This window comes from Paenibacillus sp. JQZ6Y-1 (assembly GCF_040719145.1).
Taxonomy (GTDB): Bacteria; Bacillota; Bacilli; order Paenibacillales; family Paenibacillaceae; genus Saccharibacillus; species Saccharibacillus kandeliae.
In genome coordinates, this window is sequence record NZ_JBFDUZ010000005.1 from 115343 (window position 1) to 173013 (window position 57671).

The following is a 57671-nucleotide window of genomic DNA, read 5'->3' on the forward strand; positions in this document are numbered from 1 at the left end:
AACGTCTTGTTGTACTTGAATCTGGTTGAGCTGGCTTCCTTGTACGCGAATATGATCCCCTGACAAGGTCAGATCACCGGAAAAGGCTGTGCCGGCATCAAATACAAGCGGCGCTTGCTCCGTTCCACTTGCTTTTAGATCAATCGCACTCAGATTCGCAAGGCTGTGATTGAGCGATTCGAAGGTAATATCCGATCCGATCAATGCGTTCAAATTATCGGTTTGGAACAGCTCCTTGAGCTGCTTGCCGATCATATACGTTTTGCCATCCACAGTGACCAAGTCACCATCTACCGCCGTGATGCTGGCGGAACGCTGCTCCGATTGCAGCAGGTTTACCATCAGCTGTGCTACATCGCCGCGATTGACAGGCTGAGAGGAGTTGAATCCATTGTCGCCAGAAGGCAAAAGACCTAGTGTTATTGCTGTTTTCACAGCAGAATCTGCCCAGCTGCTAACGTCCCCCTGATTCGCCATAGACAATAGACTAGTACTGCTCACATCGCTAGCACCAATCGCCCGTACAAAAATCGTAGCGAGCTGTTCGCGGTTCATCCAAGCCTTTGGATTGAATTTGCCGTTCGCATCTCCGTTCATCAAGCCTGCGCGCTTGACGGCTTCGATATAGCCGCTTGCCCAATTGTTTGGCACATCGCTGAACGAAGTCCCATCTGCAACCGGCGCTAGATGAAGCGCCTTCGCCAAGACTACGGCGAATTCCATCCGAGTCATATTCATTTGCGGTTGAAACGAACCGTCTGGATAACCGGACAGCATCCCCTTTTGTACAGCTTCATTGATCCCCTGCACCTGATTGGCAGGCAGTTGATTCAGATCGTTGAAAGCAAGTATTGCCCCCGAATGGGAGATGCTGCCCTGCGAAAGACCGCTCTCTCCTGCAGCATACCCTGTCGATACAGGTGCCCCTGCCGTGCCAGCCGCCAATACAGCAGCTAGCAACCATTTGTATACATCATGATTCCACTCTTGCCCCATCTATAAACCCCCGTTTATTGTTATGCCTACAGTTCACTTATTTCCGTAATACGTTCAGAGAACAAACAAATTATCGGACAAAAAAGCCTGATACATAAGCCTTTTTTCTGCATAAAGAATAAAAAATTTTCACGCATTTGAGATTGTGTTGTTAGCTGAATGTCTGGATTATGTCAGCATTTCAATCAAGGGTTCTTCTGTATATATGACCGATATTTCTAGGTATACTACATGGATCGATTGAGCAGGGAAGTCGACGGGTATTGAATAACACATACTGCAATCAAAGGAGGAACATATTATGGTCAAATCGATTCCCCGTGAACAATTGACTGTCGTGATCACCGGAGCATCTAGTGGCTTCGGGCAAGGTGTTGCTCGGCAATTGGCGGCTCAAGGTGCCAGCGTTGTCATCGCAGCGCGGCGTACCGAACTGCTGGATCAGCTGGTAGACGAGTTGGGTCCTAACGTCATTGCTTGTACCGCCGACGTGAGCAGCGAGGAGGATATCGCCCGTTTATACGATACGGCGATGTCTGCTTTTGGACGAATTGACGTTTGGATTAACAACGCCGGAGTCGGCTTGATCGGTCCCTACACCGAACTGCCGCCTGCCGATCTGAAGCGTCTGGTCGAAATTAATATTCTCGGTGTGATGTATGGCAGTCATTATGCTCTACGACAGTTCAAGCAACAAGGGCATGGCGTGCTGATCAATCTCGGCTCTATCGTCAGCAAAGTGCCATTTCCATACTACGGTGCATACGGCGCTACCAAATACGCAGTAGCCGGACTCAGCGCTGCCCTTAATCACGAGATGCAGCTGGAACATTACGACGACATTCATGTATGCACCGTGCATCCGTGGGCGACGGATACGCCGTGGTTTGAGCATACCGGCAATTACAGTGGACACCGCGCGGAGATGAAGCCGATGGATGACGCGCAACATGTCATCGACGCCATTATCGACTTGATCGACAAGCCACAGGAAAACGTCGAGGTCGGTGTGAAAAGTAAAGGCACCACCCTTTCCAGCAATCTGCTACCCGGTCTGACCGAGAACTTCAACGCCAAATATGTACAAAAAGTCATCCAAAGCGCCCCAGCAGCCGGATCAACCTCTGGCAGCCTGCACCAGCCGCTGCAAACTGGCAAAGATGTGAGCGGCGGCAATCGCGAACGTATGAAACGAGAAAGCGATCTGCCATCCGACCCTACCTTTCACAAGGAGTAGCGACACTGGGACGTTCGGCAACCACCTCAACTTCATGTATGCCATAAGAACCGGAGAGCGTCTGCTGCTCCGGTTTTATTTTTACCAATGCTTCAATCACAGCATAGAGAATGGTTTATAAATACGTAAGGCGACTATGATGTAAGCGGTTTATATTACAAACAATATCCTCTGCTATTTGACAAAACATACATACAATCGTAATGATCTTGTAGAAACTTTCGATGCTTGTAAATAAAAGCTATACTGTAAATGATTCCTAATCAGCACTTTGACTTTGCTGGTACATACAGCCGCATAGGTCACTCTACCGTCGATTCCTGTTTTACTCTATATAACAGTACAAGCGAGCTTCGCAAACAGATTTACGAATCCTTAGGAAATGAGCTGGTATTATGAGTAATAAAGTCGTGCTTGCTGGCGGCACTGGATTTATCGGTCAGTATTTTGAACAACGCTTCCTTGAAATGGGCTATGACGTAGTGATTATCTCGCGTCGTCCGGGTCATATCTCATGGCAGGATCAGGCGGGTATCGTCCGTGCATTAGAAGGAGCGCAAATGGTAATCAATCTGGCAGGCAAATCGGTAAACTGCCGCTATAACGAGAAAAACAAACGTGAAATTATGAATTCCCGCTTGGAAACGACGCGGGCGCTCGGTAATGCTATTCAAAGCTGTCAGTCTCCGCCTCCACTCTGGTTCAACTCCAGCACAGCGACTATTTACCGACATGCCGAGGATCGTCCAATGACCGAGAAGGCAGGCGAGATCGGTTCGGGCTTCTCAGTAGAGGTAGCAAAGGCGTGGGAGCAGGCATTTTTTGAATTTCACTTGCCGCAAACTCGTCAGATTGCGCTGCGCATTGCCATCGTGCTCGGACCCGGCGGTGGCGTCATGACGCCATACCAATACTTGGTGCGCTTCGGGCTAGGTGGCAAGCAGGGTTCGGGCAAACAACGGTTCAGTTGGATTCACGTCGAGGATCTACTGGGCATTATTCTCTTTCTGCGAGATCGCAAAGAGCTGGACGGCGTCTTCAACTGCTCGGCACCCAATCCGGTTACGAACGGCGAGCTGATGAAGCTGCTACGCCAGAACATGCACCGTTCGATCGGTATGCCAGCACCGCGCTGGATGCTGGAAATGGGCGCCGTTATGATCCGTACCGAAACCGAGCTGATTCTCAAAAGTCGCTGGGTCGTGCCTAACCGACTCGTGAAGGAAGGCTTTATGTTCCGTTTTGGCAGGCTGGAACGGACGCTGGAAGATATTTTGAAGTAGCTGGAAAGCGATTGGAGCATCTAGGATCAGTGCAGCTCCTATCACGATGGATATGATCCTTCGACTGACCGAGCCGCATCCTTTCATAGGGGCGCTGGTCTAAGCTGGCATCCCCATCGATTGCACTTATCCTTGCTCTCATTTCGCATCAAAGCTACGAATCGCAAATCTCTGTCCCTATCCCATCGTAATCGAAGAATGGTTCACATAATAACGCATTATCCAATGACCGCTCCCATCTGCCAACAACTTCTTATTAGGAGACATCGCCTATGAACTCTTCATATTTGAACGCACAAAACCGTAACAAAACGACTCGATTCCTCAACGGATTGGCTGATCCAGTACGTCTGCACATCCTCTCGCTGCTAGGGCGCAAAGGCAGGATGAATGTAGGCGAAATTGCCTCTCATTTTCACGTTAGCCGTCCGGCGATTTCGCATCATCTGCGCATTCTGAAAGATGCCGATATTGTAAGCTATGAGAAAATCGGGCAGGAAGTATACTACTGGATGGATCAGGAGTATGTGGTGTCCCATCTGCATAATCTTGCTAACGAAATGGACTCCTTTTCCTAATTCGACTAATGTCGGCGCTTGTTTCATCGCTCCTTTTTATCATTTGGCGATAACCGGACCTCGTTCTGGTTAATGATTCAGAGAGCCTTAGATTCAACAGGCATATCCACGAAGGGCAGGGATGATCCAATGACAGAGCAACAGCATGAACAGAGCGACCACACGATTGTAATTGGTGCCGGGCTGGCAGGGCTAAGCTGCGCATTTGAACTGGTAGATAAAGGTCGCAAAGTAACTGTGCTTGAAGCAGCACCATATATCGGTGGACGGACAGCCAACTGGATCGAGGATGGCATGGAGGTAGAATCCGGCTTCCACAAATTTCTCGGCTATTACGTAGCGTTGCCGGAACTGCTGGAACGAGCAGGCATTGTGGTAGACGAAATTGTGCACTGGGAAAAGACAACCCAGATTCGCCATCCTGAAGCTCATGGTACACTGGGCATCGACCCGCTCAAGGCGCCACTCCAAACGCTGGCAGGCGCGCTGGGCAATAACGATTGGCTGTCGATCAAGGACAAGGCATCACTGATACCGTTTTTTGCCGCAGGATTCAAGGATTATATCGCTCACCCGGAAAAGCTGGATCAGATTCCGGTGCGTGACTACGCGGAGCGTCACGGCGTCACCGCAGATGCGCTAGAGCGTCTCATTCAACCATTATCGTCAGGCATCTTTTTCCTGCCAGTGGAGCAGTACTCAACGTATGCTTTTTTCGGATTGTTTGCCCCCGCATTGCCACGTTTACCCATGGTGCGCATCGGAGCATTCAAGGGCGGGATGACCGATGTGATGACGGGTCCGCTGGCGCGTGCGATTGAACAGCGCGGCGGACAGGTACGCACGCATACCCCGGTCGCCCATCTGCATGTGCAGGATGGACAGGTACAAGGCATAGAGCTGGAAGACGGCACCGTATTGTATGCCGAACAGGTTGTAGTTGCTGCGAATGTGAAGCGAGCACAGCTGCTGGTAGGGGAGCATTTTGGCGATCACGAGGGGTTCCGTGACTTTATGCAATTGGACGTGATGCCATATGTGACTGCGCAGTTTGAAGCGAAGGAAAAGCTGGCGGAAGCGGATCATACCTTGTTTGGACCTACCACGCAGCTTGGTTCGTTTAGCGAGCAGTCCCGTACGACGTTTAAAAGAGATAGTGGACGCGCCTCCATCATTCTGGTGAATCCAGACGAGCTGATTGATCTACCAGATGAAGAGGTTTGGGCGAGGACGGTTCAATCGCTGCATGAGGTGGATTTGCCTAATGTGGATACGATGACCCAGTACCGAATTATCCGCGGTAAAGAGAACTTTTACCGATTGTCGGCGGGCAATGAGCAGCGTCGCCCTCATCAGATTACGCCGATCCCCGGACTGTTTCTAGCAGGCGATTATACCCGACAACCTCTGCTCGCTACGATGGAAGGTGCCGTTATTTCCGGTCAACGCGCTGCACGTGGTATTTTGAAACACAAACAGACAGCCGACACCTGATCATTCAGGCATTCGACTGTCCAATTATGTCGCTGGTGAACGATGTGATGTTCACCAGCGTTTATTGGATTACATACTTCCAACCGCTCGGGATACGTTCCATGTATCATGATCACGGAACACAGGTAGCCAATCGCCATGCGCTTCGATCAGATCATCACATAGCGACACAATATCATCAATCGACAACTCTGCGGCTGTATGCGGATCAAGCAGCGCTGCATGATACACATGCTCCCGTTTCCCCGTTAATGCCGCTTCAATCGTCAACTGCTGCGTATTGATGTTGGTGCGGTTCAAGGCAGCCAACTGCGGTGGCAATGCGCCCATATGCACGGGCTGAATGCCAGAAGCATCCACCAGACAAGGTACTTCTACACACGCATCCTGCGGCAAATTGGTGATTAGCCCGTTGTTCATTACATTTCCGGCAATTTTAAATGGAATATTCGTCTCCATCGCTTCCAGAATGTACGAAGCATATTCCACGCTGCGCGTATGCTCTAACGCTTCACTCTGCATTAGACCGTCGCGCACTTCGCCCCATTCTCTGATCTGATTCACACAGCGACGCGGATATTCATCCAGCGGGATGTTAAAGCGTTCGATCAGCTCTGGATACCGTTGCTTGATAAAGTACGGATGGTATTCCGCGTTATGCTCCGACGATTCGGTCACATAATACCCAAACCGATGCATCAGCTCAAAACGAACCATATCGTCATGCTTCTCCTGCTGCTTTAACGCCGCACGTCGCTTAATCTCAGGATACAAATCCTCTCCATCACGCGTCACCTCTAGCAGCCACGCCATATGATTGATTCCAGCAATCTTTGCCTGCACGCCCGTATCGTCCATATCCAATGAGCGGAACAGACCCGGTACACACTGCTGCACGCTATGACACAAGCCAACCGTTTTGATACCACCTGCTGTATTCATCACCTGCGTTAGCACCGCCATCGGATTGGTGTAATTCAGGAACCACGCATCCGGGCATACTTCCCGCATATCCGCAGCAATGTCCAGCATCACCGGAATGGTACGCAGATTACGGAAAATACCGCCAATGCCTAGTGTGTCCGCAATCGTTTGCCGTAAGCCGTACTTTTTCGGAATTTCAAAATCAGTGATTGTACATGGATCATATCCGCCTACCTGAATCGCATTGATGACGTATTTGGCACCAGATAGCGCTTCACGGCGATCGGTATAGGAACGAATAACACAGGTGCTGTCTGCTGTTTTGCGCATGGCATGAAGCAGGGTCTCCGATTCCTGCAATCGCTGATGATCAATATCGTATAACGCTAGCTCAAAGCCCTGCAATGCCGGAGTCAGCATAATATCACCCAGCACATTGCGCACAAATACAGTACTTCCGGCTCCAATAAACGTAATCTTGTTCAAGATTCATAACCTCCCTGAAATGTGAATGTATCCTCACTATAAAGGAGGCGCTTTCACATCAACATGGAGCAATGCTGGAACTATTTGTTATAATCCATGTTTTCGATCATTTTATACGTTGTAGAATTATACGGTTATTATGGTAGGAAAGGATAGGTATAGTGCTTGTTATGGTATGCAGTGTTTGGTTTTCAAAATATGGTCATATGTATGGTACAAAATCCGATTTACGATACAAGATTTGACCTATACCTGTTCGCCAATCAAATCTACGTACTCTACTTACTAGCATCAGATAAATAGATCAAGACAAATAAAATAGCTTTTTTACGTGTTATTTTTTCGTTTTCTGTTGAATCTCATTCATTGCGGGTATATACTGTTACCATACAGTATCAAGCGGAACAGTGTATCTGATGCTCCATTGATAACGAAATAACCCCGCCGCGTCAACGGCAGGGTTATGGGACAGAAAGCTGGGAAACCACGGCGCGCTGCACACTCGAATCATCTTCTCATGTGCGGAACCCACCGAAGGCGGCTAACCTTTATTCGGTGGGTTCTTTTTTGTCTTTGAATTTGCGGCGAATGATCCTGTAGAGCTTACGTCCGCTAAGCGCTATACTTAGCGAAGCAGCAATTCCCTTCAACACATCCACGAATTCAATTAGAACAAGTGCGATCATGGCATCACCTCCTTGTCGAAGGCTGCACCGTGATCGCTCCACCGAATGCTTTCTGTCTTGTTAACAATATATCATATAAACGTCATTTAAACACGCAATAAAGTTTTCGATACATAATAATACGTATTTCTTTCCCATAAACTACTTACACTTCCAAACTATCAAAGTAACGCGCACTCTCCACCATCGGCGTACAATCAATATGCCCGCCTTCTAGATTGATTTCAAAAATATACGCCTTCCCTTGTACCAACCGCTTCACCATCTTCCAGTCAATCATGCCTTGTCCCAGCGGTAGCGAATCGTGAAACTGTCCCATACTGTCCACCAGATGATAATACACTGCATACGGCGCAGTGCGCTCCAGTACCTCCTGCAAACGTGCATTGTCGCCGCGGAAGCTAATAAATGTATGACTCACATCCACATTGACTGGCAGATTGAGCGGAATAATCACTTCGTCAATCAGATACGGATTGGCGTAGCAGAATAGCCCTTCCGTCGAATCCTCCCATAGCAGTACCTCGCGTCCGCCATCCTCAAGCAGCTTGGCAATTTCTTCACGCATCGCAATGCTGCGCTCACGTGAGATTTCATTATTTTCACTATGCAAATAATTGGCATGAATGACGCATTTACTGCCTTCCTCCACACAAATATTCACCAGCTGACGAGTCGATTCCCGATAAAAGCGGTGCATCTCCTCGTCGGTGCTCATAATATCGAGAAAACGTCTATTATAACGGCTCGGATGATGCAAATATACATCAATACCTAACCCTTTCAGTTCACGAATGCGTTCACGAATCAATGGCTCCTGCTGCAAATCCTCTGTGCGCAAATATAGCTCCATGATTTCCGGTTTGTATTGTAGGCGGTCATCCAGACTTTCGCGGTCCAAACTGCTTTTCAGACGTATGTTGTTCATGCTTCCACTCCTTGGTTCATCGTTTTTCCGAATATGCCCTTTTCTATATGGGTATGCGGGCTTTATCTTTATCATATACCAGATGGACCGCCGCACCCAAGTTCAGCGTAGCAGAACTGTGTAAACTGCGGATGAATGAGAACCGCCGGGTTCATGAAGTTGCCTACCATTGGATGAATACCATGCTTGAAGCCTTCTCCATTCGTTGCTCATCGCTGAAAATGTGTATGGTCTCCGATGACTTCGCCTATAGATTGCTGTCGCTCACACTAAACGTATCGCCACCTGCAATCGTACCGGATTCAAAACCTTTGTTAAACCAGCGCTTGCGCTGCTCGGATGTGCCATGCGTAAAGCTGTCCGGCACCACATAGCCTTGCGCCTTCTGCTGGATCGTATCATCGCCAACCGCACTGGCAGCCGTTAATGCTTCGTCCAGATCGCCCTGCTCCAGCAGATTTTTGCCCTGTTCGTAATGCGCCCAGACGCCAGCGTAATAATCTGCCTGTAGTTCAAGCCGTACCTGATAATGCGTGTTAAATTCCTTCTCGCTCAGCTTTTGACGATAGGGCTCAATTTTGTCCATGGTACCTAGCAAATTCTGTACATGGTGACCCACCTCATGCGCCACCACATATGCCATCGCAAAATCGCCGGGTGCTTGGAATTGCTGCTTTAATTCATCATAAAAGCTCAGATCGATATACAGCTTCTGATCGCCCGGACAGTAAAAGGGACCCACTGCTGAACTTGCTGTACCGCAAGCAGATTGTACACTGCCGCTATAAATGACCAGCGTTGGATCGGTATACGTCAATCCCTGCTGCTTAAATACGTCACTCCATACATCCTCTGTATCCGCCAGCACCACCGATACAAAGTCCGCCAGTTGCTCCTCCTGCTCCGTGCCTTGGTAATTGCCTGCCGTCTGCGTCGTTGTGCCAGACGTCATTCCACCTAACAAGCTTGAGGGATTACCGCCGAGCAGAATCACGATGATGATCACGATCACTCCACCGATTCCGCCACCTACCAGCGTCTTGCCACCCATTCCACGACGATCCTCTACATTCCCGCTTTCCCGTCTACCTTGCCATTTCATTGATCCAACCCCCTGTGAACATGTCTGTGTATGCTACTTATTTTATAAATTTCTTCATTCTTGGATAGCATCGCCTCAGTGATCCATTCACCGAACATATCACTCCAATGAATTTCTAATAATGTTGTACCCAGATTGGATAGCATATGACTAAAACGGAACATAATCTATCTACGAAAAAACGAATTGGATTGCACAAAATAAAGCATGTCACAACAAATGATACCCAGTTAGTTAGGTTTGCTTAGAAAGTGAAGTGTTTAATGTATTACCAGTGTGATACAGTAGTAACCTTTTACAATGCAGATGATTCGGCGTTGACGTCGTTCTATCACTATACATCACAACCGATTGGAAAAAAGACCAACATCAATGGAGGCGATTCACATGGGTAAGTACGTTCAAGTTGAAGATGGCGTGAAGATTTTTGTACAGGATATTGGCGAAGGGATTCCGGTTATTTTCCTACATGGCTGGCCAGCGAATCATCTAATGTTTGAATATCAATTTTCCAGACTTCCATTAGATGGCTATCGATGTATCGGGATCGATTTCCGCGGTTTCGGTAAATCGGATGCTCCGTGGGAAGGCTACACCTACGACCGGATGGCAGACGATTTGCGCGCGGTGATCGACGATCTCGGTCTTGAAAATGCCGTACTGGCGGGCTTCTCCATGGGTGGTGCCGTAGCGATTCGCTATATGGCACGTCACCAAGGACATGGTATCGCTCAGCTCGCACTGATGGGTGCAGCAGCCCCCGTCTTCGTCAAACGTCCAGACTTTGACTACGGTCTGATGGACGCAGACGATCTGACTGCGGACCTGATCGAAGCAACCTATGAAGATCGTCCGAAAATGCTCGGTCAATTCGGTCTGAAATTCACCAAATCCAAAACAAAAGCAGGTATGATGGTGTGGCTGGAGACTTTGTGCTATCAAGCATCTCACCACGGTACGATCAAAGCAGCAATGGCACTACGCGATGAGGATCTGCGCGGCGACCTGTCTGCTGTAACGGTTCCAACTGTTATTTTCCAAGGCATGAAGGACAAAATTTGCGACCCACAATTTGCCCAACTGCTGAGCGAAGGCATTACCGACGCACGGGTCGTACCGTTTGAAAACAGCGGTCACGCAATGATGTTCGATGAAATGGAAAAATTCAACGAAGAACTGCTGCTGTTCCTGAATCAAATGGCTACTACCAACCAAATTCCACGTCCAGCAAGCCGTAATATGTAATCCTATTTCTATTGTTTGATTAGGAGTGTTCGATCCTTCCACTCATCCATTTGAATATACCATTGACTCATCTTTATCATGGTTTCTTGAACCATAGATAAAGATGAGTTTTTTTCATATGAAAGAAATGACTAAAACCATTTGGCTAGGATGATACGTCTAAATAGCATGTCGAATAAAAATTTTTTTGTAGATACATACGTCTTATACATCAAGACCGGAGAATCAAATTGAAAAAATCTGGATATTTAATTGAAATACTTGTTATTTTTATGTTAGCTTTTTTGATGTACCGGTACTTCTTAAAACTACTATATTCAAACTATTTTTTGTAATCTTAATTCCATTAAATACAAAAGGAGTATTTTAAAGTTATGATTAGAAAATGGTATACAAAACCAATTATACTTATGTTTATGTTAGCTCTTTTAACCGCAACGAGCTTTAGCAATCAATCTGCCTCTGCCGCAGAAGCAAGCAATAATGAAAGAGAAAAGTTTAATAGCGTGTCCCAAGATTCTATTGAACAGGTACTTAACGATCTTACTAGTATTCCAGACGAAATCTTAAACACTAACGATGCAGATACGATTAACAACTACTTAATAAGTGTAAACAGTCCAATTCGTGTTACTGATTCTACCAATGGATCTGCACCTATTGAAGGCTCAGGTTCAATCAGTACCAACGGTGCTTGGGATTGTGGTCTTGCTATCGCTGGTGTGCTTGTAACTACAGCAGTACCTGTAACAAAAATTGTTAAAATTACAAAGTTAGTAAAAAGTTTAGGTGGAGCTACCGAAGCGGCTAAAATTATTTGGGGTGCATCTTTTACAAGCGAAAAATGGGCAGCATTAGGCGGAGTAGCTAAAGACTTGGTAGCAGAACTTGCTGGTATTACTGCTGTCAAAAAAGCATGCGGTCTATAATAAGTGATACATTTTAGTCTGATTTAGGAGGTAATTTTATGGATAGTAGTACTACAGTAAGCTTGTTTTTGTTAATTGCTCTTGTGTTTTCAGTGATCACTAACTTTTACAATTCCAGAAAAATGAGTGTAATGGAAAAACAGGTGTTTGAAGCCTACAAAGACAGTTCCGAAGTGAAAAGTTACATTCAAAATGACCTAAAGCAAACATCCAAAATAGAATCGATCAAAAAAATACGTGGGAAGTATGGTCTTTCTATCGAGCATGCCAAACGAATTGTCGATATGTATAAATAATGAAACAAGCCCCCGATCTCAAAATCGAGGGCTTGTTTATGTTTTGATACCGCTATAGCATATGAACTATTTAAAAATATTATAAAACCTCGAACCATCCGCAAACGTCACAGCAAAGCTCACAACCGTAATCACCGCAATCAGTCCCAAAGCCACATAATCGCCTTTGCGGAATGGACGTGACTTATACCATGAGCGCTTCTTTTTCCGTCCGAAGCCGCGCAGCTCCATCGCGGTGCTGATTTTCTCAATCCGCTCCACGCTGGTCAGAATGAGCGGCAGCAGGATGGAGACGATATTTTTCAATCGTTTACCCAGCTTTTCCTTGCGCGAGATGTCGATGCCACGCGCTTGCGCAGAGAAGGAGATATTTTGAAAGTCCTGCTGGATGTCGGGAATGTAGCGCAGTGCAATGGCAACCGCGTACGATACTTTGTAGCTGATCCCGATCTTGTTTAACGACGATGCGAATTCACTCGGATCGGTCACAAGTAGGAAAAGCAGTCCAATCGGTACAACGACTGCATATTTCAATGCGACGTTAAACTGGTAAAACAGCTGCTCCCATGTCAGCGTATAGCGCCAGAACAAATGTACAATATCATGCCTCGTCCCATACAGCTCCACTCCATATAGGGGCGAGAACAGGAAAATTGCAATCTGGTTGAATAGGAAAAAGATTAGAATCAGATACAGCACAAAGGAATACGTAGCAAACGGAACCTTGGATACCGCAAAAATAATTATAGCGATTACGAACATCACCAGCAGACAACGTGTATCGTAAATAATCATCGCTGTTAGCGCCCACAGCACGAAGAAGATCAGCTTGCTTACGCCAGTCAACCGATGGATCGGTGTATTCTGGTTCGTATAAGTCAACATTTTGGTACTCATGACGGACGCAGCCCCCTGTCATAGGCGATAAAGCGACTGACGAATTCAGCTGGTTCTCCAATGCCAGCACGTACAGACAAGCGGTGCAGCGACGTTTCCATCAGGTGCGCCGCCGCTACAATATCTGGCTGGCTCAAAATGCGCGCGGGTGTATCGTCAGCGATCTTTTTGCCATCTGCCATAATGATCGCGCGTTGTCCATATTCCATCATCAGGTGCATATCGTGCGTGATCATAATAATCGTCATGCCCTGTCTATTCAATTGCTGAAGACATTCCATCATTTCATTGTAATGGCGGAAATCCTGTCCAGCAGTTGGCTCGTCCAGAATCAGAATGTCCGGCTTCAGCACTAGAATGGAGGCGATGGTTACACGTTTCTTTTGCCCATAGCTAAGCGCCGATACAGGCCAGCTGCGAAACGGATACAATCCGCATACCTTGAGTACATCGTGTACACGCTCGGTGATTTCCTCCTCAGCAACGCCGCGTGTGCGCAGACCAAGCGCCACTTCATCGTACAACAGCGGCTTGGACAGCATATGATTCGGATTTTGCATGACAAAGCCGATCACATCGGCACGTTCCTTGATCGTATCGCCCTTCAGATCGCGTCCATTCAGCAGAATCTGTCCAGCATTCGGTTTGTAAAATCCACAAATCAGCTGCGAAATGGTCGATTTGCCCGCTCCGTTGCGTCCAGCGATACAGACGATCTCACCTTTGCCGATACGGAAGGAGACATCATGCAGAATCGGATTGCTCTCGTCATAACCAAACGAAACATGATTCACTTCCAATGCCGCCGTCTCCAGCTGCGATGGCGGTTCTGCAATCCCGCTGTCGTACCAACGACGTAACGGCTCGATATATGATTCTAGCACCAGCTTCTCAATATGCTGCGGCTGCACATTCGGAACAATCTCTGCTCCCGCATAACGCAGTGCATTCAGATACAGTGGCTCGCGGATGCCCGTTTCGCGCAACAGGTTGCTGCTGAGCAGCTCTGCCGGATGCAGATCGGCGGCGATTCGTCCTTCATTAACGACAATGATACGGTCGACCGGACGATGCAGCACTTCCTCCAAGCGATGCTCAATGATGATCATCGTTTTGCCTGTATGTTCATGAATGCGGTGAATCAGCTCTACAGTCAATTGACCGGTGTGCGGGTCCAGACTGGCAAGCGGCTCGTCAAACAGCAAAATATCCGCGTCGCTGACCATTACGCCCGCGAGTGTCGTTTTCTGCTTTTGCCCACCGGACAGCGAATGCGGGGAGTGATCCAGAAACGAAGCGAATTCTACCGTTTCCGCCGCATCATAAACGCGCCGAATCATCTCGATCTGCGGCACATCGTCATTTTCCAGCTTAAAGGCAATATCCTCGGCAACGGTCAGCCCGACAAACTGTCCATCTGGGTCCTGCAATACGGTGCCTACTCTATCCGACAGCTCAGCAATGCCTAGCTCGGATGTCAGCTGCCCATCCACCTTGAGCGTGCCGCTAATCTCGCCTTCATATAGAAATGGAATCAGCCCATTGATGCAGTGGGATAGCGTGCTTTTGCCCGAACCGGAAGGACCGACGATCAGCACCTTCTCCCCTTCGTATATGGTCAAATTGATCTCATGCAGCGTCGGTTCGGACTGAGCACGATATTGAAAGCTAAACTGGTCAAATTGTATAACAGGTTTTCTCATGCCTTTCCTTCCTCCCGGCTTGCGATAACCGGTGATGTGGTTCCATACCGGGAATAACGCTATATCAATGGAAGCGCATCGAACCAATCATTCAGATACGCTTAATATGTTAAAGTCATGATCAGACTTACAATCATGGTGTAAGGAAATGAAAAAGACCGGTGGCTCCCACCGGTCCTGAACTTACTGTAACACCCGTACAGCGCCGGATTCAACCCTGAATCACTGGCTTAGTACAGGTATACATCATGATTCGCGCGTCAGACTGCCGCGTTTCGTTCTTGTTTTCGCATAAGCGAGTGCCAACAGTGTGCCAATAATGGCAACAGACACTGTATTGGATACCATCGCGCCCACGCCCTGCACAAATACTTTATTAGCTGGCTCGGAGTAGATCAGAATATCCAGCACTGGCGCTACGATCAGCCAAGCGACGATATTAGCGATCAACTGCGCTACGTTAAACGTAATAATCTCGCGTGTACCAAACTCCCCGTCCGCAATACCAATGCGACGCGTAAGCAAACCAACGATCAGACCGAATACCGCCGAAGCGATTACCCAGCTAAACCACGGTGATCCGTAGAAAATCGCATCCTTGAGCGTATGCCCGATCAGACCGATCAACAGCCCCGCCCATGGTCCATACAACAGAGCGAACAGCGCCAGCAGCGCGTATGTCGTCTCGATATTCGTATCTGGAATAAAGCTCGGAATCGAAGCAAAACGTCCCAGAATGACAAACAATGCCGAACCAATGCCAATCGCTACAATGGTTTTAACGGATAGCCCGTTTTTTCCTGCCATCCCCAGCCCCTCTTTCATGATTAAAATACTCCGCTTCATGCCCCGGAAGCACCGGTTCATGCGGTATGTTCTGTTCGATTATACAATCCCATATAGCGAAATACCACAGTTTTGTAAGCGGAAATTGGGGTTTTCGTCGCATTTTCGCTTATTTTCAAGATGGCATTTAGATGATGCTTCAAGTTACGGTTGAGAAGGTAGCCCATCTGCCATCGCGTGCAGGAGACGCTGGGTTTGATCGCAGCCATATTCCCAGAACATCATACCCGCCAATCCATGCTCGACAATATACTGGCATTTTGCCGCAATCGACTGTTCATCATCATACGTAATAAAGGTCGAACCGTTATACAGATACGGTGCTTGCGCCTGCTCATCCCAATACCGCACATAGCCATTGGCATTGATGTACTCCGCTGCCAGCTCGGTATATTCCGGTCCATATCCGCCCGCTCCTGCCGCCATCTGATGCAGACCGTGGTTGATGTCCGGCACATGCTCCCATTGACGTGAGTAAAAGGCGGCGCCGATGACGATTTTATGCGCTGGGACACCTGCCCTCTGAAATAACTTCACCGACGCATCCACACCGATGCGGAATAGATCACCATCTGACGCATACAGATTCGTATGATGCCCAGTCAATATCTGAAAGCCTCCTCGCATGTCGTACGTCATCAGCTGCACAAAATCTACATATTGCTGCACCTGCTCCATCTCAGTGCCATCGATATAATATTGATCCGCCCCCGCCGCAATGGTCAGCAAATAATGCCGTCCATCCTCTGCTCCCTGCTGATCCAGCGCCACACGAATAGCGGACAGCAGCAAGGTAAAGTTATGGCGATCCTCCTTGCTGTAACCGATACCCGCTACGCCATAACTCGGATATTCCCAATCCAGATCAATCCCGTCCAGACCATGTGCGATGACTACTTCCACCGCCGATTCTGCCATCCGCTGTCTGCCCTCTGGTGTTGCTGCCGCCTCAGAGAACCCGCCTGCACTCCATCCCCCTACCGACAACAGCACCGACAATAGCGGATGAATAGCGCGAATACGTTTCAATTCATTCAAATGCTGCAAATGCTGTGTAACAATCTGCGCCTCGTTCACATGACCGAACGCAATATTGATATGAGTCAGTCGCCGCAATTCCTGTTCTGCAATGATCGGCAGATGTCGATCACTGATATATCCTGCCGCAATAAACGATGAATTCATGAATTATGCCCCCTTGAACGATGATGAACAACGTAGAATGCCGAATCATTGAGACGGTGCATAGGTATTTGCATACAGTCTGTTCACATTGTTCGTTTCTCGCTCTGCGAATCCTTTTATAATCCTTAAATAAATTTTTTTGAAAATAATAGTTGGAAATGCATGATTATGTATTTCAATTCTATCTAAAATGGCGTATTATTAACTGCCTAAGCTATTGAATCTTTAGACCTATAAAATTCATGTCTATTTCTAGGTATAAGATGCTATTTTTTGGGTAATATTAACTAAAATAATTTAAACTTGAGGGATTACACATGCCTAGACAGGCTTACAACTGGAAACCACTACTGCTGTCCTTTATCGTTCTGTTTACTATAGTTTATTATGTCTGGATTAATGTATGGATTGACAATGATCTAATGCGCACGCTGGGCGGGAACATATTGTCCGTCAGTGGCTCGTTAATTGCTACCTATTGGTTGTTTAGCACTTGGAAACACAGCAACAGCCGACATCGCGTATTTTGGTTGTTGCTCTCGCTGGGTAGCTTCTGCTATCTGATTGCCGAAATATTATGGATTTATTTTGAGAACGTCATACGCGTCAGTGTACCTTTTCCCGGTTACTCCGATGTGTTCTACATGCTACAGGTGTTATTTTATATGTCCGCTTTTTTTTATAAGCTGAATTATGAAAAAAAGGGCTTTCCCATGATCCGACTGATGCTGGATATTCTGATCGTCATGACTGTACTATGTACATTCAGCTGGCACTTCCTGCTTCGCTCCATGTTCGGTGCGGAAGGCTCTGGCGAGCTGTCGGCAAGCACCTTGTTGTCTATCGCTTATGCGATTACCGATCTAGCCTTGGTTGCAGGTGCAGCCAGTCTGTATTTTAGCCTTCAACGTACTCTATCGAATCGCGTCATCATTATGATTGTGCTGGGTCTGCTGGTACAGGTGCTTGGTGATACGACATTCCTGTATATGATCTCGCTGGATGAGTATTATTCCGGCAGCCTCTCCGACCCCCTCTTTATCACAGGTATACTATTAGTAGGCTTTGCTGGTGTACTGCATAAGACCGAGGTCAGCGACCCCGCGCGAGCCTCTGAAACAACTGCCCCACGTATTGATTTTGCCCGTTTATTGCTTCCGTATGTTGGCATTGTTGCTCTATTTTTATTTATGACTACACGTCCAGATCGCATGTATGTGCTAGCCGTTGGTACGGGAATTGCGATTATATTGGTGCTCATACGTCAGCTCATTATTTTGCTGGAAAATCAACGATTGATGCGCAGTCTGTATGATAAGACACAGGAACTGGCAACAAGTGAGCATCGCTATAAGTCGATTGTCGAATATCACCCAGATGCCATCGTCTCGCTTAGTCTGGACGGGCGCATTGAGAGCGCCAATCCTGAGGCAGTGCGTTTGTACGGATTGAGCGAACAGGAATTGATCGGGCGTCAATCCTGTTCCTTTATTACTGAGGATCAAGTACCAATTTCTTATCACTATCTCGAAAAGGTGAAGAAAGGTGAGCCGCAAATCTACGAAACGACCATTTGCAGCTATACCAATGAATTCTTCCACGTACGTATGACCACCATTCCCATTTTGGTAAACGACAATATTGTCGGTATCTATAGCATTGCCAAAGATATTACCGAGAACCGCTTAAATGAGGAAAAGATCAAATTCCTCGCCTATCATGATCCGTTAACTGGCTTGATGAACCGCGCTGCCTTTGAAGATTGGTTGAGCGATACCGTCAACAGCGCGCGCTCGGAGAAGGAAATGTTCTCCATCCTATTTATCGATCTAGACCGCTTCAAAAATATTAACGATACTCTAGGTCATGATGTCGGTGACCAGCTACTGCGTTCGGTGGCGCAGCGCTTGCAGCGCTGTGTGCGCGAGAACGATATTATCGCCCGTCTCGGCGGTGACGAATTCACTCTGATCCTGCGTCATATGCGTGACGAGAGTGAAGCAGGAACCGTAGCGCAGCGCATTCTTGACGGCATGAACCAGCCACATTATATTAACGGCTTCGAGATTATGGCGACACCGAGTATCGGGATTGCCGTTTATCCGGGTGGCGACGATTCCGCCGTAACCTTAATGAAAAAAGCAGATATCGCTATGTATCAGGTGAAACAAACGGGGAAAGGTCATTATCGTTTTTACAATGAAAATGACAAGCTCTATTCCAAAAAGCTAATGCTCGAAAAAGAACTGGGACAAGCGCTCTACCGCAACGAGCTAATTCTTCACTATCAGCCGCAGATTGATGCAGCACAGGGCAAAGTGATCGGCGTCGAAGCGTTGATCCGCTGGAAGCATGCCGAGATGGGTCTAGTTATGCCGGGCGACTTTATCCCCGTAGCGGAAGAAACCGGCTTGATCATCCCCATTGGTGAATGGGTGCTGCGCGAAGCATGTATGCAGTCCAAGCGCTGGCAGGATGAAGGCTATATGATCAAAATTGGAGTCAATCTGTCCGCACAGCAATTTGAGCAGGAAAACTTTGTTGATACAGTCGCGCATATTTTAAAACAAACGGGTGTGAATCCCGCTTATATTGATCTGGAAATTACCGAATCGATGGCGATGAGTAATATTAGCGGTGTGATCACCAAGCTGAAAGCCCTCAAGCTACTCGGCGTTTCCATCTCTATCGATGACTTCGGTACAGGCTATTCCTCGCTCGCTTATCTGGAAAACTTCCCAGTCGACAAGCTCAAGATCGCTCGTGAATTCACCAGCCGTCTAGGCAGCAGTCAGGCGAACCATCTCATCATCAGCTCCATCGTCAGTCTGGCGCGCAATCTGAATATGAATGTCATTGCCGAAGGCGTGGAAAATAATCAGCAGGCATCCATGCTACAGCAAATTCACTGCCATGAAATGCAGGGTTATCTATTCAGTAAGCCGGTGTCTGCGGTGGATGTAGAGCAAATGCTGCGTATCTCAGCATTTGTGACAGATTTCACCGATGAAAAGCCGGGCTGACCAAGGAATAGCCATGACAAGTCACAGGGCTTGAATACCATCTTGTTGGGGTAATGGGTGTACAACAAACCCTTTACGCTAGCGAGGTGTCATAAATGAAGCATTCTTTGTCCAACATCAATACCACTTCTTCCATCCCTATGCCTGCCACTACAACAGAGACTACTGCTACGAATCAGAATGATGCCGCAGACAAGCAAGCGCCGGCGTCATCGCGCTTTGCCGAACGACATCATGGAGAACACGGAGACGAATGCAGTGTACGCGCTGTGGATGAGCTAGAGCAATTGAGCGGCATTCATCCAACATATCGCCGCGCCCATGCAAGCGGGCAATGCTACCGTGCAGTCTTCCGTCCCAATGGCGAAGCTGCTGCATGGACCCATGCACCGCATTTGCAACAGGTAGAAACAGAAGCGATCGTACGCTTTTCCGGCAGCTCGATGAATCCGGTATTTGCTGATTTGAAGTCGCCTGCCAAAGGCATGGCTGTTCGCTTTGCGCTACCGGATGGGCAATATAGCTGTCTGGTGGGAGTGACCGTTCCGGTATTTTTTGCCCGCACGCCGGGTTCGTTTATGGATATGGTCACTTTTGCACGTAAGGTTCAGGATGGCAAAGCTGGATGGACAGAGGTACTGTCAGAGATGGTCCAGCATTTTGATGAGGCAAAGGATAGTCTGCGCTATCTGCAAAAGCTGCGTCCACCCCGTAGTTATGCCACCGTGCCGTATTATTGCATTCATGCTTATCTGCTGACGCAACATGATCAGCCAGGTCAACCGGTACGGTTTGAATGGGAGCCACAGGCGGGAACAGATCATCTATCGATACATGAAGCACGCCAGCAGGAGGACCGCTATCTGGAACAGGAGTTGAATCAACGGCTGCACCAGCAACCAGCGATCTTTACGTTGTATATCGTATTGGGCGAGCCAGATGATCCCACCGACGATCCGACTGTCGTATGGCCGAAGCAGCGACAACGAGTGGCAATTGGTGAACTAAGCATCACGGAGCCAACGAATGAACCGGATCATCTCGTGATGGACCCTACGATGATTACAGACGGCATGGAGCTGTCAGATGATCCGATTCTACAATTTCGCAGCAGCGTGTATAAAGAATCGTGGCAGCGCCGCAATCAAGAACGTGAAGAAGCGCGCAAAAGCTAACTGTTCCAAGGCAATCGTATACAGTAAATAACCTGAGTCCGTATCCAAATGACTCAGGTTATTTGTATGTCTGAATGTCTTGAATGTCGTGGAGGATGATAGATATGACATTTCATGCTAAATAGCGGATATTTTAGCAAAGAAGACGTATAATAAAAAAAGCGCATCCAAATATGCACTAAAAAGCAAACAAGCGTAATCGCAATAGAACCAGTCAGATGTGCCACATCGCCGTACCGTTTACTAGACTGCGATAACTATTCACAACATAGGAAAAGGCGGGTAGCCTTCGTTACTCGTTCGTTGTTACACCACAAGCAAATAATCGGTATACATCGTGGTCTTGTAGTCGGTACGATCTTTTTCAGTATTCCTTTATGATAACGGATTCATAGAGCACCATACACCACATCGACGCTAGAGGAGGATTTCATATGAGCTATCAAAACTGGGCTGGAAACTACACATACGGTGCAACCGAATGGATTGAGCCTGAGAATATCCAACATCTACAGCAACTGGTCAAGGAACATCGCCGCGTCAAAATTCCCGGCAGCGGTCATACCTTTAACTCCATTACCGATACCGACGGCATCTTCGTATCACTGCGCAAATGGAACCGAATGCTGGAATTGAATGAACAGCAGCAAACGGTGACTGTCGAAGGCGGTATTACATACGGCGAGCTGTGCGCAGCACTCAGTCAAACCGACTATGCCCTGCACAATCTGGCTTCCCTGCCGCATATCACCATCGCTGGAGCCATCGCAACATCCACCCACGGGTCCGGCAGCGAAAATGGCAGTCTGGCTGCCGCTGTGGAAGGATTGGAGCTAGTCGACGCTAACGGCGAACTGCACACCTTCCAGCGTGGCGACGATTCATTCGCTGGTGTGGTGATCAATGTGGGTGCACTCGGTATTGTGACCAAGCTGACATTGAACGTCGTACCGACCTATACGGTCAAGCAGTTCGTTTACGAACATCTACCGCTCGCACAGCTAAAGCAGCACGCCGACGACATCTTCGCCAGCGCGTATAGTGTCAGTTTGTTCACGGATTGGCAGCAGCCTTCGTTTCATCAGGTATGGACGAAGTGTCGTGAGGAAGATGGAGCGAGCTATGATGGATTGACTGACTTGTACGGAGCGACTCCCGCGACCATTCCCCTGCATCCACTGCAAAATATGCAGGAGCAAACGCAAAATTGTACCCAGCAGCTCGGAGAACCGGGGATGTGGTACGAGCGATTGGCGCATTTCCGTTTGGAGTTTACGCCAAGTGCAGGCAAAGAGCTGCAAAGCGAATATGTACTGCCGCGGGAGCATATCTATCAAGCAGCGCTGGCGATTCATGAGCTGCGCGAGCATCTAGAGCCGATTTTGTTTGTCGGTGAACTGCGTACCATCGCTGCGGATGATCTGTGGCTGAGTCTATTTTACAACCAGCCGTCTGTAGCATTTCATTTTACATGGAAGGATGATTGGGAAGCCGTGGAGCGTGTACTGCCGCTGATCGAGCAGGCGCTGGCACCATTCAACGCCCGACCACACTGGGGCAAGCTGCATACGATTCCGGCGGAGCAGCTACGTCAGCAGTTTAGCAAACTGCCGGAGTTCCAGCAATTAGTAGCGAAATACGATCCGCAAGGGAAATTTAGCAATGATTATTTGGAGACGTATATTCGAGCGAAATAACATGGTTTGCCTACGATAACGTAGATATATACCGAGACAGCAGCCATGCCCAAGGAACGAGTGCCGTATTTCCAACGTGTACTCGTTCTTTTTCATCCATAGAAACATCTACATACATGGAATAGACGCCATGCAATACACGAAATGCCTTTTCCATAAAGGTTCTAACTTATTCTTATACATCCATTTCATACAACTCATTTAACAGAGCATATTCCGCTCATAGAGAGGAGCTTTACCATGAAATCATCGGCAAAAATTATTGTAGCCACGACCGTTTTGACCTTTGTATGCAGTACAGCAATCTATGCTGCGACCACTGTTCCGCATATTTCCGTTCATAGCAATGCTATTCAAACAAGTACACCCCCACAAATCATCAACGGTTCGGTCTATGTTCCGCTGCGCACCATTGCAGATAGTCTAGGTGTAGCTGTGCAATGGGATAACAAACGTAAACATGTATATGTGAACTCTGATCCTACATTCACATCCGAATCCAGTTCTGTGGAATATGCCTCGGAACAGCATTTGGCTTTGAAATGGATCATGGCTTATGATGAACGACGACAGCAAGATATCCTTCCTCTGATTGCCCCGCATTTTAAAACAGATATTTATAACGAGAGCTTTCCGGCAGGCAGCTATAATGCCAATAGTATAGTGGATATGCAAGCGTTGAAGCGCTCCAAGGATACGCTGACCATGCGAATCGTACAGCGAGTCACTGCCGAAGATGACTATAGTATCAAGGTCGAGCAATGGAATTTCACTTTTGAAAATGGCAAAATCAAGTCTGTTCTGATCATTCCTGAATCGACTCAGTTGTTGGATCGATACACCGTTGTGCCCGGAGCCACCTTTGGCAAATAATAAAAAGCTCATCAACCCCTGACCATGCGGGTTGATGAGCTTTTGTTGTTACTTCTCCGCTACAATCGTAAATGTCTTCGGAATGCCTTTATCAAATACATCCGATGACTGATTCGGCAGTTCTTCCAGCACCTTAATAATCAGCCCTGCGGAAGCCACCGCCGTGACAATTTCGCCGAGTGTCCAGTTGCGCAAGTAAACCTTTTCTCGCTCTGGCTCAGCAGCGCCAGACTCGGCGTATTTGGAGTAGGATACTTCCTTCTCCACCAGCGACTGGTCAAAGTAATCGCCGTCTACTTTATGCTTGCGAATCTTGGCAGTGGTGCCGCGCGAAGAGATCAGCTTGGTGGAGATTGGGTGGAAATCTTGCAGTACCAATCTACCGCCCGGTTGCAACAGTCTAGCCACCACCTCAAATAATGGCTGCAAATCGGTAAAATAGTGCAAAATGCCAAATTCCATAAAGGCGATCTGGTACTTTCCATTCAATGTAGATGGCAATTCCAGCACGTCCGAGACGATATAATGCAGCGGTACGCCTGCCGCCGCAGCCAATTCGACCGCATACTGTTCATTTTCCGGTGAGAAGTCCGCTACGGTCATCTCAGCGCCTAGCAGGGCAAGTGCTACAGCCTTGTTGCCGTTAGAACCCATCAAATTGATAATACGCTGTCCGGTAATATCGTCGCCCATATGACGCAGTGCGCCGCTAACACGCTTGGCGGGATCGGCTACAATTTTGGCGGCAGCCTCTTGCGGCGTACCGAACCGATTGAGCCATGATTGATAGGTGCTGCCATTCCAGGCAGATTTATTTTGATCCGATGATTGCATAGTAGGTTAGCCTCCATTGTGCTGTGAAATGATGCGGTGTGATTCCTCGTTTGTATTGATGCGTTTCGTCCCTTCATTGTATCATAATCCGGTTTGCACATTGCGCTCCTGTGCAAATTGTGTTACCTTCAAGAAAAGTTAGTTTATCCATTATACAAAGTTTTGTGGTATGACCCGTTGCGGCATGCTCATTATGCCCTATGGAGAGGTTAACAGTGCTGCCAAGCGCAGAACCATCCGGCTGGGACAAACATTCCACTCTGTTGCAAGCATGAATTTGTAAGCGCTTCATGTCAGTGAGTTATATGATCTTGCTATTGCCGTTCCATCGTCTTCGTGTCGTCTTATTTTGGTTATCGCATTCCAAATTGATACCTTCGGAGGTAAAAAAGATGTCCATCCAAAATCCTGTATTACGCGGTTTCAATCCCGATCCTAGCATTTGTCGTGCTGGTGAAGATTATTACATCGCTACATCTACATTTGAATGGTTCCCTGGTGTACAGCTGCATCATTCCCGTGATCTGGTGAACTGGCATCTCGTGCATCGTCCGCTGAATCGTCTCTCCCAATTGGATATGAAAGGCAACCCCAACTCTGGCGGTATCTGGGCGCCCGATCTTAGCTACCATGACGGCAAATTCTGGCTCGTATATACCGATGTAAAAGTCGTAAGCGGCATCTGGAAAGACTGCCTCAACTATCTCGTCACCTGCGATACGATTGACGGCGAATGGTCGGAGCCGATTTTGCTGAACGGTGTAGGCTTTGATGCGTCCCTATTCCATGATGAGGATGGACGCAAATATCTGCTCAATATGTACTGGGATCAGCGTATGTATCATCATCCGTTTTATGGCATCTCGTTACAAGAGTATGATCATGAAAAGCAGCAGCTGATCGGCGAACCGCAGATCATTTACAAGGGAACCGATCTGCGTTATACCGAAGGCCCGCATCTGTATCGAGTAGACGATTATTACTATCTGTTCGTGGCAGAGGGCGGTACCACCTACCAACATGCCGAGACGGTCGCGCGCTCGCGTGAGCTGTTCGGTGCATACGAGACACAACCGGATTATCCGATGCTGAGTGCATGGCAGGACCCTCGTCATCCTCTACAAAAATGTGGTCATGCTTCCTTGCTACATACTCATACGAATGAATGGTATCTGGCGCATCTGACCGGACGACCACTGCCCAATGATACACTGCCGATTCTCGACAATCGCGGCTACTGTCCACTGGGACGCGAAACGGCATTGCAGCAGATCGAATGGGTGGACGGCTGGCCGATGGTTGTGGGTGGCAAGCAGGGCAAGGTGGAAGTACCCGCTCCGCGCATGGAACCAGTCGTTTGGGAAACGGATTATTTGGAACACGATGACTTTGACAGCACTGAGCTGAATATTCATTTCCAAACGCTGCGTATTCCACTGACAAAAGACATCGCTTGTCTGGAAAGTCGCCCCGGCTATTTACGCTTGTATGGACGTGAATCACTTAGCTCGCTGTTCACGCAAGCGTATGTCGCGCGCCGCTGGCAAGCCTTTTCCTTCGATGCTGCCACAGCGGTCGATTTCAGACCAAATACGTTCCAGCAAGGAGCGGGACTTACTTGCTACTACAACACGGAAAACTGGTCGACCCTGCAAGTGACTTGGCATGAAACGTATGGACGTGTACTGGATATGCTCATCTGCGATAACGGACAATTCAGCCAGCCGTTCGGACGGAAGCCGATTGCGGTACCAGAAGAAGTCGAGCTGGTGCATATCAAGGTAGAGGTGCGCGTCCAGCAGTATCACTACAGCTATTCCTTTGACGGACAGAACTGGCATACAGTACCGGTAGAGCTGGAATGTTATAAGCTATCTGACGATTATGTGCAGGGCGGTGGATTTTTCACAGGAGCCTTTGTTGGGATGAACTGCATTGATATGGGCGGCAGACGTCGACATGCGGATTTTGATTATTTTATGTACAAAGAGCTAGAAGATGAAGTCGTAGACGGTGTTTAAGGTATAATGGGAAGAACAAGCTTCGTTCCGACTCTATCTGCTCCTGCACTCGTGTAGAACGATAGAGCGTCCGAATCGGCTGCTGCTAGGGGTGAGATGTACTTGCCCTCCTCTTCATTCACAACGGATGCAGCAGACGCGGAGCGGAAAGGACAGGATTCCCATGCCACATCACGACAAAGCTAATCATGAGCAGCACTCGGATTCACTTCACGCTGCCGACTCTCATCCAGCGGCGACCGGGCTGTCGCCAGAACGTCCCTGCTTTTGCGGCAGTGGAAGACCATTGAAGAACTGTCACCCCCGCGCGGCTGCCAATAGTCGCGCGATGTATATGACTGCCCTGTATGAGCAGGTCGATGCTGTTATCGAGGATTATCATGAGCATAGCAGCAAGCATCCGCCCTGTGCAGCAGGCTGTAGCAGCTGCTGTTCGGACTATTTTCCGGTATCGCAGGTCGAGTTCGAGCTACTGCTAACCTATATGGAACACAGCTGGAGCAAACAGGATATTGAAGCCGCCTTTCAGCAGGCAGAGCGTAATCTGGAACGATTCCGTCAGGATAATGAACCGATGTATGACGCGCTGGTCAACCGGACTAATCGCAAGCAGGAGCTGGATTCGATTCGTCAGCATGCTGGACGTAACAGCTTCGCTTGCCCACTACTTGATCCCGAAAAAGGCATCTGCCGCGTGTATCCGGTACGTCCATTCATTTGCCGGACGCATGGCAGCTCGCATACCTTTTACGGTACATGGCGAGAACGCTTAGGCTCGGAACGGGTATGTGATCATATCCCCAGCAGCCGTTCTCATCGCAAGGTAACGCCAAATATCGTAGATTATTGGCCGCCGTATGAGCAGTTAGCGGATGTGTACGTTGGCCCTCATCGTCAGCCGCTACGCCAGTATCCGATCTTTTACTGGCTAGTGCTCTACAATCGGCACGGCGCAGGTCCAACAGCGCGTATCGGCAATCGCGACAATTTTGATTTGTCATTGGAGCAGCATAATGCAAATATGGCGGCTCATGGCAAATAAGAATAACCAAAAGGAACCTCTTCAGCTATAAGGAAGAGGTTCTTTTGGGTTGTCTGTTTGTTTTGCTTGTCGTATTATTCCTCCACATTCACTGGCAACACATGTCGCCGCTCAACAGGTGAGGTCAGCACCACCGACGTATTTACATAGCTGTACACCATCAGTCGATCCACCAGCTGGCGCAGCCCTTCCATCCCATCCACCGCCGCTTTGATGATGTATCCAATCTCACCTGTCACGCGGTGACACTCGATCACATCCTCCTCCTGCACAATCATCTTCTCCCATTCGCTGGCAGACACTTTGAGGTCGCTAATCTGGATCATCAGCATAATGCTACGTCCAATTGCCGATGGTGAGACGATGGCGGTGAAGCCCTGAATGATTCCTCTTTCTTGTAAACGATGTAGTCGTTCCGTAACACTTGGACGGCTGAGCGATAGCTGCTTGGACAGGTCGCTGATCGTCATGCGTGCATCCTCCTGCAATAATGTCAGCAGACGTGCATCAATATGATCCATGGATGTGGTCCTCCCCTGTATGTATATTCCATTGGACGTAAGGATTCCAATATGAAGTCGTGTCACCGAATTATTGTTCATTTTGAAAAGGATCGGCGGCAATTCTATCTGTTTTTATATGTGTTTTGCTTGTTTGGTATTATATCATGTACATATCTGAAAATGAATAATTATTCAATGTATTCGAAAGGATGGTTGTATGTCTTCATCTTCACCTGTCAACGCTTCGCAGCAGGCTATACGTTGGCTCAAAGTACTACTGGGCTGTTTGCTTGTCAGCGCCGGGCTTCTATTGCTGCGTCACGCGCAGGTTGTAACTGGCGGTACAGCAGGATTATCGCTCAGTCTCAACTATCTGCTGCATCTGCCATTTGCTTTGCTGTTCTTCGTTATTAATATTCCGTTTTATGTATTTTCGCTCACTCGGATGGGGTGGAGCTTTACGCTTTCTACCGTCTTGTCAGTCTGCTTGGTATCGCTAATGACATCGGTAGATCGCTGGCTGCCCGCGTTTTCGATGCCACAATTGGCTGGCACGGTAATAGGCAGCATCCTGTGCGGATTGGGGCTGTCGCTGCTGTTTATGAATCGCGCTTCGCTGGGTGGCGTGAATATCGTTGCTATCTTTATGCAGCAGCGGTTTGGCTGGAACCCGGGGTTGGTGAATTTTGTATTCGACTCTATCGTCGTGTGCATTGGACTATATTCGGTTGGATTATATGAAGCGGTATTGTCAGCAATGTCGGTGGTGATTGTATCCACGATTATCGGGTATTTCAAAAATCGGATCGCCCGTGGCAACAGTCGTCCCGCTACAATGCCAGCTTCGATGACGGCAGCAACGACTACCAGTGCGGAAGCTTCATAACATAGCTTGAATCTCCAAATAGAACTGATCCAGACAGGGTCGTATGCGCCTACAGACAAGGCGACTGCGATCCTGTTTTGTCTCTCTGTATTTGTGTCTCTCTGGATCAAAGCACATACGATCAATTATGAAAAAGCAAACATATTGCACACGCCGCCCATCCCCTTCATTTAGTGATATACTGGTTCAAGATGATAGAAAAACAGATTGTTCACGGGGATGCTGAATACGCGGTTATCTCTTGCGAAAAGGGGTATGCTTGCCCGTGAAGAATCATCCTATACAGATCTATGGATGGCTGCCATTAGCAGCAAGGTAAGAATGCAATGCAGCAGATGCAAATGGGAGACGATAGAAAGGAACTCTATGATGGATACAACTTTGCTTTTGGAGCCGCTCCTGCTGCTGGCGGTCGGGATGCTGGCTTCGATCTGTGGCGCGGTCGCTGGACTGGGCGGTGGATTTATTATTGTGCCAGTGCTGGCATTTCTATATGTCATTCCGGTAGCGAATATCTCCGGTACGTCGATGGCGGTGCTGTTTGTGAGCGCCATCTCCAGTACGCTTGCCTACGCGCGGCAGCGTAAAATCGACTACCGCAGCGGGATCGCCTTTTCGATTGCGATGGTTCCCGGCTCTATTCTTGGCGCGTGGACGACGAGTATAGTGGGCAGTCGCGTCTTTTTCGTCGCACTTGGTATATTTCTGATGATTATGGCGGTGATGATCAACTTCAAGCCGACGCAGAGCCGGGGCGGATTTTTGCGCCCAACGGTCACACATCGGCTGACGGACAACACTGGAAGTGTGCATGAATATTCATTTAACCTATGGTTTGGATGTGGGGTTGCCTTTTTTGTCGGCTTTCTGTCCAGCTTGTTCGGGATTGGTGGCGGCTCGGTAATGGTGCCGACGATGATTCTGTTTTTGGCGTTTCCGCCGCATATTGCAACAGCAACCTCGATGTTCTCAATTTTGCTGTCGTCGTTTGTGGGAACGGTATCCCATGTGGCGCTCCATCATGTGATGTGGAATCAATTCATCTGGCTTGCCATCGGAGCGCTTGTTGGTGGGCAAATCGGCGCACGTATCGCCTCCAAAATCCCTGCCAAAGCCATCGTTCGGGTGTTAGCAGTCTGTCTGTTTGTCGTTGCGATTCGGATGCTGTTCAAAGGGTAAAAAAAGAAGCGCCCACATCGCTACACTACGATAGATATACAAATTACCAGACAGCACATATGAACGCTACGTTCATCACAGTATTCCTTATTTTAGGACAGAGAAAGGTTCTGAGCATATGTCATTTGTAAAACAAAGCATCTATACACGCTACATCCCTGCCATGCAGCCTGCGGAGCAAGAGAACGAAACAGGCTACTGGTTTATTTTCCGAGGCAGCGATATGCTGGTGCATCAGCAGGATGAGCTGCTTGCCGTTCCCGTTGCCAAAGGGCTGGAAGCGTACCAGCTAGAACCGCTACGCTCGCTCTACCTCGGTTCGATTGAGCAGGCATCGTGTTATACCGCCGAAGTCAGCAAGGACACACAAGCACCGGAAGGGATGGCATTTATCCCGCTATTCGGTCTGTTTGAAAAGATTGATCAGGATCTATTCCATGTTGCCGGACGCGCCGTGCAAATGCTCGGCTGGGATGCGACGCATCAATTTTGCGGACGCTGTGGTACGGCGCTAGAGCATGCACAGCATGAACGCAGCAAAGTTTGTTCAAACTGCGGTCTAAGTCAGTACCCGCGCATTTCCCCAGCGGTCATTACACTGATCACCAAGGGCGATAAGTTGCTGCTGGCGCGCGCTGGGCATTTTCCCGGTAATATGTATGGGCTGATTGCGGGCTTTGTAGAAGCAGGCGAAACGCTAGAGGATTGCGTGCAGCGTGAGACGATGGAAGAGATTGGTATCAAGGTGAAAAATATCCGCTACTTCGACAGCCAGCCGTGGCCATTTCCGCACTCGCTGATGGTCGGCTTCCTCGCGGAATACGATAGCGGCGAGATTCAGGTGGATGGCGAGGAGATTGTACACGCGGACTGGTTCGATCCGAATGACTTGCCGAATATTCCACCGCTGATCAGTATCGCGCGCAAGATGATCGATTGGTATGTGGAGCAGAGCAAATAAGTGCTGACATGTTGCCTTTGAAGCCTGTAAAAGAAACAATTGCATGTAAAATGTTCGTTCAACGCTTTCTTTTACTGATTCTCACTGGATCACGAAACAAGAGTGTAAATCTATGCAGTAGATCAATGACTCAATTAACTTATCAACCATAAAAAGGCTGCTCCCCTCGTCATCTTCTCATGACGCTCGGGAACAGCCTTTTTTATGGTATACGCATTGTATTGGCAAGACGTCAAACGGCTACTTACGTTTATCGCCGATGCCGTCCTATCTAGCGATGATCCTTTACCTGATGCAGAAGAACAAGCTCCATACGGTCGTTTATTCTATGGGCATCCCATTCATCCCCGCTCAATCTTAGCGTCCTACCTTCAGCAGAAATTTCTCCAACGCTTCGGTATCGGTGATATTGTGATTGCACATCTCATCGTCCATGCACACATATTGCCCAACAGAGGATAGATTGTCCGGCGAGTGGGCTTTCATTTTGACATTGAAAAAGCCCAGCTCCTGATTCCGATTACAGAACATGCAGAAGCCCCGTTTGTTGGTCGGTGTGATCTGCCCTTCGGTCGCGATCAGACGATCTTCATGCGGATAGACGATAAATAGCCGATTCGCAGCAATATCAATCCAGCGCAAATATGTGGTGTGTGTCAGATCAATCGTAGCCATCTCCGGTGCTTTCAGCTTTTTCGCTTTGGGAAAGAGATGTTGAATCTGCTTGGGCGTCACTTCAGGGAACGGAATGACATAAGGCTCTAACGATTGTAGATAAGCCTGAATGTCCTCTGTCTTCTGATACGTCCCTAGCAGCTCCAGCAAAGATTTTTGCTCTGTTGTCAGTGCATCAAACGTGTGAATGATCTTCTGCACGGCGCTGTATTTGACCGTTTCCAATACTTGACGATCGGCAATCCCTCGCATCGTTTTGATCAGAAAATCCGCCTGTTTATGAATAAAATTCAATTGATGATTATGAATAAATGGTGTTTGCATCGCTTTCAGCCCCTTATATGATTTGGTAAAACATAAGGTGCAAAGCCTGCGGGCATGTCTATCTTAAAGATTCAGGGCGATACAGCTATTCTCGCCTTGCCCTGCACAAAGTCCACCCTGTTCAGGCTTCGCGCAAGGCCTCTCTAGCTAACGAGCAATCCGGTGCGAACCAAAATGCCACGGTAGGACCCCCTATCATATGAGTATACGGGAAGTATACCAGTGTGACAGGATCAGGGCAAATCTAACCTCGCCCATTGGTTTCCTAACGCAAAGCTCCTTCCGCTTAATACTGCGCCCCACTCGGAAACGCATACTTATTCATCCCCTTCACCGACAGCAAACGGAAGCCTTCACGGCTGAAATCCTGACCATTCCGCGCCATGTCATACTTCGGTGTCTTCGTATAATAATCCATATAATTCAACATATACGGATACGAGCGCACCACATCGGCATTCGGCTTGGATGAGCTATAGTGGATCGGCGAGACGCCATAGCCGTCCAGCGAGAATACGCCTGCGGCTGCCTCATTCATTTTGAAAAATTGAGTCAACACGGTATCCGTACTTGCCTGATAATCAATAGTACTGACGCTCATTAGACGCACGCCCAGCACGCGGCGATACATAAGCGATTTATCCATCTTTTGCTGAAATTCTTCCATATACGCACTGGATACACGGCTACCGTTCAGATTCGCAGGCAGGATAAAGCTTTCTAGCAAATACAGATCACTGCTGGTGATGCGCGTCTTCACGCCATTTGGATTTAACTCGGCGTTCTTCGTGCTGCTCATCACATCTTCAGGATGCCACGCGTTAATGAATGCTCCCATACTCTGTTCATGCACCGCATCTACCGCTTCATTCAGCCGTGCACGCGACACGCCGTAATCGTAACCAGCATCATCTAGGAATACGCCGTACACCCCAGCATCCTTCCACAATCCAATCCGCTGCTTGATCGTATCCATGCTCAGATTATCGGTAGAATCGGTCACGCCCAGATCGACATAGCCGAAGATTTGAATGCTCGGCTTGATCTGCTTGATTCGGTCGATGATCTGAAGTGTGGTTGTATGATTCTCATGCTCTGGCAGCTCCAGACGGTCGCCCAGCACCAATACGTCATATTGAGCAAATGTCTGCGCGGCATCTTCTGGACTGGCAGCATCGTTGATGGACTCTGGAATACCGTAGTAAATCAACAGTTTCGGACCCGGTGTTGTATTGGCTTGCGCAGATGCGCTATTGGTTGTGCACAGAACCGCCACCATAGCGAGCATACACATTGCGAGACGATGATATAGTTTCATCTTTCATTTCTCCTTTTGATACGTTCCATGTATGAAAAACATTAATTACCATAATATCCATTTCACATTATTTTTCTTTTCTACTGTATACACGATATCCTCTTCAACATAACACAATTTCTATAAAAGTAAACGTCATTTCTACAATATGAGATACCTGTCTTTCATATGAGTCCTAGTCCTTAAGAATCATCGATAATACGCATTTACGAAATTGTTAAAAAAGCTTTAAATATGCGTGAAATAAAGCTTTTTATCATCAGTAAACTCGCATCCACGTGTCTAAAGATTAAGAAACTATGTGGTGTAAAATTTTACTCAAATAATATTACTCAATTGTAATAAAATAGTTGTCAAGGTTGCTGAATTACATATAAAATAACAAAACCAATTCCAATTTTTTTCGAACTTTTGGTCGTTTGTTTTCATAATCGGCTTTTCATTTTTCATTTTACTCAAGGAGGAGTTCCATTGAATGTTCTGATCACAGGCGGATACGGGTTTATTGGCTCGTTTGTGGCGGAGCGTTTTCACAAAGAAGGACACCAGGTGTATATCATCGACAATCTGGCTTCCGGTCGGAAAGAGAACGTGACCGTCCCGCACAAATTTTACAATCTGGGTGTGGAGGATGAACGCTGTGATGAGATTTTCCACAGCATCAAGCCAGATATTATCGTTCATCTAGCGGCACAGGTCGATGTAGCGGTATCGATGCGCGAACCTCGTCAGGATGCGCAAACCAACATTCTTGGTCTGGTCAACATGCTGGAGATGTCCAGCAAATACAAGGTCTCCAAATTTATCTTCGCGTCCTCGGCTGCCGTGTACGGCATGAATGAACAGGTACCATTGACAGAAGTGATGAGCACCGAACCGCTATCACCCTACGGTATTAACAAGCTGCTTGGCGAAGTATACTGCGGCAAATGGAACGACATTTACAAGCTGCCCACCCTCTGCTTCCGCTTCTCCAACGTATATGGACCACGGCAGGGTACGATTGGTGAAGGCGGCGTTGTCTCGATTTATATGCAACAGCTTATGGATCAACGCGATCTGAATGTATTCGGTGACGGGGAGCAGACACGCGACTTTATCTATGTAGAGGATGTAGTGGACGGCATTTACCGTGGTGCAACCGGCGAAGCGACAGGCATCTACAATTTGTCTACGAATACAGAGACGAGCCTAAATGAGCTGATCGGCATTCTGGAACAACTCGAACCAGTACAGGATGTGCATTATCTGGATGCGCGCAGCGGTGATATTTATCGTTCTTCATTAGACAATACTCGAATCAAAAAGGATCTGGACTGGCTCCCCCTTTACTCCATTCGTGAAGGCATGGAGAAAACGCACGCTTGGTTCCGTGACCATCATACTCCGGTTGCCGCCGACAGACAGGCAGAGCAACCACAGGGCTACCGTCACTGGTTTACACAGCTTCGACCGTATGCGGAGAATCTACTCGCTTTTGCCCTCATCGTCTTCCTCACTCGATACGGCTCACATTGGTCGATCTCGGCGGATATTGATTTCAAGCTTGTTTACATACTTGTACTGGGTGTTGTATATGGAGCTAGACAGTCGGTTATCTCGGCTATCCTTTCGTCAGGATTGTTCTTTTACGGGGCGCTGGCGAATGGGCGGGACTGGCAAAGCATGTTGTATGACCCAGAAGCGTTGTTCATGCTAGCGATCTATCTGTTCTTCGGGCTGGTGGTTGGCTTTGTATCCGATAAGCACAAGCGCGAATCGGTATCCATCCACAATGAACTGACTGCGGAGAAGGAACGCTATACCTTCTTGAGCCATATTTACCGTGATACACGCAAGATCAAGGAAGAATTACAGCGCCAGCTGATCAGCAGCAAGGACAGCATCGGACGTATTTATACCATTACGCGCAAGCTCGAAAGCCTAGAATCGGAAGAAGTCATCACCGCCTCGATGGATGTACTGGAAAATCTGCTCGATACCCGCCATATCTCCATATACTCGGTTAATGAAAGTAACCATATGCGGCTGCTTGTACAGTCGCGCCAATCTGGATTTATTCTGCCCAAAACGATTCGTCTGGACGATCAACCCCATTTCCGCCAAGTGATCGATACCCGCAAAATGTGGGTCAACAAGGACATGGAGCCGGACATCCCGATGTATATTATGCCCGTGCTGCATGACCGTCAGGTGATTGCGCTGATCTCACTGCATGAACCGTCATTTGAGCATTTGAATATGGGCTATGAGAATCGCTTCAAGGTCAGTGTCGATATGATCTCCTCCTCGCTGGCACGCGCATTCCGGTATGAAGGTGCCACACGTCAGGAGCGATATGTAGACGATCTGCCAGTATTGAACGAAGCGACCTTTGCTCAATTGCTGCGTGCGCGTGAAGAAGCGCGTAAGCTGCACAATAGCGACTACAGTCTGCTCACCTTGCAGCAAGAACAACGTACATTGAACGAGCTGGTGATGCTGGTCGACAGCATCAAGCGCGACTCGGATCATCTGGGGATGCTGAACGGATTGCCTGTCCTGCTATTATCCCATGCGACGACAGCGGAGGCGCAGCTAGTCATTCAGCGTTTGCAGCAATACGGTATCAGCGCCAGTCTGCGCATGGAGGACGTGCTGTATGCTTAGTGTGCTGCTGATCTATTACCTCGTTGCGATCCTATACAGTCTGGTTCGCTACCGATTCCGGCAGCGACTAGGCGAAGATACGGCAGGCTCGATCACATTGGTTCTGCTGTTGCCGCTGTTCGGTCTACCGTTATGTCTGCTGCGCGATGGGCTGCGCTCTGGCTATCTGCGCTTGTCCCGCTCCACTGGTCATCTGCTGGATGAAGTGCAGGACAATCATCATGTGCGCGTATTCCGCAGTTTGGATGTGCGCAAGGAGAGCAATTTAGTGCCGCTGGAGGAAGCATTGCTGGTCAACGATCTGTCCAGCCGCCGCCGTCTTATGCTCGATTTTCTCAAAGACGATCCCGGTGCTATGATGCCGCTGCTGGAACAGGCGGTCAGCAATGAAGATACGGAAACGTCCCACTATGCCGTGACCGCCGTTGTCGAGATCAAGCGCAAGCTGACGCTGGGCATTCAGCATTGGTCGGTGCGCTACGGCAGTGGCGAGCATACGCCAGAGGTGCTGACCGAATACGCGGAAGTGATTCGGCAGTATATGCACAGCGGATTTATGGACAGTCCAACACGCCGCTCGCATCTATCCACCTACGCCTCTTTGCTTGGTGAGTTGATTGCTATGAATCATGCAAGTGAAGAGGTATTTCAAGCGAAGATCGACAGTGAGCTGCAATTGCATCGTCATGATGAAGCGCTGCGTTATCAGAATTTATTTCACAAACAATTTCCACATAGCGAGCTGCCATATCTGGCGGCATTAAAACTATATTACGAGTTGCAGATGAAGGATGCGTTCTTCGACACCCTGCAATCACTCAAACAATCTCCAGTGAAAGTATCCCATACGGGCCTGAATGTCATTCGGTACTGGTCGGAAAAAGGTGCGTAATCCTATGAAATCATCATTTAAACTCAGTACGCAGGTGTATGTCATGCTTGCCTTTATGCTGGTGATGGCGCTGGGTATTCAGGCAACCCGTTCGGACGCTATTCTGCAATTAAAGGGAGCGCAGAACCATGTCTCCAATCTGTCGCAGCTAAAGCAGGACGAAACCAATGCGCTTACTGCCGCTCAGGTCAACACATTACCGCAGGAACGGCGTATGCTGGTGCTGTTCGACGAAACCGATCCAGCAAGCATCAAAATTCGCAACAATGCGGACCATATGCTCACTTATATGAAAATCAATCACGATCTAGTGAATGTCAGCACCTTTTCCGGTGAAACGTCCAAATACAGTGGCGTGATTCTCACGATGTCGAGTCTTGGCAAGCTACCAGATCAGCACTGGATCGACAGCTACGTAAGTCATGGCGGCAGTCTGCTGCTCACCTCGATGCCGCAGCTGGATCAGGAGCTATACCAGAATTACCGCAAAATGGGCATCATTGAGCTGGGCGGCTATCTCACCTCTACTGGCTTGAAGCTGACTAGCAATGTGCTGCTCAATGATAAAAATGCGCATTACAGCGCCGAATTGATCCAAAACGGTTCGGTACGCGTGCGCTTGAGCAAAGATAGCATCGTGCACGCCGTCAGCGATGAAAATGTACCGCTACTCTGGGAAACACCGTATGGCAACGGACGCTTCGTCGTCTTCAACGGCTCGATGTTCCAAGAGAAAACGAGTCGTGGTCTACTGTCTGGCGCCATCACGCTTATGCACCCAGATATGATCTACCCCGTGCTCAATGCAGCACTCATGTATATTGACGACTTCCCTGCTCCGATTCCGGCGGGTACAAACGATAAGGTGTACAAGGAATATCACCGCAACACCGTTCGCTTTTATAAGGACATCTGGTGGCCAGACATGCTGAAAATTATGGCAGAGCATAACTTTAAGCTGACCGGGGTTGTGATCCAGACCTACAACAATCAGGTGAATCCGCCCTTTGGGCAATATAGTGATGCGGATAGTCTGAATCTGACGTTATTTGGTCGTGAGCTGATCAAGCAAGGCGGCGAGATTGGGATTCATGGCTACAATCACCAGTCGCTAACCACTCAGTCGCGAATCTCGGATAGCTTCGGTTATCATGTCTGGCCAGATGGGAACAGTATGGCAGAATCGATTGCGACCGTAGCATCGTTTATCCATCAATCGTTCAGTAAATACAAGCTGACCACGTATGTACCACCATCCAATGCGCTTGATCAAGATGGACGCGACGCGCTAAAACGTGCATGGCCCGATCTGAAGACGATCTCATCTGTATATAGCGAAGACCCGGAGAATCGGTCGTATGTGCAGGAATTTGAGGTGTCAGCAGATGGCATCGCTGAGCTGCCGCGCATTTCGTCAGGCTTTATGACAGACGAGTTCAATGACTGGGCAACCGCCAACGCGATGACGTCGCTCGGCGTTTTCTCCCATTTTGTACATCCTGACGACATTTTGGACCCGGATCGCAGTCATGCGTATAACTGGGAACAGATGCGCGATATGTTTGATGAATTTATCGACCGCTCGACCACTCGGTATCCGTGGCTGCGTCCGATGACTGCATCAGAAGCGACGGCAGAGTTACAGCGGTATCAGTTGAGCGAACCGCATTTTGTATATGAAGCCAATGAAATTGACGGCTATATCAACCACTATACGGCAGGCTCACTGTATTATGTGCTGCGTACGGATCGTAAGATTACATCGCAGACCAACTGCCGAATCGCACGGATTGATGATGAATCGTATCTGGTGGAAGTGACTGCCGATACATTCAAACTCGGTCTGGGAGGGAAGACACAATGAGAATTTGTATCGTAGCGGAAGGCTCGTATCCCTATGTGACCGGCGGGGTATCCAGCTGGATTCACTCGCTGGCACGGAATATGCCGGAGCATGAATTTGTCATTTATGCGATTGCGGCAGAGCGCAAGCAGCAGGGCAAATTCAAATACACCTTGCCGGACAATATTGTGGAAGTACGCGAGATTTTTCTTGATGAATATATGCAGCTGGATGGCGAATGGGGTCATCAGCTGCGCTTACAGCGACATCAGCGGCAGGCGATTACATCGCTGATCTCCGGTGAAGGTAAGCTGGACTGGCGCCAGATTTTTGACGTGCTGTGCGACCACAAATTGAGCAATCCTGCCAATTTCCTGATGAGCCGTGATTTCTTCGATATTATGAGCAAGCTGTGCGAGGAGAAATACGAGCAGCTTCCTTTTACCGAGATGTTCTGGACGGTGCGCTCAATGATTCTGCCACTGCTGCTAACGGTGCAAAAGCCGTTGCCCGAAGCTGATGTGTATCATGCTGTCTCTACTGGTTACGCCGGAGTGCTGGCAAGTCTGGGCAAATACCTGTACAACAAGCCCGTGCTGCTCACCGAGCACGGCATCTACTCACGTGAGCGTGAGGAAGAGATTATTAAGGCGGACTGGGTAGACGGTTATTTCAAGGACATCTGGATTCGTTACTTCTACACGCTGTCGACCTGTGCGTATCAGTATGCAGATGAAGTCATTACGCTGTTCGGACGCAATCGCGAGATTCAGATCGAATTGGGCTGTGACGAGGAGAAAATCAGTATCGTTCCCAACGGCGTAACATCCAGCGATTATCTAAATCTGCCGATAAAGCCCGCAGGTGAGCCGATCTATATCGGCGGTATCGTGCGCGTCGTACCGATCAAGGATATTAAAACGATGATCCAGAGCTTCCAGATTGTGAAGCGACAAGTGCCGCAGGCAAAATTTTTCATTATGGGTCCGTATGAAGAAGACCCTGATTATTATGAGGAATGTCGGTTGATGGTGGAGCTACTGAAGATCGAAGATGTCATCTTCACGGGCAGTATCAATGTTAAAGAGTATATCGGGCAGATGGATATTCTCGTATTGACCAGCATTAGTGAAGGGCAGCCGCTCGCCGTATTGGAAGGATTGGCGGCAGGCAAGCCGATGGTTACGACTGATGTCGGCAGCTGTAAGGAGCTGATCTATGGCAATCATGACGACTTCGGCGCAGCCGGAAGCGTGGTGCCTGTGATGAGCTATGAGCGGATTGGCGAAGAGATCGTTAAGCTGTGCAAGAATGAAGATCATCGTCTGCAAATGGGCGAAAATGGACGCAAGCGCGTTAGCAGCCTGTACACAAACCACAACTTCATTTCCAGTTATCAGCAGTTGTATCACACGTATGGAGGAGTGCAATCATGGCCGGTATCGGTTTCGAATTAAAAAAGCTATTTGATAAAAGCGGGCTGGTCAACAAGGCAAAAGCCTACACCTACTCCTCACTGATCACGATTGGACCGATGCTGCTCTGTATCGTGATGGTCGCGGTGTTCAACTGGATAATGCGGCAGGCGAGCGTGGACTTTTTGGATGTGGAGTTGTTCCAAAGCTCGGTCATTTATGCGTTTATTTTCTCCTATATTATGAGCAGCATGATGACGATGTATCTGACTCGTGTAAGCTCGGACTTTCTGAATGAGGGGTATCATAATGCACTGCTGCCCTCGCTATACGGCAGTATTCAGATTACGCTGATTGCCGGTGCGATTCCGGCGCTGATCTTCCTGATCCTCGCTCCGCTGCCGCTATCGGTTAAAACGGGATTGTTTCTGCTATTCATGCTGCTGATCATGATCTGGAATCAGGTTGTGTATGTATCCGCGATGAAAAATTTCCGCCGCATCGTAAGCGCCTTTGCCTGCGGAGCGGTAGTGTCGATCGGCGCGCTGTCCATCATCTTGTATCTAACGCCACTGCGGACTGCTTCGTCTGCACTGTTCTCGTTTGACTCTGGATTTTTGGTGACGGCGGGCATGCTGATGGTTCAGATTGAGCGCTATTTTAAACCGGGCAAAACGGTGTCCAACTTCTCGTTTCTCGCCTTTTTGCGTCGGTACCCATCGCTTATTGCCATCGGTATTCTGAATGCGGTCGGCTTGTTTGCTCATCAGTTCATCCAATGGTTCGGACCGTCGGGTGTGGTGATTAGCGACGCGTTTTTGATGGCGCCGCAGTATGATGTGGCGGTGTTTTGCGCCTTTTTGTCTGCGGTTCCGACATTGATCGTATTTGTCGTCTCGTTGGAGACGAGCTTTTATCCCAAATTCCGTAATTATTATGACTATATTCTGTCCAAAGGCTCGATTATGGACATTAACCGAGCACGGACGGAGATGTATCAGGTGCTGGGGCAGCAATTTACGCTGATGATGGGCATTCAGATGATCTTCTCCATTATCTCCATCGCCCTTGGTATCCGCTTCTTGCCTCTGATGGGCTTTACATCCACGCAGATCGATCTGTTCAATCTGCTGGTGATCGGCTATTTTGCCTACATTATCTACAATGTGGTCTCGCTGGTGCTGTTGTACTTTGATGATCGCAAAGGGGTACTGTGGCTGGCGATTGCTTTTCTCGGCATGAATACAGGCTTTACAGCGATCTCAGTATGGCTGAATGATCAGGGCTTTTCCTTTTTTGCAGCATCGTTTCTTACGCTGCTGCTGGCGCTGGCACGCATCATCTATGTGCTCAACCATATCAATTACTACACATTTAGCGCCCAACCGCTGGTCGCGCGTCAGACCGAAAATCGCTTCGGCCCACTGCTGAAGCGTTAGCAAGAGGAGGAAGTCATGAAGATGTATACAAAAGCTTCGGTGCTGCTGACCAGTGTACTAGGCATGGTCCTCGTGGCTGGCTGTCAAAACCAGACTACGCTGCCTGCCACCACTGCCGATACGGGCAAAGCCGAAGCAGCAGCCACGTATCATCCACGGCTGGAGGATAATGTGACCGTCTATAAAGGCGATACACAGGATACGGTGATCGACTTTTACCTGACGATCACGAAGGATAATCTGACCGCCGAGCCGCCGCAAAGCTGGAACCGTCTGAACGAGATTACTTTGCCGGAAAATAATATGGCAGACAAAGGCGTCAATGCCATCATTCAGGAGGGCAACAGTAAAGGCCCGGCACAAGGCAAATTCGGCTATGATGTCAAATATCCAAATGCCTTCGTCAAGCTGCGCGGCAAATCGACGCTCAGCTCACATCAAAAGGCATATAAAATCAGCCTCTACAAAGACGCTGGCGAATGGCGCAGTCAATCGACGATCAATCTGGTGAAAAGCGCGTATGATTTTAGCCGGATGCGTAACAAGCTCAGCTATGATCTGTTTCAAGGCGTGCCAGACTTTACTAGCCTGCGCAATCAGTATGTGCATCTGCATGTCAAAGACATGACTGCTGGCAGTACCTCATCCTCATGGCAGGATTATGGGCTGTACACACAGGTGGAGCAGCCAAACCGCAGCTTCCTAAAATCGCACGGGCTTGACCCGAACGGACAGCTGTACAAGGCGGCGAACTTTGAATTTTACCGTTATCCCGATCAACTCAAGCTGGAAAGCGATCCAACGTATAACGAAACCCAATTTGAATCGGTGCTAGAGGTGAAGGGCAACCATGATCATACCAAGCTGCTCAAAATGCTAGATGATCTCAATGATACAACGCAGGATTTTGATACTGTATTTGATAAATATTTTGACCGCGACAATTTCCTTACATGGATGGCGATCAATATTCTGACCGACAATATCGATACCCAAACGCAGAACTATATGCTCTACTCGCCACTCAACTCCAACACATGGTATTTCCTGCCGTGGGACTATGACGGTGCATGGGGCTTTTACGATGACGATACGGCGCGGCGCGCCCCGTGGAAAGCTGGTCTCGCTAACTATTGGGGTAGTCAGCTGCAAAATCGCTTTTTCAAAAATCCAGACAATGTGCAGGCACTGCAAGAGAAGATCAAGCAGCTGGAATCGGTATTCAACCGCTCCAATACAGCAAAGCATGTCGACATGTATCGCAACATCACCGAGAAGTACGTGTATCAAATGCCCGATCTAGGCAATCTGCCAGAGCCGATTGAGAACTACAAGCACGAGGTCGATCATCTGATGGACATTCCTGAGGAATCGGTAGCGCGATTTGAGAAGATGCTGCAATACCCAATGCCATTCTTCATGGGCGATGTGCAGCAAACGGGCGAACAGCTTACCTTCCGCTGGGACAACTCGTACGATTTGCAAGCAGACGATATTACGTACCGCTTCCTTATCTCCCGCTCGCCTGCAATGACCAACCCGCTGCAACATCAGCCTGCGCTCAAAGCGAATGAGGTGAGCGTGAGCGGCTTAACACCGGGGCGCTATTATTGGAGCGTCGTAGCGGTAGACAGTAAACAGCATGAGATGCCCGCCTTTGATATTTATGAGGATCTGGACAATGTGAATCATTATGGGGTGCGTGAGTTCTATGTCAAATAAACCGTGGTCGCGGCTTGGCATACTGTCGCTGCTGGTTCTGCTGACTGGTTGCAGCATCCCCTCTGGTCTGATGCCATGGGATCTGCACGACAACCGTAGTGACCGCCAGCAACATGCCTACGCAGCAGGCAAGCTGGCAGATAACAGCGCCGCTTATGACAGCGATGCACAGAATCAGATTACAAACCTGTATGTAACGATTATGCATCAGAATCTGGACCGCAAGCATCCATATAGCTGGCTAGAGCTAAACGGGATCAACCAGCCGCAGGACGATGACGGGCGCTCACTGGATGCCATTTTTCAAGAAGGCGACGATAGTGGTCCTGTACATGGCATGTTCGGCTATTCAGATTATCAGGTGAATAGCTCTATCTCGCTGCGTGGCACGGAATCTATCAAATCGGCGCAGAAATCATACAAGATCAAGCTGAACGGACAAGCTGGCGCATGGCGCGATCAGTCGACCATCAATCTGGTCAAATCCGTCGGCGATCTAACTCGGCTGCGCAACAAACTCAGCTTCGATTACATCCATTCTCTGCCGGATATGGTGAGTATGCGCACCAGCTTCGTCCGTTTGCATGTGAAAGACTTATCGCGCGACGATGCAGTCGACACATTCACAGATTACGGATTGTATACACAGATTGAACAGCCGAACAAAGCCTTTCTGCGGGCGCATGGACTTGATTCCAGCGGCTCGCTATACAAGGCGGAGAAGTTTACTTTTGATCGCAGCCCGGACGCATTGAAGCTGGAAGACGATCCTTCCTTTGACAAATCCAAGTTTCAGGACGTGCTACAAATCAAGGGCAGCCGAGATCACCAAAAGCTGCTGACAATGCTGGATGAGCTGAACGATGCCAGTGGTCAGGCGTGGGATGCCGTGTTTAAACAGCATTTTGACGAGAATAATTTCCTAACTTGGCTAGCAAGCAATATCCTTATGGATCAAGTCGACGCAGCTTCGGAAAACTATCTGCTCTACTCGCCAAGCGAATCAGACAAATGGTTCTTTATCCCGTGGGATTACGACGATGCGTGGGGACGTACGCCAGATAGCCAGCGCGCACCGTGGCAGCATGGTCTTGCTGCGTATTGGCAAAATCGGCTGGTACAGCAGTATTTCCGTGAACCGCAGCATGTGCAGCAGTTGCAGGACAAGCTGGATGAGCTACGCAAGATCATCACCCCAGCGCAAACCCTGCAACACATCACCGCCTATCGCAAGGTGATCGATTCCGTGATTGCACAGTCTAACGATCCCGGTTATCTGCCCGGTACGCTGGATGCACGCGATGCCGAGCTACGTCGGTTGCCGAATGTGACGGAGCAAAGTTATCAAGCATTTGTGCAAGGGCTACAAGCACCGATGCCGTTTCAACTGCATGAGCCGGACACACAGAATCGCACACTTCACTTGAGTTGGGACGCTTCCTATGATCTACAGCATGAACCGCTAACGTACAAGCTCATCATTTCCCGCAGTCCAGCGATGGACAAGCCGGTGGTTCAGATCAACACTGGATCGAAGACTGCAACAGATGTGTCGTCGCTAAACAGTGGACGCTACTTCTGGACAGTGACTGCCATAGACACAAGCGGTCATACCGCGATGCCATACGATCAATACACAGATATTGACGATGCCATCCATTATGGCGTACGCCAATTGTATGTGCAGTAAGCACGAAAGGGGATTACAGACGTGCGCTTTGACAATAAACGTCTTCGGCATGAGCTGAAGTATTATATCGCACCGAATGAATACGAAGGATTACGCCGACGCGTAGCGACGGTGATGCGACTGGATCGCAATTCTACCGACAGCGAAGGTTACCATATTCGCAGTCTGTATTTTGACAATATTCAGGAAACGGCGCTGTTCGATAAAAATAATGGTGCGTTTCGTCGCAAAAAGTACCGCATCCGCATTTACAACAAAAGCGATGCCGTGATCAAGCTAGAACGCAAAAGCAAATACAACGAATTTACCGCCAAGGAATCTGCCTCTATCACCCGTGAGCAGTTTGACTGCATCATGCACGGAGAGACCGGCTTTCTGCTCGATTCCGGCAATCTGCTGATGCGCGACTTTTACTACGATATGCTGCACGGACAGCTCAAACCGGCGGTGGTGGTCGATTATATCCGCGAGGCGTACATTTATCCGGTGAGTGATGTGCGCATTACGTTCGATAAGCATCTATGTGCGGGCGTGCAATCCTTTGACATCTTTAATCCCGATCTGGTGACGATGGAGTCCGTCGACGGTCCGCGCCAGATTCTCGAAGTAAAATACAACCAGTTCTTGCCAGACTTTATCAAGCATCTGGTGCAATTGTCCTCGCACAATCGCTCCACCATCTCCAAATACGTGCTGTGCAAGGAACGACAAAAAGTGTTTACAGGCTGACGTCAGCCTGAAGGGGGACAACCATAATGAATGAAACAACCAATTTTAGCGATGTGATCAAAAAAAGCTTTCTCCAGCTTGATTCCTTCAATCAGGTATCGTTTATTGAGATGTTTTGGAGCCTGCTGATCGCCTTTGGTCTGGGAATGCTAATCTACTGGGTATATCGCAAATGCTATCGCGGTGTCGTGTACAGCCATAATTACAACGTCTCATTTGTGCTGATGACCATTATCACGGCGCTCATCATCATGACGATCAGCAGCAATATCGTACTGTCGCTCGGTATGGTCGGCGCGCTCAGTATTGTACGTTTTCGTACTGCGGTCAAGGACCCGATGGACATCATGTTCATGTTCTGGTCCATCTCCGCTGGTATCGCAACAGGTGCGACGTTGTACGCCTTTGCCATCGTTGGCTCGATTGTGATCATGCTAGTCATCTTCTTCATGGCACGCCGCCAAAGCAGCGATGCACCGTACTTACTGGTCATCCACTTCGACGACGAAGCTGCCGAGCCAGTGAAGATCGCACTACGCAAGCTGAAATACGTACTCAAATCCAAAACAGTACGCAAAAATGTGACTGAGATGACGGTCGAAATTCGGCTCAAGGACCCAGACAATACGCAATTTATCAACGATCTGTCCAATGTCAATGGAGTGTCGGACGTGGTGCTGGTCAGTTACAACGGGGATTATGCTCAGTGATGATGTGCTGCTAGTATAGGTAAACGTACGAATCCGGCGATATAATGCTGGATTGGACAATGATATACAATGAAGTCAGGCTGACAAAAGGTGCGGAACCGAATCCGTACCTTTTGTCAGCCTTTATTTGTAGCTAGCATTGTTTGGACAGAATATAGATGAGCAGTAACAGCAATAGAAGTAGAAATTTAGAAGCAAGCGGTGTGATGCACGCTCAGGCTTCTATCGTGCACAATCATACCGTACGAAAATAGCGATACACCTTGTCTAGCTTCTGCGCATGGCGCCCTTTCTTACTTTCCATATTGCCAAATTCAAAAAACTTCACTTTACGGATGCCAATGTAGTTGAACAGCGCACGCTTCATCAGCAGTCGATGCGCATTGCCCAGCCAAAGCTGCAAATACCCAGTCGGTCCCTGCATCGTGGACACGCAGACGACCGATTTGCCTTTTAACAAGCATTCTGGCAGCAGATCGCCAGCTTTGCGATATTGAAAAGCAAACCCTGATGCCATCATCCGATCTATGAATCCCAGCAGCATCGCTGGCGGACGTCCCCACCAGATCGGATACACAAATACCAGCTGATCCGCCCAGCGTACCTGTTCCCGATAATGATCCAACTCAGGATCAAGGTGCATATCGCGGCGACGCTTGTGATCGTTGAAGATTAGCGCTGGATTGAATTGATCAGCGTACAGATCAATCGTACGAATCTCGTCCACTGCCGGATTTTCCTGATTACCACGAACGACCTGCTGCATCATTGTATAACAGAGACTATCGTGATTGGGATGAGTGTAAATAATGAGTGTTTTCATAGGAAACGCTCCTTTTAGTTATCATTTGATAAATAAAATATAGCAGTATGTCTATTTACTTGTCAAATGATAATTGTTTTATGATAACCTCTCTGGTATGTTGGTGAAAGAAAGAGGTGATCGTATGCAAGGTTCTACACTGTTTCGTCAATTGATCAACTTCATCACATCCGTGCATAACGCTACGGCTGCTATGTCCTCCGAGATTCGACTGGATCATGTCACGCCGATTCAATATAAAATACTCGAATATCTCGCTGTCAGTCAGCCGCAAACGCCTAGCGCCATCAGCGACTGCATGCACATGTCCATGCCCAATACGAGCCGCGAACTGCGTAAGCTGATTGAAAAAGGGCTGTGTGAAAAGCTATCCGATCCCAACGACCGTCGTAAACAGCTGTTCCGCCTGACTGCTGTTGGAACGGAATGGATCAACGGTATCTTCGCTCAGATTGAAGTGAAGTTCAACGAGCGAACCAAGGGGCTAGATGCGCAGGAGCGGCAGGAATTGGAGCAAGCGTTGCAGTTATTGCAGCGGAAGGTGTTTTATTAAAAGGGAGTTTATTGAGTGGGATGAGAAATGAACAAAAGCCGCCCTTCTGCTGTGAATACAGCGTAGAAGGACGGCTTTTTGCTATACAACAAAAATTACTACACGATACAAATAGAATGTTTATATCGTGTTTTAGACTATCATTTACTATTGCTTGGAATCGGTATTTGGGGTAGATAGTTCATCTTGTCTATTGTATAGTACAGCTCTGTTTTCGTACCTTTCAGCTTTGCTTTATCATACGTGATGATATATTGTCCGTTTACTGCTAGATCTGGATTCACGGTGGTAGCATAGACACCATTCTGTTCGCGTTTGCTATTCGGTTGCTCATACCAGAGTGAATAGACAACCTGATACAACTGGTAAGGCTCGCCCGGTATCACATGTAGGATTATTTGATCATCATTTTCTTGAATGTTTGTAATGCTTATACTCCCTGTTGAACCCATATCTAGTTGAATCGGTCGCTCTGCACTTGGTTTGTTTTTCATAGAGATAGAATGAATTTGCTGATCAGATGTCTCGCTAAAATACCACGGTATTAGAGTTAATCCCGTTGCTTCAGTTGGTAGAGCATCATATTCGGAATGTTTATCATCTGGAGAACCTGTACTTTGCGGGTTTTCACGATACACATTCCCCTCCGAATCAGTCAACATATACAGAATGTATTGATTATGATTCCGCTGCTTCCAGTCTGGATACCCGTCTAATTTAACATGAACATATGTGGCAAGCGGCGTTGACGTTGCTTCTACTTTATCAAAAGCAATGCCCTGTCCCGTGGATATACGCTTAGGAATAGCATAACGATCGAGCTTCGACGTACGTGTCGCATTCACATGATATATAAATGGCTGATTTGTCATATGTTTAAGCGTAATCCGAATATTCATATCTACCGTTTTAGGGTTAGTTTCGTATCCATCCATCCGTCCACTTGAATCATTCTTTCCTTGTAACACCTCTGGAATGAGATCATACACCATTGCATAGTTGGCATGGTTCTGATCGATCACTTGTCTGTGGAATATATTCTGTTTTTGCTCTGCGGTTGCATTTAAATCGAGAGGCAAAGTAGCATTTTTACCATTCACAATAACCTCTACCTTCTCAATCTCTGCATTCTTCTGCTCCGTCTGCTGACTTACTTCCAGCCTCAGCTTACTTCCGTCGTATACCAGCGATTCCAGCGTCATCGTCACACCATTTTGCTGAATCGTTGGTTTGGCATTTTCTTCTCGCTCGTCTGCTGTCTGCCAGCCCATTTCCGAGGTGAAGCGGTACACATATTCCGTTCCCGGAATCTGCTTGAGCGAACGCGCCATATCGGCAGAGAAGAACCCGCTGCCCAGCACTCCGCCTACACCGATGACGAGCACGGCAGCAGCAGTCATACTCTGCCAAATCCAGCGGTGACGCTTGCGCTTACGCTCTGGCTGTGCAGTCATGACATCATCCGCCGCGGGCAATACAGACAATGAACCATCCTCATATCCAGCGCCATGATCTTTCATCTGCGGTACAGACGTGTTCGACGGTGAAGACATGGCGAGATCGTCGCGAATCTGCTGTGCCGTCCGGCGCTGCCCAATCTGCCCATATATATGCTGCAAACGTGCCTCTATTTCCGGTGGCATCTGTTCTGCTTCGTCACGTCCACGTTCTCTCAGCAGTTGATCTAGCTTATCGGTTTTCATGCGTACGTCCCTCCTCGTCTTCTCCGCCGATCCAGCGGGATAGTAGCTTGCGTGTACGATGCAATCTCGTTTTGGCTGTACTCTCGGTAATGCCGAGAATGTCGGCGACCTGTTTTAACGGAATATCCTGAAAATAATGCAAAATAATCAACTGTCGCTTGTCTTCCTCCAATTGATCCACCACTTGCCGCATATCCACATCGTCATATGTACCAACGGCGATGTTCACCGTCGGTCTGATTTCGGAAAAAGGAATGACCCGCTGGCGTTTGCGCAATACGTGATTGCATTCATTGATCAGGATGCGAATGATCCATGTCTCAAAAAATATCGCTTCGCGTAGCTGCGGCAACGATTCATACGCCTTGATCACCGTCTCCTGCATCACATCCACTACATCCTCCTGCCGCTTCACCATCGCACTGGCAATACGGTATAGTCGAAGCTCCATATGCTTCATCAGCCGCAAAAATGCCTGCTCATCCCCACGCCGAGCTAGCCCGACCTGTTGTTGTACATCCTGTTCGTCCAATGGTTGTCCACCTTCTCTCTTTGTGACATTGGCACCGTGTTCCCTGCGCGCCTTCCCTATTCCGTTTTGATCTGCCGTGCAGCGCAATATCATCCCAATATAACCCAATATTTGAAATTCTATCATTAGATACACGGGAATGCCGAAAGGTTACATCTCTTTATAAAAAAATAAAAAACAGCCATCCGCGTGTATACGGATAGCTGTTTTATGATGGAAATGGGATAGTGACAACATGTGCTCAGCTGACGACGCTGCACTACTTATTATATTCTAGAGTCGCCCACGCTTAGCACTTACTGATCACCTGATCCATTAAAATTCCCCTTTTTCACTGTAGCAATCGCCTGTTCCAGCGCGGCAATCACACGGTCAGTCCAATCGTCGAACGCTGGATCTTCCTTTTGCAGCTCAGGATGGTCCAAAATATACTGCACTGCGCGCTTCAGACCCTGATCTGCACGAATTGTGGCGGTGAAGCCCGGTACTAGACGCTTCAGCTTGCTATTGTCGAACACGACGCTGTTCGCTTTGTCACCGAGCAGACTGCCGCGATAATCCTGATCGCTGCATGCATCAAGGAATTCGGACGATACATGCACTGCCTTCAGCTCCACGCCAAGCGCAGACGCGATAATCTCGTGAATCTGGTTCCATGTGACCGACTCGTCCGACATAATATTCACCGCTTCGCCAATCGCGTGAATATTGCCCATCAGCCCGATAAAGCCTTTGGCAAAATCATCGCTGTGCGTCAGCGTCCAAAGCGATGTTCCATCGCCATGAATAATGACTGGCTTGCCATCTAGCATCCGGCGCGCCAGCTGCCAACTGGATTGACCACCATGTACACCAACCGGCAGCGAACGGTCGCTGTATGTATGGCTCGGTCGTACAATCGTTACTGGGAAGCCCTGCTCCCGATATTGCTTCATCAGGTAATCCTCGCAAGCAATCTTGTTGCGCGAATATTCCCAGTATGGGTTGGACAACGGCGTGCCTTCATTGATCCGGTAATCTGACAAAGGCTTCTGGTAAGCCGAAGCAGAGCTAATAAATATAAACTGTTTGGTTTTACCCGCAAACAGACGATAATCTCGTTCCAGTTGATCCGGTGTAAACGCAATAAAATCCGCCACCACATCAAATGCCAAATCTTCAATCAACGTAGCGACATGCTGCTCGTCATGGATGTCCCCTTGCAGCAGATGCCCCCCATCCGGCAAGCCGGTGTTACGATTACCCCGATTAAGCAAATACAATTCATGTCCTTGCTCCAACAACTGTTTGGAAATAGACTCACTAATCGTGCCTGTGCCTCCAATAAATAACGCTTTCATGTTTGCACCTCCAACGTAATGGATCGGTCTGGGCTTACCTTTTAACGATAGCACTCCTGCGCAGCCGTTACAAATGATTCCTCACTTTCCGATACTATACACAGGGTTATCTTAAAATTGGGACTTTACTTCCTGTTGAAGGTTCATATATGTTAATCAAGAACCCCTCACTCCATTGTTAGCAATGGAGGTTGCGTTTGCAGAGGGATACAGGCAGTTCATTGACGAATGTAGCCTGTCAGTCAGGAAAGGGGATTGTGCATGAACAGCCAGATACCGGCGGATACAGCAGCAAAGCAAAAAGAACCACGCGCCGCCAGAGAATTTAAACAATGGGCGATTATGCTTGTCGTTGTCGTACTGGTCGCATTGCTAGTACGCACCTTGTTATTCGAGTCATTCGAGGTACAGGGACATTCGATGGAGCCGAATTTTCATAATAATGAGCGAATCATTGTAAACAAGATCGTCTATGATCTGCATCCACCCCAACCGGGCGATGTGATCGTCCTCAAGGTGCCTTCCCATCATAGCGATTTTATTAAACGCGTCATTGCAGTTGGTGGAGATAAGGTGAGCGTCAATGGCGATACCGTTACCGTAAACGGCAAAAAGCTGGATGAGTCGTACATTGCTGCCGCAGTTGCCGATGCTGAGAAGCAGGGCAGCGCGTATAACATCAACAACTTTCCGACGACCGAGATTCCTGATGGCACTGTACCGAATGGCTACCTGTTCGTGATGGGCGACAATCGCTCCCATAGCGAGGACAGCCGTATGATCGGCTACGTGCCAGTCAGCGACGTGATCGGACGTGCGGACGTGATCTTATGGCCCGCCGCCAACATGCAGCTGGTCAAATCCGGCGAAGCAAACCGAGTGGTCAGCGCCTCCACCTCAGACACAGAAACAAGCAACTAAGCCGTCCACAATAGCATCTGATTTCAAACCAAAAAGAGCAGCCAATGGCTGCTCTTTGCTATATTCTACATTTCGGATTTCGGATTTCGGATTTCGGAAAAATTATGCCTGTCCGCCTTGCTGATTACCCGTTTCTGCTTCCCAGCGAGCGATTTCTTCACGTACGATCGGTGCGACTTCTTTACCCAGCAGTTCGACCGCTCGCAGTACATCATCATGATTAGACATCGTGCCAACCGGAGTATGCAGCATAAAGCGAGTAATGCCGACGTTTTTGCGCAGATGAATAATTTTCTTCGCAACGGTATCCACATCGCCAACATACAGCGCACCTTCAAAGCTGCGCGCCGCATCGAACGAAGCGCGCGTATATGGTCCCCAGCCGCGCTCACGACCAAGCTGGCTCATCGCTGCTTGCGTAGAAGGGAAGAATTTATCCGCCGCGATGTCATTGCTATCCGCGATAAAGCCGTGCGAGTGCGATGCTACGGATAGCTTGGATTTGTCGTGTCCAGCATGGGCTGCCGCTTTGTAATACAGCTCAACCAGCGGTGCGAATTGAGTAGGATGACCGCCGATAATCGCCAGTACGAGCGGTAGACCGAGCAAGCCTGCGCGTACGACGGATTCGGTGTTACCGCCGCTACCGATCCATACTGGCAGTGGGTCTTGTACCGGACGTGGATAGACGCCGCGACCTTCGATCGCCGGACGATGACCGCCTTTCCAGTTTACGATTTCCGAATCACGAATTTGCAGCAGCAGCTCCAGCTTCTCGTCGAACAGCGTGTCATAGTCGTCGAGATCATAGCCAAACAGTGGGAACGATTCGATAAACGAACCGCGTCCTGCCATAATCTCAGCGCGACCGTTGGAGATTGCGTCAAGTGTTGAGAACTCCTGAAATACCCGTACAGGATCAGCGGAGGACAGCACCGTTACCGCACTGGTCAGACGAATGCGCTCTGTTTGCGAAGCCGCTGCTGCCAAAATAACCGCTGGAGCGGATGCCGCGTAATCTGCGCGATGATGCTCACCAACGCCAAAGATGTCCAGACCCACTTTGTCCGCCAATACGATCTCATCCACCACTTGGCGAATGCGCTCCGCATGACTGATTACCTTGCCTGTTTCTGTATCGGCTGTTGTTTCTACAAACGTACTGATGCCTATTTCCATGAGTCAAAATCCTCCTTGAAGTTGTATATATTCGATCACGTCAATGGAGACGTGCAGATTCATATGCAAGATCCATCCAAAATATCTTTATTTCGAAATATTAATTATCTTTATTTAAAACTATTTCGCGCTGTATTGCAAGCGTTTATTGGAAATCGATCACTATCTAAACAAAAAAGCCTGCCATATCCACTCCATCGAGCGATATGGCAGGCTTTTGTATAATCAGGCTTTTTTCACAAATTCCGATTTGAGTTTCATCGCGCCGAAGCCGTCGATTTTGCAGTCGATGTTGTGGTCGCCTTCTTCGATCAGGCGGATACTTTTGACGCGTGTACCGATCTTCAGAACGGATGAGCTTCCTTTAACCTTGAGGTCTTTGATAACCGTTACGCTGTCGCCGTCCTGTAGGATATTTCCGTTGGCATCGCGGACGACAAATGACTCTTCCGCTCCATTGGACTCAGCGCCCGGTGTCCATTCGTGTCCACATTCTGGGCAGACCAGCAGACCCGTTCCGTCCTCATACGTGTAGGCGGAGTTACATTCCGGGCAATTTGGTAATTCGTTCATATTCACTTCTCCATTCGTGATTTTCATGCGCCTATTTTCCCACAGACTGTATCATCTGGCAATGTCGGATATTTCCATTCAAATTGCAGATATTTTTGGAAAAGTAGCAATTATTCCCTGAATGCAGCATAGATCTGATTCCCAACACATACACAGGTGGTATACATGAAAGAACGACAAAACGAGCGACGAAAGGGAGGATGGCATGAGCCATTACATTTTGCAGGCGTTCACGCTTCGCAATGCCATGCGTTTAATACGTCCAATTGCCGTGCTGTGCTCCAGCGTAGCGATTATTTTCTCCGGTGTTTTTCCACTACTGGCATACGATACGATTTCAGTAGTCAACACCGTGCTGATCTCCGCAGTACTGCTAGTCGGCTGCATCCTCATCCACGGTATTCTGACTCATGCACTCAACGATTATACCGACTACTTGTCCGGTACAGATCAGCATAGCCCGGCAATGCTATCTGGCGGCAGTCGCGTCATTCAGGAAGGGCGCATTACGCCGGGGCTGCTATATCGCTTTGGTCTATGGCTGACAGGCATTCTGCTTGTGCTGGATGTGATCCTGCTGCTAACCGGACAGTACCGACTAGCGATTCTATTACTGGTTGGCATCTGGGGTGCAGCGTCCTACTCGCTCCCTGCACTGCGACTTAGCTATTACCCGCTTGCTGGTGAATGGATCAGCACCTTTCCGTCGGCACTGTTTCTCGGTTTGGGTGGTGCATGGCTGGCTACCGGCAGCTTCCCACTCTGGTCGGTACAAAATGCGATCATCAATGCTTTGTACTGCATCGCTTGGGTCATGGTGCATCATATTCCCGATCTAGACGCCGACCGTCAGGCTTCACCGGTAAAACGTACCAGTGTCGTCTGGTCTGCCGATCGCTGGGGGAACGAATATAGCCGAGTACCTGCACTGGCGTATATGCTGCTCATCGCACTCTGCTGTATCTGGCTCGCAATCAGCGGACGGTATATCGCCGCTGTCGGTATGGGCATCATCGTGCTGCTATCCATCTGGTGGATTTGGAAGATGGATGTGCGCCAGCCCGCTTCCGTCACTGCCTGTGAAAAGAAGCTACTCCTGCTCGCCATCGCCGGAGCGGTACTGCTGGGCATTTTCGTATAAACAATATATCACTATCCGCAGTACACTCATGTAAAAGGCATGGTACAAAAGGGATACAGCACAGTCATAACATCATATCCGCTATAACAATAGCCAATACCCCAACGAACAACAAAGCCTGCAACGGATTCGTCGCAGGCTTCGCTCATGTATGCTGGTACTACTCGTCGTTTACTGTTCTCGTCGAATGTACAACGGACGCAGATCCATAGCGTCCTCAGACGATGGCTGACGCAGCGCTTCCAGCACAACCTGCGCATTGTATCCATCGTAAAAGTCATAGATTTGACCCGGCTGACCTTGCAGCAGATTCACGATCTCACCGAAAATCGGCAAATGGCTGTCTTCCGGCGCTATGGAATGCTCCATTGGCTGCGGCGCTTGACCGACCTCATTCCAATAAAGCTGCTCCCAATTTTCCAGCGCAATATCGCCTTGCTCACCGTGTACCAGCAACGAGACACGCTCCTGCTGCGCTTGACCGCTATGTCCTGACAGATGAACACGAAGCCCATTGTGCAACGTCAGCGTCGCCTTCACTTCCTGCTCACACTGCTGCGGATCGTCGGGATAGATCACATGACTTTGCACATGCGTAATCTCACCAAAGATCTGCTGGATCATGTGAATCCAGTGCACACCGACCTCCAAAATAAATCCGCCCTGCTGACGTGTAGAAATCCAGCTATTCTGCTGCCATGCACGCGGCCACTGCGGAAAATGGAGCAGCAGTTCCATTTTACGAATCTCGCCAATTTTTCCTTCATTCACCCATTTGCCCAGCTGTAGCACGGCAGGCTCCTGTGGAAACGAAAAATGCACGACATGCAGCTTGCCCGACTCTGCTCCGCATTCCAGCAAAGCCCTTGCTTCATCCAGACTGTTCGCCAGCGGCTTCTCACAAAATACAGCAATGCCCCGTTCAAATGCCGCAACTGCCGCATCGTAATGAAAGGCAGGCGGTACAGCGATATACACCAGATCCGGCTTGATCTCGTCCAGCATACGGATATATGCCGCCGCTTCATATTCGCGCGCTCCTGTTTCTGCCACCGCACGCTTGCGCTTTTCGCTATCTACATCACAAACGGCAACGATCTCCGCTTGCTCTGCATAACGTGGCAACCATGTATAGACTAAGCTTTCTCCCATATTACCAAGCCCGGTAACGGCGATCCGAATTTTGCTCATAATTACTCTCCTGTTCGTTTCGTTATGTAGGGTAAGAATGGATCAGACTCTTTGTTTACTATGGACGATCTCCAAAAGAAAAGATACCGCTCTGCATTCATCTTAGCACTTTTAACATAGGTTGGTCACACCGTTGCAATGGTCACAAGCAAAAAGCCGCTCTCTAATGAGAACGGCTTTCTCTATTTCACTATTCAAGATCTAATACTCTACACTCAATGACACCCTCTACTCCATACCATTTTCTACTCAATACTCGTCAAAAAATGTCTGAATCTGCTTCGCATCCTTCGTTTGAGTCAGTGCCAACATCAGCAGAATGCGTGATTTTTGTGGATTGAGCGAGTCGGATGAGATCATGCCGTTCTGGTCATCCTCAGTAGAGTGCGTCACTACCCCACTGCCTGTGCGGGTAGAGCGAACAACCGCTACGCCAGACGCGGCAGCTTTGATCGCGCCTGCTTTGGACAGCGTGGATAAGGAGCCATTGCCACTGCCAGCAACCACGATGCCTTTGGCACCAGCGGCTACGGCTGCATCGTACAGATAACTTCCATTATTCTGATACTCGTACAAAATATCCACCTGCGGCAATTCTGTCAGATTCGTAATATCGAATACGGAATCAGCCGTATGCTTACGGGTTGGCTCGTTATAGAAGTACACTTTACCACCGGATACAACACCCAAGTATCCTTGCTCGGTCGATTTGAATGTATCCGTTCCAGTGGTGTTGGTTTTCGTAATATAACGTGCTGCGCCGATGCGGTCATTCAACTCGATCAGGACGCCTTTGCCACTCGCTTGCGGTGTACCAGCGATTTTGACAGCATTGTACAGGTTAAAGGAACCGTCCGCGCTGATCGCTGTAGCTGGACGCATCGCCCCTACAACCACGACTGGCTTGTTACTTTTCACAACCAGATCGAGGAAGTAGGAGGTTTCTTCCAACGTATCCGTACCATGTGTAACGACAACTCCATCTACATCGTCGGAAGCCAGCAATTCATTAATGCGTTTCGCAAGCTTGAGCAGTACAGCATTGTCGACGTCTGGACTACCGACATTTGCGATTTGCTCGCCGCTCACATTCGCAATATCCTTCATTTCCGGTACGGCATTGATCAGTGTATCAATACCGAGCGCTCCCGCCTGATACCCGGTCACATCGGTATTGGACGAGGAGGAACCAGCAATAGTGCCGCCCGTCGCTAATATTTTGATATTGGGCAGGTCTTTTGTGACAGCAGCAGGTGCTGTTGCCGACGCAGATGTACTTGCTGCCACGGCTGTAGTCTTC

General features: G+C 48.5%; 49 protein-coding genes (2 of these 49 running past the window's edge). 28 read left to right on the forward strand and 21 right to left on the reverse strand.

What is annotated here, in order from left to right:
* Nucleotides 1–996, reverse strand: the 5' end (the start) of a protein-coding gene (locus tag ABXR35_RS20575; RefSeq protein WP_367063928.1) for an S-layer homology domain-containing protein. Its footprint begins 1893 nt before the window's first position; only the first 996 of its 2889 coding nucleotides appear in the window; the start codon lies at nucleotides 994–996; the stop codon falls past the left edge of the window.
* A 301-nt stretch (nucleotides 997–1297) separates the two neighbouring features.
* Here ABXR35_RS20575 and ABXR35_RS20580 point away from each other — a divergent pair, with 301 nt between their 5' ends.
* From ABXR35_RS20580 to ABXR35_RS20595, 4 genes are all read left to right on the forward strand, one after another.
* A complete protein-coding gene (locus ABXR35_RS20580; RefSeq protein ID WP_367063929.1) occupies nucleotides 1298–2233 on the forward strand; it encodes an SDR family NAD(P)-dependent oxidoreductase in 936 nt (311 codons plus the stop codon).
* Between the two features lie 395 nt (nucleotides 2234–2628).
* A complete protein-coding gene (locus ABXR35_RS20585; protein ID WP_367063930.1) occupies nucleotides 2629–3516 on the forward strand; it encodes a TIGR01777 family oxidoreductase in 888 nt (295 codons plus the stop codon).
* 272 nt (nucleotides 3517–3788) lie between these two features.
* Nucleotides 3789–4094, forward strand: a complete 306-nt coding sequence (locus ABXR35_RS20590; protein WP_367063931.1) for a metalloregulator ArsR/SmtB family transcription factor — start codon at nucleotides 3789–3791, stop codon at nucleotides 4092–4094.
* A gap of 129 nt (nucleotides 4095–4223) precedes the next feature.
* The gene (locus tag ABXR35_RS20595; RefSeq protein WP_367063932.1) at nucleotides 4224–5588 is read left to right on the forward strand and encodes a hydroxysqualene dehydroxylase; all 1365 of its coding nucleotides are present in this window, start codon (nucleotides 4224–4226) and stop codon (nucleotides 5586–5588) included.
* 69 nt (nucleotides 5589–5657) lie between these two features.
* Here the strand turns inward: ABXR35_RS20595 and ABXR35_RS20600 are convergent, their stop codons facing one another.
* The 4 genes from ABXR35_RS20600 to ypfJ all read right to left on the reverse strand — a co-directional run bounded on the left by ABXR35_RS20600 (nucleotide 5658) and on the right by ypfJ (nucleotide 9714).
* Nucleotides 5658–6998 (reverse strand): alpha-glucosidase/alpha-galactosidase, encoded by a 1341-nt coding sequence (locus ABXR35_RS20600; RefSeq protein WP_367063933.1) that lies wholly within the window; start codon nucleotides 6996–6998, stop codon nucleotides 5658–5660.
* 548 nt (nucleotides 6999–7546) lie between these two features.
* On the reverse strand, nucleotides 7547–7684 hold the full coding sequence (locus ABXR35_RS20605; protein ID WP_367063934.1) for a hypothetical protein: 138 nt from the start codon (nucleotides 7682–7684) through the stop codon (nucleotides 7547–7549).
* A 145-nt stretch (nucleotides 7685–7829) separates the two neighbouring features.
* Nucleotides 7830–8612 (reverse strand): TIM barrel protein, encoded by a 783-nt coding sequence (locus ABXR35_RS20610; RefSeq protein ID WP_367063935.1) that lies wholly within the window; start codon nucleotides 8610–8612, stop codon nucleotides 7830–7832.
* 247 nt (nucleotides 8613–8859) lie between these two features.
* Nucleotides 8860–9714, reverse strand: a complete 855-nt coding sequence (ypfJ, locus tag ABXR35_RS20615) for a KPN_02809 family neutral zinc metallopeptidase (RefSeq protein ID WP_367063936.1) — start codon at nucleotides 9712–9714, stop codon at nucleotides 8860–8862.
* Nucleotides 9715–10101: 387 nt separating this feature from the next.
* On the opposite strand from ypfJ, the gene ABXR35_RS20620 reads away from it, so the two are divergent.
* The 3 genes from ABXR35_RS20620 (at nucleotide 10102) to ABXR35_RS20630 (ending at nucleotide 12184) form a co-directional block, all read left to right on the forward strand.
* Nucleotides 10102–10959 (forward strand): alpha/beta fold hydrolase, encoded by an 858-nt coding sequence (locus tag ABXR35_RS20620; RefSeq protein ID WP_367063937.1) that lies wholly within the window; start codon nucleotides 10102–10104, stop codon nucleotides 10957–10959.
* Nucleotides 10960–11333: 374 nt separating this feature from the next.
* The gene (locus tag ABXR35_RS20625; RefSeq protein WP_367063938.1) at nucleotides 11334–11888 is read left to right on the forward strand and encodes a hypothetical protein; all 555 of its coding nucleotides are present in this window, start codon (nucleotides 11334–11336) and stop codon (nucleotides 11886–11888) included.
* A gap of 38 nt (nucleotides 11889–11926) precedes the next feature.
* The gene (locus ABXR35_RS20630) at nucleotides 11927–12184 is read left to right on the forward strand and encodes a hypothetical protein (RefSeq protein ID WP_367063939.1); all 258 of its coding nucleotides are present in this window, start codon (nucleotides 11927–11929) and stop codon (nucleotides 12182–12184) included.
* A 66-nt stretch (nucleotides 12185–12250) separates the two neighbouring features.
* On the opposite strand, the gene ABXR35_RS20635 is transcribed toward ABXR35_RS20630, so the two are convergent.
* The 4 genes from ABXR35_RS20635 to ABXR35_RS20650 form a co-directional block, all read right to left on the reverse strand.
* On the reverse strand, nucleotides 12251–13081 hold the full coding sequence (locus tag ABXR35_RS20635) for an energy-coupling factor transporter transmembrane component T family protein (protein WP_367063940.1): 831 nt from the start codon (nucleotides 13079–13081) through the stop codon (nucleotides 12251–12253).
* A complete protein-coding gene (locus ABXR35_RS20640) occupies nucleotides 13078–14784 on the reverse strand; it encodes an ABC transporter ATP-binding protein (protein WP_367063941.1) in 1707 nt (568 codons plus the stop codon). The genes ABXR35_RS20635 and ABXR35_RS20640 overlap by 4 nt, the downstream gene beginning before the upstream one ends.
* A 246-nt stretch (nucleotides 14785–15030) precedes the next feature.
* The gene (locus ABXR35_RS20645) at nucleotides 15031–15591 is read right to left on the reverse strand and encodes an ECF-type riboflavin transporter substrate-binding protein (protein ID WP_367063942.1); all 561 of its coding nucleotides are present in this window, start codon (nucleotides 15589–15591) and stop codon (nucleotides 15031–15033) included.
* A gap of 183 nt (nucleotides 15592–15774) precedes the next feature.
* Nucleotides 15775–16815 (reverse strand): glycoside hydrolase family 18 protein, encoded by a 1041-nt coding sequence (locus ABXR35_RS20650; protein ID WP_367063943.1) that lies wholly within the window; start codon nucleotides 16813–16815, stop codon nucleotides 15775–15777.
* Between the two features lie 317 nt (nucleotides 16816–17132).
* Between ABXR35_RS20650 and ABXR35_RS20655 the strand changes: the two genes are divergently transcribed.
* From ABXR35_RS20655 to ABXR35_RS20670, 4 genes are all read left to right on the forward strand, one after another.
* On the forward strand, nucleotides 17133–19838 hold the full coding sequence (locus ABXR35_RS20655) for a DUF4084 domain-containing protein (RefSeq protein ID WP_367063944.1): 2706 nt from the start codon (nucleotides 17133–17135) through the stop codon (nucleotides 19836–19838).
* A gap of 95 nt (nucleotides 19839–19933) precedes the next feature.
* Entirely contained in the window at nucleotides 19934–21013 is a 1080-nt protein-coding gene (locus ABXR35_RS20660) for a catalase (protein WP_367063945.1), read from the forward strand.
* Between the two features lie 434 nt (nucleotides 21014–21447).
* Nucleotides 21448–22710, forward strand: coding sequence for an FAD-binding protein (locus ABXR35_RS20665; protein ID WP_367063946.1), 1263 nt, complete (start codon nucleotides 21448–21450; stop codon nucleotides 22708–22710).
* Between the two features lie 240 nt (nucleotides 22711–22950).
* Entirely contained in the window at nucleotides 22951–23583 is a 633-nt protein-coding gene (locus ABXR35_RS20670; RefSeq protein ID WP_367063947.1) for a stalk domain-containing protein, read from the forward strand.
* A gap of 48 nt (nucleotides 23584–23631) precedes the next feature.
* Here ABXR35_RS20670 and ABXR35_RS20675 read toward each other — a convergent pair whose 3' ends face one another.
* Complete coding sequence (locus ABXR35_RS20675) at nucleotides 23632–24417, reverse strand: class I SAM-dependent methyltransferase (protein ID WP_367063948.1); 786 nt, start codon at nucleotides 24415–24417, stop codon at nucleotides 23632–23634.
* A 392-nt stretch (nucleotides 24418–24809) separates the two neighbouring features.
* Here ABXR35_RS20675 and ABXR35_RS20680 point away from each other — a divergent pair, with 392 nt between their 5' ends.
* Nucleotides 24810–26438, forward strand: coding sequence for a glycoside hydrolase family 43 protein (locus ABXR35_RS20680; RefSeq protein ID WP_367063949.1), 1629 nt, complete (start codon nucleotides 24810–24812; stop codon nucleotides 26436–26438).
* A 163-nt stretch (nucleotides 26439–26601) separates the two neighbouring features.
* Nucleotides 26602–27480 carry a YkgJ family cysteine cluster protein gene (locus tag ABXR35_RS20685; protein ID WP_367063950.1) on the forward strand — a complete coding sequence of 293 codons (879 nt, stop codon included), beginning with the start codon at nucleotides 26602–26604 and terminating at the stop codon, nucleotides 27478–27480.
* Nucleotides 27481–27554: 74 nt separating this feature from the next.
* On the opposite strand, the gene ABXR35_RS20690 is transcribed toward ABXR35_RS20685, so the two are convergent.
* A complete protein-coding gene (locus ABXR35_RS20690) occupies nucleotides 27555–28001 on the reverse strand; it encodes an Lrp/AsnC family transcriptional regulator (RefSeq protein ID WP_367063951.1) in 447 nt (148 codons plus the stop codon).
* Nucleotides 28002–28200: 199 nt separating this feature from the next.
* Here ABXR35_RS20690 and ABXR35_RS20695 point away from each other — a divergent pair, with 199 nt between their 5' ends.
* The 3 genes from ABXR35_RS20695 to nudC all read left to right on the forward strand — a co-directional run bounded on the left by ABXR35_RS20695 (nucleotide 28201) and on the right by nudC (nucleotide 31009).
* Nucleotides 28201–28869 carry a YitT family protein gene (locus tag ABXR35_RS20695; RefSeq protein WP_367063952.1) on the forward strand — a complete coding sequence of 223 codons (669 nt, stop codon included), beginning with the start codon at nucleotides 28201–28203 and terminating at the stop codon, nucleotides 28867–28869.
* Between the two features lie 366 nt (nucleotides 28870–29235).
* A complete protein-coding gene (locus ABXR35_RS20700; RefSeq protein WP_367063953.1) occupies nucleotides 29236–30048 on the forward strand; it encodes a sulfite exporter TauE/SafE family protein in 813 nt (270 codons plus the stop codon).
* Nucleotides 30049–30166: 118 nt separating this feature from the next.
* Nucleotides 30167–31009: an NAD(+) diphosphatase gene (gene nudC, locus ABXR35_RS20705; protein WP_367063954.1), complete on the forward strand. Its 843-nt coding sequence runs from the start codon at nucleotides 30167–30169 to the stop codon at nucleotides 31007–31009.
* Between the two features lie 357 nt (nucleotides 31010–31366).
* Here nudC and ABXR35_RS20710 read toward each other — a convergent pair whose 3' ends face one another.
* Nucleotides 31367–32008 carry a FusB/FusC family EF-G-binding protein gene (locus tag ABXR35_RS20710; RefSeq protein ID WP_367063955.1) on the reverse strand — a complete coding sequence of 214 codons (642 nt, stop codon included), beginning with the start codon at nucleotides 32006–32008 and terminating at the stop codon, nucleotides 31367–31369.
* Nucleotides 32009–32294: 286 nt separating this feature from the next.
* The gene (locus ABXR35_RS20715; RefSeq protein WP_367063956.1) at nucleotides 32295–33326 is read right to left on the reverse strand and encodes a hypothetical protein; all 1032 of its coding nucleotides are present in this window, start codon (nucleotides 33324–33326) and stop codon (nucleotides 32295–32297) included.
* Nucleotides 33327–33797: 471 nt separating this feature from the next.
* On the opposite strand from ABXR35_RS20715, the gene ABXR35_RS20720 reads away from it, so the two are divergent.
* Genes ABXR35_RS20720 through ABXR35_RS20760 form a run of 9 tightly spaced genes read left to right on the forward strand, consistent with a single transcriptional unit; the run spans nucleotide 33798 to nucleotide 46415 of the window.
* Nucleotides 33798–35975 (forward strand): NAD-dependent epimerase/dehydratase family protein, encoded by a 2178-nt coding sequence (locus ABXR35_RS20720; protein ID WP_367063957.1) that lies wholly within the window; start codon nucleotides 33798–33800, stop codon nucleotides 35973–35975.
* Nucleotides 35968–36867 carry a hypothetical protein gene (locus ABXR35_RS20725; protein ID WP_367063958.1) on the forward strand — a complete coding sequence of 300 codons (900 nt, stop codon included), beginning with the start codon at nucleotides 35968–35970 and terminating at the stop codon, nucleotides 36865–36867. The genes ABXR35_RS20720 and ABXR35_RS20725 overlap by 8 nt, the downstream gene beginning before the upstream one ends.
* 4 nt (nucleotides 36868–36871) lie before the next feature.
* Nucleotides 36872–38731, forward strand: coding sequence for a DUF2194 domain-containing protein (locus ABXR35_RS20730; protein ID WP_367063959.1), 1860 nt, complete (start codon nucleotides 36872–36874; stop codon nucleotides 38729–38731).
* Nucleotides 38728–40167: a GT4 family glycosyltransferase PelF gene (gene pelF / locus ABXR35_RS20735; RefSeq protein ID WP_367063960.1), complete on the forward strand. Its 1440-nt coding sequence runs from the start codon at nucleotides 38728–38730 to the stop codon at nucleotides 40165–40167. The genes ABXR35_RS20730 and pelF overlap by 4 nt, the downstream gene beginning before the upstream one ends.
* Nucleotides 40143–41564 (forward strand): exopolysaccharide Pel transporter PelG, encoded by a 1422-nt coding sequence (pelG, locus tag ABXR35_RS20740; RefSeq protein WP_367063961.1) that lies wholly within the window; start codon nucleotides 40143–40145, stop codon nucleotides 41562–41564. The genes pelF and pelG overlap by 25 nt, the downstream gene beginning before the upstream one ends.
* Before the next feature lie 15 nt (nucleotides 41565–41579).
* Nucleotides 41580–43286, forward strand: coding sequence for a CotH kinase family protein (locus ABXR35_RS20745; RefSeq protein ID WP_367063962.1), 1707 nt, complete (start codon nucleotides 41580–41582; stop codon nucleotides 43284–43286).
* Nucleotides 43276–44976: a CotH kinase family protein gene (locus ABXR35_RS20750; RefSeq protein WP_367063963.1), complete on the forward strand. Its 1701-nt coding sequence runs from the start codon at nucleotides 43276–43278 to the stop codon at nucleotides 44974–44976. The genes ABXR35_RS20745 and ABXR35_RS20750 overlap by 11 nt, the downstream gene beginning before the upstream one ends.
* 21 nt (nucleotides 44977–44997) lie before the next feature.
* Nucleotides 44998–45705 carry a polyphosphate polymerase domain-containing protein gene (locus tag ABXR35_RS20755; RefSeq protein ID WP_367063964.1) on the forward strand — a complete coding sequence of 236 codons (708 nt, stop codon included), beginning with the start codon at nucleotides 44998–45000 and terminating at the stop codon, nucleotides 45703–45705.
* A 26-nt stretch (nucleotides 45706–45731) separates the two neighbouring features.
* Nucleotides 45732–46415, forward strand: coding sequence for a DUF4956 domain-containing protein (locus tag ABXR35_RS20760; protein WP_367063965.1), 684 nt, complete (start codon nucleotides 45732–45734; stop codon nucleotides 46413–46415).
* Nucleotides 46416–46650: 235 nt separating this feature from the next.
* Here ABXR35_RS20760 and ABXR35_RS20765 read toward each other — a convergent pair whose 3' ends face one another.
* Entirely contained in the window at nucleotides 46651–47238 is a 588-nt protein-coding gene (locus ABXR35_RS20765; protein WP_367063966.1) for an NAD(P)H-dependent oxidoreductase, read from the reverse strand.
* 124 nt (nucleotides 47239–47362) lie between these two features.
* On the opposite strand from ABXR35_RS20765, the gene ABXR35_RS20770 reads away from it, so the two are divergent.
* A complete protein-coding gene (locus tag ABXR35_RS20770; RefSeq protein ID WP_367063967.1) occupies nucleotides 47363–47791 on the forward strand; it encodes a MarR family winged helix-turn-helix transcriptional regulator in 429 nt (142 codons plus the stop codon).
* 140 nt (nucleotides 47792–47931) lie between these two features.
* On the opposite strand, the gene ABXR35_RS20775 is transcribed toward ABXR35_RS20770, so the two are convergent.
* The 3 genes from ABXR35_RS20775 to ABXR35_RS20785 form a co-directional block, all read right to left on the reverse strand.
* Nucleotides 47932–49494 (reverse strand): DUF4179 domain-containing protein, encoded by a 1563-nt coding sequence (locus tag ABXR35_RS20775; RefSeq protein ID WP_367063968.1) that lies wholly within the window; start codon nucleotides 49492–49494, stop codon nucleotides 47932–47934.
* On the reverse strand, nucleotides 49481–50026 hold the full coding sequence (locus tag ABXR35_RS20780; protein ID WP_367063969.1) for a sigma-70 family RNA polymerase sigma factor: 546 nt from the start codon (nucleotides 50024–50026) through the stop codon (nucleotides 49481–49483). Before ABXR35_RS20780 ends, ABXR35_RS20775 begins: the two co-directional genes overlap by 14 nt.
* A 296-nt stretch (nucleotides 50027–50322) precedes the next feature.
* Complete coding sequence (locus ABXR35_RS20785; RefSeq protein ID WP_367063970.1) at nucleotides 50323–51366, reverse strand: SDR family oxidoreductase; 1044 nt, start codon at nucleotides 51364–51366, stop codon at nucleotides 50323–50325.
* A gap of 261 nt (nucleotides 51367–51627) precedes the next feature.
* Here ABXR35_RS20785 and lepB point away from each other — a divergent pair, with 261 nt between their 5' ends.
* Nucleotides 51628–52287: a signal peptidase I gene (gene lepB, locus ABXR35_RS20790; RefSeq protein WP_367063971.1), complete on the forward strand. Its 660-nt coding sequence runs from the start codon at nucleotides 51628–51630 to the stop codon at nucleotides 52285–52287.
* Between the two features lie 102 nt (nucleotides 52288–52389).
* On the opposite strand, the gene ABXR35_RS20795 is transcribed toward lepB, so the two are convergent.
* Nucleotides 52390–53466 (reverse strand): LLM class flavin-dependent oxidoreductase, encoded by a 1077-nt coding sequence (locus ABXR35_RS20795; RefSeq protein ID WP_367063972.1) that lies wholly within the window; start codon nucleotides 53464–53466, stop codon nucleotides 52390–52392.
* A gap of 225 nt (nucleotides 53467–53691) precedes the next feature.
* Complete coding sequence (locus tag ABXR35_RS20800) at nucleotides 53692–54039, reverse strand: zinc ribbon domain-containing protein YjdM (RefSeq protein WP_367063973.1); 348 nt, start codon at nucleotides 54037–54039, stop codon at nucleotides 53692–53694.
* Between the two features lie 205 nt (nucleotides 54040–54244).
* On the opposite strand from ABXR35_RS20800, the gene ABXR35_RS20805 reads away from it, so the two are divergent.
* Nucleotides 54245–55180 (forward strand): prenyltransferase, encoded by a 936-nt coding sequence (locus ABXR35_RS20805; protein ID WP_367063974.1) that lies wholly within the window; start codon nucleotides 54245–54247, stop codon nucleotides 55178–55180.
* A 171-nt stretch (nucleotides 55181–55351) separates the two neighbouring features.
* Here ABXR35_RS20805 and ABXR35_RS20810 read toward each other — a convergent pair whose 3' ends face one another.
* Nucleotides 55352–56371 (reverse strand): Gfo/Idh/MocA family protein, encoded by a 1020-nt coding sequence (locus ABXR35_RS20810; protein ID WP_367063975.1) that lies wholly within the window; start codon nucleotides 56369–56371, stop codon nucleotides 55352–55354.
* Nucleotides 56372–56620: 249 nt separating this feature from the next.
* A protein-coding gene (locus tag ABXR35_RS20815) for a type II asparaginase (protein ID WP_367063976.1) crosses the window boundary here: on the reverse strand, nucleotides 56621–57671 show its 3' portion. It continues 122 nt past the right edge of the window; only the last 1051 of its 1173 coding nucleotides appear in the window; the start codon falls outside the window, past its right edge; the stop codon is at nucleotides 56621–56623.

What these genes read in the sequence shown, in the direction of transcription:
- ABXR35_RS20670 (WP_367063947.1), top strand. Translation starts at nt 22,951, where the DNA reads ATGAAATCATCGGCAAAAATTATTGTAGCCACGACCGTTTTGACCTTT.
- ABXR35_RS20660 (WP_367063945.1), top strand. Translation starts at nt 19,934, where the DNA reads ATGAAGCATTCTTTGTCCAACATCAATACCACTTCTTCCATCCCTATG.
- ABXR35_RS20640 (WP_367063941.1), bottom strand. Translation starts at nt 14,784, where the DNA reads ATGAGAAAACCTGTTATACAATTTGACCAGTTTAGCTTTCAATATCGT.
- ABXR35_RS20585 (WP_367063930.1), top strand. Translation starts at nt 2,629, where the DNA reads ATGAGTAATAAAGTCGTGCTTGCTGGCGGCACTGGATTTATCGGTCAG.
- pelG (WP_367063961.1), top strand. Translation starts at nt 40,143, where the DNA reads ATGGCCGGTATCGGTTTCGAATTAAAAAAGCTATTTGATAAAAGCGGG.
- ABXR35_RS20590 (WP_367063931.1), top strand. Translation starts at nt 3,789, where the DNA reads ATGAACTCTTCATATTTGAACGCACAAAACCGTAACAAAACGACTCGA.
- ABXR35_RS20675 (WP_367063948.1), bottom strand. Translation starts at nt 24,417, where the DNA reads ATGCAATCATCGGATCAAAATAAATCTGCCTGGAATGGCAGCACCTAT.
- ABXR35_RS20750 (WP_367063963.1), top strand. Translation starts at nt 43,276, where the DNA reads ATGTCAAATAAACCGTGGTCGCGGCTTGGCATACTGTCGCTGCTGGTT.
- pelF (WP_367063960.1), top strand. Translation starts at nt 38,728, where the DNA reads ATGAGAATTTGTATCGTAGCGGAAGGCTCGTATCCCTATGTGACCGGC.
- ABXR35_RS20700 (WP_367063953.1), top strand. Translation starts at nt 29,236, where the DNA reads ATGATGGATACAACTTTGCTTTTGGAGCCGCTCCTGCTGCTGGCGGTC.
- ABXR35_RS20645 (WP_367063942.1), bottom strand. Translation starts at nt 15,591, where the DNA reads ATGGCAGGAAAAAACGGGCTATCCGTTAAAACCATTGTAGCGATTGGC.
- ABXR35_RS20680 (WP_367063949.1), top strand. Translation starts at nt 24,810, where the DNA reads ATGTCCATCCAAAATCCTGTATTACGCGGTTTCAATCCCGATCCTAGC.
- ABXR35_RS20650 (WP_367063943.1), bottom strand. Translation starts at nt 16,815, where the DNA reads ATGAATTCATCGTTTATTGCGGCAGGATATATCAGTGATCGACATCTG.
- ABXR35_RS20775 (WP_367063968.1), bottom strand. Translation starts at nt 49,494, where the DNA reads ATGAAAACCGATAAGCTAGATCAACTGCTGAGAGAACGTGGACGTGAC.
- ABXR35_RS20785 (WP_367063970.1), bottom strand. Translation starts at nt 51,366, where the DNA reads ATGAAAGCGTTATTTATTGGAGGCACAGGCACGATTAGTGAGTCTATT.
- lepB (WP_367063971.1), top strand. Translation starts at nt 51,628, where the DNA reads ATGAACAGCCAGATACCGGCGGATACAGCAGCAAAGCAAAAAGAACCA.
- ABXR35_RS20760 (WP_367063965.1), top strand. Translation starts at nt 45,732, where the DNA reads ATGAATGAAACAACCAATTTTAGCGATGTGATCAAAAAAAGCTTTCTC.
- ABXR35_RS20795 (WP_367063972.1), bottom strand. Translation starts at nt 53,466, where the DNA reads ATGGAAATAGGCATCAGTACGTTTGTAGAAACAACAGCCGATACAGAA.
- ABXR35_RS20715 (WP_367063956.1), bottom strand. Translation starts at nt 33,326, where the DNA reads ATGAAACTATATCATCGTCTCGCAATGTGTATGCTCGCTATGGTGGCG.
- ABXR35_RS20595 (WP_367063932.1), top strand. Translation starts at nt 4,224, where the DNA reads ATGACAGAGCAACAGCATGAACAGAGCGACCACACGATTGTAATTGGT.
- ABXR35_RS20730 (WP_367063959.1), top strand. Translation starts at nt 36,872, where the DNA reads ATGAAATCATCATTTAAACTCAGTACGCAGGTGTATGTCATGCTTGCC.
- ABXR35_RS20630 (WP_367063939.1), top strand. Translation starts at nt 11,927, where the DNA reads ATGGATAGTAGTACTACAGTAAGCTTGTTTTTGTTAATTGCTCTTGTG.
- ABXR35_RS20625 (WP_367063938.1), top strand. Translation starts at nt 11,334, where the DNA reads ATGATTAGAAAATGGTATACAAAACCAATTATACTTATGTTTATGTTA.
- ABXR35_RS20605 (WP_367063934.1), bottom strand. Translation starts at nt 7,684, where the DNA reads ATGATCGCACTTGTTCTAATTGAATTCGTGGATGTGTTGAAGGGAATT.
- ABXR35_RS20580 (WP_367063929.1), top strand. Translation starts at nt 1,298, where the DNA reads ATGGTCAAATCGATTCCCCGTGAACAATTGACTGTCGTGATCACCGGA.
- ABXR35_RS20655 (WP_367063944.1), top strand. Translation starts at nt 17,133, where the DNA reads ATGCCTAGACAGGCTTACAACTGGAAACCACTACTGCTGTCCTTTATC.
- ABXR35_RS20665 (WP_367063946.1), top strand. Translation starts at nt 21,448, where the DNA reads ATGAGCTATCAAAACTGGGCTGGAAACTACACATACGGTGCAACCGAA.
- ypfJ (WP_367063936.1), bottom strand. Translation starts at nt 9,714, where the DNA reads ATGAAATGGCAAGGTAGACGGGAAAGCGGGAATGTAGAGGATCGTCGT.
- ABXR35_RS20725 (WP_367063958.1), top strand. Translation starts at nt 35,968, where the DNA reads ATGCTTAGTGTGCTGCTGATCTATTACCTCGTTGCGATCCTATACAGT.
- ABXR35_RS20685 (WP_367063950.1), top strand. Translation starts at nt 26,602, where the DNA reads ATGCCACATCACGACAAAGCTAATCATGAGCAGCACTCGGATTCACTT.
- ABXR35_RS20610 (WP_367063935.1), bottom strand. Translation starts at nt 8,612, where the DNA reads ATGAACAACATACGTCTGAAAAGCAGTTTGGACCGCGAAAGTCTGGAT.
- ABXR35_RS20710 (WP_367063955.1), bottom strand. Translation starts at nt 32,008, where the DNA reads ATGCAAACACCATTTATTCATAATCATCAATTGAATTTTATTCATAAA.
- ABXR35_RS20765 (WP_367063966.1), bottom strand. Translation starts at nt 47,238, where the DNA reads ATGAAAACACTCATTATTTACACTCATCCCAATCACGATAGTCTCTGT.
- nudC (WP_367063954.1), top strand. Translation starts at nt 30,167, where the DNA reads ATGTCATTTGTAAAACAAAGCATCTATACACGCTACATCCCTGCCATG.
- ABXR35_RS20635 (WP_367063940.1), bottom strand. Translation starts at nt 13,081, where the DNA reads ATGAGTACCAAAATGTTGACTTATACGAACCAGAATACACCGATCCAT.
- ABXR35_RS20770 (WP_367063967.1), top strand. Translation starts at nt 47,363, where the DNA reads ATGCAAGGTTCTACACTGTTTCGTCAATTGATCAACTTCATCACATCC.
- ABXR35_RS20690 (WP_367063951.1), bottom strand. Translation starts at nt 28,001, where the DNA reads ATGGATCATATTGATGCACGTCTGCTGACATTATTGCAGGAGGATGCA.
- ABXR35_RS20810 (WP_367063975.1), bottom strand. Translation starts at nt 56,371, where the DNA reads ATGAGCAAAATTCGGATCGCCGTTACCGGGCTTGGTAATATGGGAGAA.
- ABXR35_RS20695 (WP_367063952.1), top strand. Translation starts at nt 28,201, where the DNA reads ATGTCTTCATCTTCACCTGTCAACGCTTCGCAGCAGGCTATACGTTGG.
- ABXR35_RS20800 (WP_367063973.1), bottom strand. Translation starts at nt 54,039, where the DNA reads ATGAACGAATTACCAAATTGCCCGGAATGTAACTCCGCCTACACGTAT.
- ABXR35_RS20620 (WP_367063937.1), top strand. Translation starts at nt 10,102, where the DNA reads ATGGGTAAGTACGTTCAAGTTGAAGATGGCGTGAAGATTTTTGTACAG.
- ABXR35_RS20745 (WP_367063962.1), top strand. Translation starts at nt 41,580, where the DNA reads ATGAAGATGTATACAAAAGCTTCGGTGCTGCTGACCAGTGTACTAGGC.
- ABXR35_RS20805 (WP_367063974.1), top strand. Translation starts at nt 54,245, where the DNA reads ATGAGCCATTACATTTTGCAGGCGTTCACGCTTCGCAATGCCATGCGT.